At 72.4% G+C, this 57,671-nt stretch carries 40 protein-coding genes, 1 tRNA gene, 1 other RNA gene and 2 pseudogenes (2 of these 44 running past the window's edge); 32 read left to right on the top strand and 12 right to left on the bottom strand.

Annotation, left to right across the window (positions count from 1 at the left end; genetic code table 11):
- The 5 genes from pnuC to AHOG_RS23405 all read left to right on the top strand — a co-directional run.
- Nucleotides 1–85, top strand: partial view of a nicotinamide riboside transporter PnuC gene (gene pnuC / locus AHOG_RS23420; protein ID WP_093943261.1) — the end only. The gene continues 575 nt to the left of window position 1, outside the view; only the last 85 of its 660 coding nucleotides appear in the window; its start codon lies off the left edge, out of view; the stop codon is at nucleotides 83–85.
- Between the two features lie 72 nt (nucleotides 86–157).
- Entirely contained in the window at nucleotides 158–1,510 is a 1,353-nt protein-coding gene (locus tag AHOG_RS23415; protein WP_245856411.1) for a M14 family metallopeptidase, read from the top strand.
- Between the two features lie 72 nt (nucleotides 1,511–1,582).
- On the top strand, nucleotides 1,583–1,705 hold the full coding sequence (locus AHOG_RS30295; RefSeq protein WP_281258046.1) for a hypothetical protein: 123 nt from the start codon (nucleotides 1,583–1,585) through the stop codon (nucleotides 1,703–1,705).
- Nucleotides 1,706–2,503: 798 nt separating this feature from the next.
- A complete protein-coding gene (gene mgtE / locus AHOG_RS23410) occupies nucleotides 2,504–3,832 on the top strand; it encodes a magnesium transporter (RefSeq protein ID WP_093943260.1) in 1,329 nt (442 codons plus the stop codon).
- Between the two features lie 360 nt (nucleotides 3,833–4,192).
- A complete protein-coding gene (locus AHOG_RS23405) occupies nucleotides 4,193–4,804 on the top strand; it encodes a hypothetical protein (RefSeq protein WP_093943259.1) in 612 nt (203 codons plus the stop codon).
- Between the two features lie 243 nt (nucleotides 4,805–5,047).
- Here AHOG_RS23405 and aceE read toward each other — a convergent pair whose 3' ends face one another.
- Nucleotides 5,048–7,840 (bottom strand): pyruvate dehydrogenase (acetyl-transferring), homodimeric type, encoded by a 2,793-nt coding sequence (gene aceE / locus AHOG_RS23400; protein WP_093943258.1) that lies wholly within the window; start codon nucleotides 7,838–7,840, stop codon nucleotides 5,048–5,050.
- 304 nt (nucleotides 7,841–8,144) lie between these two features.
- On the opposite strand from aceE, the gene AHOG_RS23395 reads away from it, so the two are divergent.
- The 3 genes from AHOG_RS23395 (at nucleotide 8,145) to AHOG_RS23385 (ending at nucleotide 9,257) form a co-directional block, all read left to right on the top strand.
- Nucleotides 8,145–8,576 carry a DUF3052 domain-containing protein gene (locus AHOG_RS23395; protein WP_093943257.1) on the top strand — a complete coding sequence of 144 codons (432 nt, stop codon included), beginning with the start codon at nucleotides 8,145–8,147 and terminating at the stop codon, nucleotides 8,574–8,576.
- Between the two features lie 91 nt (nucleotides 8,577–8,667).
- Nucleotides 8,668–9,132 (top strand): peroxiredoxin, encoded by a 465-nt coding sequence (locus tag AHOG_RS23390; RefSeq protein WP_093943256.1) that lies wholly within the window; start codon nucleotides 8,668–8,670, stop codon nucleotides 9,130–9,132.
- A gap of 50 nt (nucleotides 9,133–9,182) precedes the next feature.
- Nucleotides 9,183–9,257, top strand: a tRNA-Val gene (locus tag AHOG_RS23385).
- Between the two features lie 161 nt (nucleotides 9,258–9,418).
- On the opposite strand, the gene AHOG_RS23380 is transcribed toward AHOG_RS23385, so the two are convergent.
- From AHOG_RS23380 to AHOG_RS23350, 7 genes are all read right to left on the bottom strand, one after another.
- Entirely contained in the window at nucleotides 9,419–10,357 is a 939-nt protein-coding gene (locus AHOG_RS23380; protein WP_093943255.1) for a helix-turn-helix transcriptional regulator, read from the bottom strand.
- Between the two features lie 131 nt (nucleotides 10,358–10,488).
- Nucleotides 10,489–11,535, bottom strand: coding sequence for an NAD(P)-dependent alcohol dehydrogenase (locus tag AHOG_RS23375; RefSeq protein WP_093943254.1), 1,047 nt, complete (start codon nucleotides 11,533–11,535; stop codon nucleotides 10,489–10,491).
- 398 nt (nucleotides 11,536–11,933) lie between these two features.
- The gene (locus AHOG_RS23370) at nucleotides 11,934–12,773 is read right to left on the bottom strand and encodes a GNAT family N-acetyltransferase (RefSeq protein WP_157737013.1); all 840 of its coding nucleotides are present in this window, start codon (nucleotides 12,771–12,773) and stop codon (nucleotides 11,934–11,936) included.
- 93 nt (nucleotides 12,774–12,866) lie between these two features.
- Nucleotides 12,867–13,613 carry a DUF3152 domain-containing protein gene (locus AHOG_RS23365; protein ID WP_211290480.1) on the bottom strand — a complete coding sequence of 249 codons (747 nt, stop codon included), beginning with the start codon at nucleotides 13,611–13,613 and terminating at the stop codon, nucleotides 12,867–12,869.
- A 782-nt stretch (nucleotides 13,614–14,395) separates the two neighbouring features.
- A complete protein-coding gene (locus AHOG_RS23360; protein ID WP_093943251.1) occupies nucleotides 14,396–18,604 on the bottom strand; it encodes a TIGR02680 family protein in 4,209 nt (1,402 codons plus the stop codon).
- Nucleotides 18,601–19,860, bottom strand: coding sequence for a TIGR02678 family protein (locus AHOG_RS23355; RefSeq protein WP_245856410.1), 1,260 nt, complete (start codon nucleotides 19,858–19,860; stop codon nucleotides 18,601–18,603). The genes AHOG_RS23360 and AHOG_RS23355 overlap by 4 nt, the downstream gene beginning before the upstream one ends.
- A complete protein-coding gene (locus AHOG_RS23350) occupies nucleotides 19,857–22,316 on the bottom strand; it encodes a DUF2397 domain-containing protein (protein WP_245856409.1) in 2,460 nt (819 codons plus the stop codon). The genes AHOG_RS23355 and AHOG_RS23350 overlap by 4 nt, the downstream gene beginning before the upstream one ends.
- An 873-nt stretch (nucleotides 22,317–23,189) precedes the next feature.
- On the opposite strand from AHOG_RS23350, the gene AHOG_RS23345 reads away from it, so the two are divergent.
- Nucleotides 23,190–24,185: a cobalamin biosynthesis protein gene (locus AHOG_RS23345; protein WP_093944736.1), complete on the top strand. Its 996-nt coding sequence runs from the start codon at nucleotides 23,190–23,192 to the stop codon at nucleotides 24,183–24,185.
- Here AHOG_RS23345 and AHOG_RS23340 read toward each other — a convergent pair.
- Nucleotides 24,093–24,977: an SURF1 family cytochrome oxidase biogenesis protein gene (locus tag AHOG_RS23340; RefSeq protein ID WP_157737012.1), complete on the bottom strand. Its 885-nt coding sequence runs from the start codon at nucleotides 24,975–24,977 to the stop codon at nucleotides 24,093–24,095. The genes AHOG_RS23345 and AHOG_RS23340 overlap by 93 nt on opposite strands.
- Nucleotides 24,978–25,199: 222 nt before the next feature.
- Here AHOG_RS23340 and AHOG_RS29185 point away from each other — a divergent pair.
- From AHOG_RS29185 to AHOG_RS23265, 16 genes and pseudogenes are all read left to right on the top strand, one after another.
- A pseudogene (locus AHOG_RS29185) lies at nucleotides 25,200–25,751 on the top strand (NADAR family protein); the annotation flags it as partial.
- 270 nt (nucleotides 25,752–26,021) lie between these two features.
- Nucleotides 26,022–27,071, top strand: coding sequence for an Rv2231c family histidinol phosphate aminotransferase CobC (gene cobC, locus AHOG_RS29180; protein ID WP_245857075.1), 1,050 nt, complete (start codon nucleotides 26,022–26,024; stop codon nucleotides 27,069–27,071).
- A gap of 14 nt (nucleotides 27,072–27,085) precedes the next feature.
- On the top strand, nucleotides 27,086–27,943 hold the full coding sequence (locus AHOG_RS23330) for a Nif3-like dinuclear metal center hexameric protein (protein ID WP_093943248.1): 858 nt from the start codon (nucleotides 27,086–27,088) through the stop codon (nucleotides 27,941–27,943).
- Between the two features lie 36 nt (nucleotides 27,944–27,979).
- On the top strand, nucleotides 27,980–28,717 hold the full coding sequence (locus tag AHOG_RS23325) for a zinc ribbon domain-containing protein (RefSeq protein ID WP_093943247.1): 738 nt from the start codon (nucleotides 27,980–27,982) through the stop codon (nucleotides 28,715–28,717).
- A complete protein-coding gene (locus AHOG_RS23320; RefSeq protein WP_184451095.1) occupies nucleotides 28,714–29,910 on the top strand; it encodes a bifunctional RNase H/acid phosphatase in 1,197 nt (398 codons plus the stop codon). The genes AHOG_RS23325 and AHOG_RS23320 overlap by 4 nt, the downstream gene beginning before the upstream one ends.
- Before the next feature lie 64 nt (nucleotides 29,911–29,974).
- Nucleotides 29,975–30,379: RNase P RNA component class A (rnpB, locus tag AHOG_RS23315), an RNA gene on the top strand.
- A gap of 433 nt (nucleotides 30,380–30,812) precedes the next feature.
- Nucleotides 30,813–31,109, top strand: coding sequence for a hypothetical protein (locus tag AHOG_RS23310; protein ID WP_093944734.1), 297 nt, complete (start codon nucleotides 30,813–30,815; stop codon nucleotides 31,107–31,109).
- Nucleotides 31,110–31,679: 570 nt separating this feature from the next.
- Nucleotides 31,680–31,925 carry a DUF2630 family protein gene (locus AHOG_RS23305; RefSeq protein WP_093943246.1) on the top strand — a complete coding sequence of 82 codons (246 nt, stop codon included), beginning with the start codon at nucleotides 31,680–31,682 and terminating at the stop codon, nucleotides 31,923–31,925.
- A 540-nt stretch (nucleotides 31,926–32,465) separates the two neighbouring features.
- Nucleotides 32,466–32,732 (top strand): hypothetical protein, encoded by a 267-nt coding sequence (locus tag AHOG_RS23300; protein ID WP_093943245.1) that lies wholly within the window; start codon nucleotides 32,466–32,468, stop codon nucleotides 32,730–32,732.
- 6 nt (nucleotides 32,733–32,738) lie between these two features.
- Nucleotides 32,739–33,212 (top strand): hypothetical protein, encoded by a 474-nt coding sequence (locus tag AHOG_RS23295; RefSeq protein WP_093943244.1) that lies wholly within the window; start codon nucleotides 32,739–32,741, stop codon nucleotides 33,210–33,212.
- A 151-nt stretch (nucleotides 33,213–33,363) separates the two neighbouring features.
- The gene (locus AHOG_RS23290; protein WP_245857074.1) at nucleotides 33,364–36,195 is read left to right on the top strand and encodes an ATP-binding protein; all 2,832 of its coding nucleotides are present in this window, start codon (nucleotides 33,364–33,366) and stop codon (nucleotides 36,193–36,195) included.
- Nucleotides 36,192–38,192, top strand: a complete 2,001-nt coding sequence (locus AHOG_RS23285; protein ID WP_245856407.1) for a hypothetical protein — start codon at nucleotides 36,192–36,194, stop codon at nucleotides 38,190–38,192. The genes AHOG_RS23290 and AHOG_RS23285 overlap by 4 nt, the downstream gene beginning before the upstream one ends.
- Nucleotides 38,193–38,278: 86 nt before the next feature.
- On the top strand, nucleotides 38,279–38,929 hold the full coding sequence (locus tag AHOG_RS23280; protein WP_093943242.1) for a hypothetical protein: 651 nt from the start codon (nucleotides 38,279–38,281) through the stop codon (nucleotides 38,927–38,929).
- Nucleotides 38,929–39,918 (top strand): C40 family peptidase, encoded by a 990-nt coding sequence (locus tag AHOG_RS23275; RefSeq protein WP_093943241.1) that lies wholly within the window; start codon nucleotides 38,929–38,931, stop codon nucleotides 39,916–39,918. Before AHOG_RS23280 ends, AHOG_RS23275 begins: the two co-directional genes overlap by 1 nt.
- Nucleotides 39,919–39,943: 25 nt before the next feature.
- Complete coding sequence (locus AHOG_RS23270) at nucleotides 39,944–40,390, top strand: hypothetical protein (protein ID WP_093943240.1); 447 nt, start codon at nucleotides 39,944–39,946, stop codon at nucleotides 40,388–40,390.
- A gap of 640 nt (nucleotides 40,391–41,030) precedes the next feature.
- Nucleotides 41,031–41,234: a hypothetical protein gene (locus AHOG_RS23265; protein ID WP_093943239.1), complete on the top strand. Its 204-nt coding sequence runs from the start codon at nucleotides 41,031–41,033 to the stop codon at nucleotides 41,232–41,234.
- A 235-nt stretch (nucleotides 41,235–41,469) separates the two neighbouring features.
- Here the strand turns inward: AHOG_RS23265 and AHOG_RS29625 are convergent, their stop codons facing one another.
- The gene (locus tag AHOG_RS29625; RefSeq protein ID WP_245856406.1) at nucleotides 41,470–43,317 is read right to left on the bottom strand and encodes a M48 family metalloprotease; all 1,848 of its coding nucleotides are present in this window, start codon (nucleotides 43,315–43,317) and stop codon (nucleotides 41,470–41,472) included.
- Between the two features lie 67 nt (nucleotides 43,318–43,384).
- Between AHOG_RS29625 and AHOG_RS23255 the strand changes: the two are divergent.
- From AHOG_RS23255 to AHOG_RS23245, 3 genes and pseudogenes are all read left to right on the top strand, one after another.
- Nucleotides 43,385–44,863, top strand: a pseudogene (locus AHOG_RS23255) (RNB domain-containing ribonuclease); the annotation flags it as partial.
- 263 nt (nucleotides 44,864–45,126) lie between these two features.
- Nucleotides 45,127–45,975: a helical backbone metal receptor gene (locus AHOG_RS23250; protein ID WP_093943237.1), complete on the top strand. Its 849-nt coding sequence runs from the start codon at nucleotides 45,127–45,129 to the stop codon at nucleotides 45,973–45,975.
- A 42-nt stretch (nucleotides 45,976–46,017) separates the two neighbouring features.
- The gene (locus AHOG_RS23245) at nucleotides 46,018–46,998 is read left to right on the top strand and encodes a glutathione S-transferase family protein (RefSeq protein ID WP_093943236.1); all 981 of its coding nucleotides are present in this window, start codon (nucleotides 46,018–46,020) and stop codon (nucleotides 46,996–46,998) included.
- A 431-nt stretch (nucleotides 46,999–47,429) separates the two neighbouring features.
- Here the strand turns inward: AHOG_RS23245 and panB are convergent, their stop codons facing one another.
- Nucleotides 47,430–48,293: a 3-methyl-2-oxobutanoate hydroxymethyltransferase gene (gene panB / locus AHOG_RS23240; RefSeq protein ID WP_093943235.1), complete on the bottom strand. Its 864-nt coding sequence runs from the start codon at nucleotides 48,291–48,293 to the stop codon at nucleotides 47,430–47,432.
- Nucleotides 48,294–48,654: 361 nt separating this feature from the next.
- Here panB and AHOG_RS23235 point away from each other — a divergent pair, with 361 nt between their 5' ends.
- Nucleotides 48,655–49,173, top strand: coding sequence for a DinB family protein (locus AHOG_RS23235; protein ID WP_093943234.1), 519 nt, complete (start codon nucleotides 48,655–48,657; stop codon nucleotides 49,171–49,173).
- 338 nt (nucleotides 49,174–49,511) lie between these two features.
- On the opposite strand, the gene AHOG_RS23230 is transcribed toward AHOG_RS23235, so the two are convergent.
- Complete coding sequence (locus tag AHOG_RS23230) at nucleotides 49,512–51,269, bottom strand: NAD+ synthase (RefSeq protein ID WP_093943233.1); 1,758 nt, start codon at nucleotides 51,267–51,269, stop codon at nucleotides 49,512–49,514.
- 80 nt (nucleotides 51,270–51,349) lie between these two features.
- On the opposite strand from AHOG_RS23230, the gene AHOG_RS23225 reads away from it, so the two are divergent.
- From AHOG_RS23225 to AHOG_RS23215, 3 genes are all read left to right on the top strand, one after another.
- Nucleotides 51,350–52,939 carry an alpha/beta hydrolase gene (locus tag AHOG_RS23225; RefSeq protein WP_245856405.1) on the top strand — a complete coding sequence of 530 codons (1,590 nt, stop codon included), beginning with the start codon at nucleotides 51,350–51,352 and terminating at the stop codon, nucleotides 52,937–52,939.
- 88 nt (nucleotides 52,940–53,027) lie between these two features.
- The gene (glnA, locus tag AHOG_RS23220) at nucleotides 53,028–54,371 is read left to right on the top strand and encodes a type I glutamate--ammonia ligase (RefSeq protein ID WP_093943232.1); all 1,344 of its coding nucleotides are present in this window, start codon (nucleotides 53,028–53,030) and stop codon (nucleotides 54,369–54,371) included.
- A gap of 101 nt (nucleotides 54,372–54,472) precedes the next feature.
- Nucleotides 54,473–57,671, top strand: the 5' portion of a protein-coding gene (locus AHOG_RS23215; RefSeq protein WP_093943231.1) for an FkbM family methyltransferase. Its footprint extends 731 nt past the window's final position; the window shows 3,199 of its 3,930 coding nt (coding positions 1–3,199); it begins with the start codon at nucleotides 54,473–54,475; its stop codon lies off the right edge, out of view.

Here is a 57,671-nt window from a genome sequence, read left to right as displayed (position 1 = left end):
TCAGTGGGCCCGCGCCGCACGGGCGCAGCATTCGGCCGCGGCGGACTCGGCGGGTCCGGGAAGCGGAACACGATCAGCTGCTTGACCGCTCTACGAGATCCTTGATGTCCTTCTCTTTCGCTGCCGGGCCGCTCCCCGGCACGGAAGGGAGAACATCGTGTCCACCCTCCGAGAGCCCGGCGGACGACGCACCGCCCTGGCCGGCCGACTGGGGGCGGGTCTCCTCGCCGCCACGCTGTTCATCGTCTCGGGCGGCTCCGCCCTCGCCGGGACCGAGACCCACTCCGACCCGCAGGCCCCGTCGACGGCCGAGCCCCCGCGCACCGGTTTCGAGCGCACCTCGGGCGCCGCCTGGACCACGGAGGACGAGGAGATCGCCTTCCTCGACGAGGTCGTCGAGCGCGGCGACCACGTCGAGATGGCGCAGGCGGGCACGTCACTGGAGGGCAGGCCGCTCAACCTGGTGCGGATCGGCGGTCCCCGGTTCGGACCCGCGCGGACCACGGTCCTGTCGTTGTGCACGCAGCACGGCAATGAGCCGTCGGGACGTGAGGCGTGTCTGTCCATGATCCGTGATCTGGCCTTCACACAGGACCGCGCCGTCGAGCGGCTGCTGCGGACCACCGAGCTGCTGTTCGTGCCCACCGTGAACCCGGACGGCTTCGTCGCGAACACCCGAGGCAACGCCGCGGGCGTCGACGTCAATCGAGATCACCTCGCGCTGACCACGCCCGAGGCCCGCACCATCGCCGAGCTGTTCCGTGACCACCGGCCGGACGTCGTCTACGACCTGCACGAGTACGGCGCCCGACCGCCGGTGTACGACCGCGACTTCCTCTCGCTGTGGCCGCGCAACCTCAACACCGACGACCGGGTTCACGCGCTCGCCGAGGCGCTCTCCGAGGAGTACGTGCGACCGGCGGTGGAGGCGGCGGGCTTCACCAGCGGCATCTACGGCATCCACGTCGACCCGGAGACCGGCGAGCCGATCGAACAGGTCGCGGGCGACGGCCAGGAACGCATCCTGCGCAACACGGCGGGAATCAAGGACGCCGTCGGCATCCTCGTCGAGACCAGGACCACCGCGCTGACCGAGGAGGAGCTGGCCGACCCGGCGGTGAACAATCGTCGCCGCGTCGACTCGCAGCTCGCGGGGCTGGCCGGGGCGCTCGACATGCTGCGGGAGCGGGGCACGCGGATCAGCCTGACCACGGCCGCCGCGCGGGCGGCGGGCTACGCCAACCACGGACCCGTCTACTTCGGCGGAGCCGACAATGAGGAGCCCGCACCCGAGGACGTCCTCACCGAGCGGGTCTGCGGATACCGGCTGACCGCTGAGCAGTTCGCCGAGGTCGAGTCGACACTGGCGGCGCACGGCGTGCGGAGCCTGCCCGGCCGCGACGGCGTGCTGGTGCCGATGGCGCAGCCGCTGCGGGAGCTGATCCCGCTGCTGCTCGACGAGCGGGCCCGGTTCTCGCTGACGGCCGGAACGCCGTCGGCGCGCTGCTGAGGTCCGTCACCCGGACCCACCTGCCGAGACGTCGCATGATCCTCGGCCACGCAAGACGGAGCGGGCGCCGGGGTGATCGACGGACTCGTTCGGCACCTCCTCGATCGGCTCGCCTGCCATGTTCTGACCGGTCGGCCCGATCTCGCCGCCGACTCGCAGGTCTGGTCCGAGGCGTTCGTCAGCGCCAGCAGGTAGTCGGCGGGGCGCTCGGGCTGTGGGTTGAGGTCGACCTCGACGTCCGATGCCGTGCAGGTGGTGACGGCGCCCTCGCGAGAGTCGGGCTCCGTCGCCGTCGCGCCCGCGCTGGTCTGTCCGGCGGCCGGCAGTAGCGCGCCGCCGAGAACCCCGGCGAGGGTGGTCGTCGTCCGAGTCGTCTTCCGCATCGGGAGTCCGTTCGATATGCCAGTTCGTTACGTTGTGCGGACCGGCCCTTCTGTTCAGTGGATCTGTCCGACAGACGTGCGTCCCCCGGTGCGGGCTGCCCGCGGCGACTGTTCCGGGACGTCGTAGAGAGGGCGGATCCGTGTTCCGACTTCTCGTCCGCCCTGGGCGCGCGAACCTCGTCCGTCGCGGCTGGTGGCTTCGTGGAAGTGAACAGGCTTCGGCGCGAAACCAGCGCGTGCTGATCCGGGTGGGGCGACACACCCGTGCCGCCGCCGCGACGAGATCTCCCCGAACGAACACATCCGGGTCGGGACCGGCGCGCTCCCGAGCCTCGGAGGCCTGCCTGCCGCGTGGCCCGCGGCGCCGATCGCCCCGCGGCTCTCCCTCCGCCCCGCTTCGCCCCCCACCGTGGGCAGGCCGCCCGGGCCCACGGCGGCGCGGCGACGGGCCGCGGCACGCAGGCGGCCTCACCACGATCAGCGCCCGCTCGCCCGTCGATCTCCCCCCGGCCGAGTGTCGGCGCGGGCACGGCAGGCGCGGCGTCGACGACCCCCGGCGCGGCCCGGAGTAGGTTGTGCGGCGGTCCGCGATCGGCTGGAGGCTGACCTGATGGAGGACGAGCTGCGCGACCTCGTCGAAGCCGAGGACCTCGGCGCGCTGCGACGATGGCTCGACGACCGACCGCCACACGAGGTCGCCGCCGAGCTCGGCCGTCTCGACCAGCCCGCTATGGCGCTGCCCTTCCGGCTTCTGGAGAAGGACCGGGCGCTGGAGGTCTTCGAGGAGCTGGACCCGGTGCACCAGCAGTGTGTGCTGGACGGCCTGCGTGATCAGGCCTTCCGTGAGCTGGTCGAGGAGATGGACCCCGACGACCGGGCCCGGATGCTGGCGGAGGCCCCCGCCACCGTGGTCCGGCGCGTTCTCGCGGGTCTGAGTCCCGGGGAGCGGCGCACCACCGCCGCCCTGCTCGGGTATCCCGAGGGCTCGGTGGGCCGGGTGATGACCCCGGAGGTCGTCTGGGTGCATCCATGGCAGTCGGTCGCGGAGGCGCTGGCGACGGTTCGGCTCCGGGGCGCCGACGCCGAGACCGTCTACACGCTGCCCGTCATCGACATCGGACGCAGGCTGCTCGGCGTGGTCTCGCTGCGCACGCTGGTGCTCAGCGACCCCGAGGAACGCCTCGACGAACTCGTGAACACCGAGGTCCCCTCGGTGGCCGCCACCGACGAGGCGGAGGGCGCCGCGCGACTCATGCAGGAGGCCGACCTGCTCGGGCTGCCGATCGTCGACAGCGAGCAGCGGCTCGTCGGGCTGCTCACCGTCGACGACGCGATCGAGGTCATCGAGGAGGCCGACACCGAGGACGTCGAGCGGCAGGCGGCCGCCAGTCCGCTCGGCAGGCCCTATCTCGCGGCAGGGGTGCTCGCGCTGGCCCGGTCTCGGCTGCCCTGGCTGCTGTTGCTGATCGTGGCGGCCACCATGACGGTGAACGTCCTGACCTTCTTCGAGGCCAGCCTCGCCGAGGTGACGGCCCTTGCCCTGTTCATCCCGCTGATCACCGGCACGGGCGGCAACGCGGGCTCCCAGTCGGCCACGTCGGTCGTGCGGGCGCTGGCCGTCGGCGACGTGCGCTTCGGGGACCTGCCGAAGGTGCTCTGGCGGGAGGGTCGGGTCGGCCTGGTCCTAGGCGTCGCTCTCGCGGCGATCGGCGTGGTCGTGTGCACCCTGTTCGCAGGCTGGCGGCTCGGGCTGGTGGTGGCCCTGTCGCTGATCGCGGTCTGCGCCTGGGCCGCCGTCGTGGGGGGCGGGATGCCCCTGCTGGCGAAGAAGATCGGCGTCGACCCGGCGGTGGTCTCCGCCCCGATGGTCACCACCCTGGTCGACGCGACCGGGTTGATCATCTACTTCCTCACCGCGCACGCCGTGCTCGGGCTCTGAGCTTCACCCGCCCGGGGCGGAGTCGCGGGGCCGCTCGCGGCTGACCACCGCCGACCCGGTCGGTGCGTGGCGAGTGACCCCGGCAACGCCTGATCGCGGCAACGCCTGATCTCGACAGCGGGTGATCTCGACAGCGGATGATCGCGTCGGCGGGTGATCGCGGCAGGCGGGCGGACGTCCACCGAGCCGCCGCCCGGTCGCGGATCGGGGTGTCGCCCGCCGCTACCCTCGGTACCGGTGATGTCCGGCGGCAGGCGACACCGAGGAGTGACGCCCCACCGATCGAGCGGGGTCCGGCGGTGTGCTGGCGCGGTCGCCCGAGACGCACCAGTCCATCGTCGACGCACGGAGCAGACGGACATGAGCGGACGCCCCGACTGGACCACCTGGTGGCGGGCATGCGCCTGGCTGCTCGTCGCGGCGTCGGGAAGCGTCGCACTCGGATCCCTGTTCGACGCCTTCGCCGTCGTCACGGGCTGCGCGGACGGGTACGGCAACGCCGGGCTGTCCGGCCGGCTCGACGGCACCGGGTGTCTGTTGAGCGAGGACGGCGTCCCCCTCTTCCGCCTGCCGTGGGCCGACCTGGCGCTGGGTGCCGCCGCCGCGGCGGCGGCGCTGATCGCGACTCTGCTGACGCTGCGCGCCGTGCAGCGGGGCGGCGGCCGGTCCGCTGTGCTGGTTCCGGTGCCCGCCCTGCTCGTCGCCGGGGCGGCCGCGGCGGTGCGCGAACTGCGTCTGCCGTCGGTCGACGTGCATCCCTGGTTCGTCCACCCCGCCGTGCGCGACGGCGATCCCGGCGACGGGTACGCCTACCGCTTCCACTCGGTCGAGGAGTACTCGCTGCACACCCCGGCCGGTGATCACCTTCTCGTCACGCCGCAGCCGTGGTGGATACCGGTCCTGATCGCCTGCCTGCTCGCCGTCGCGGTGACGGTGACCGCTCGCGCCGCGGCCTCGGCCCATCGCGGCTGACCCGGGCCGACGGCGGCCGATCGGCCCGGTGCGAATCGAAGAGCAGCCGCCGTGTGGACCAGGGCCCCGAGGCCGGGTGCGCCCCCTGGTTCCCGCCGCGCGCCCGCCACCGTGTCGTCGCGACGTCCTGTCCGACACAGGACGTCCTGTACCGGCCCGGCCGCCGGTGCTCGACACGCCCGGACAGGCCGTCGGCCTCCCGACCCGGCCGGGGCCGGCGGGAGGCCGACGAGGTCACCGGGGTCAGGCGACGCCGGGATCGGACGTCTGCGGCCCCGCCGCCTGCACGTCCTCGATCCGATACGTCCGCGCGGCCTGCTCGGCCACCGAGTGGTCGATGTCCCCTCGGCGTGCCAACGCCAGCAGCGTGCCCACCACGATCGACTCCGCGTCCACGAGGAACTTCCGTCGCGCCGCGGGCCGGGTGTCGGAGAAGCCGAAGCCGTCCGTGCCCAGCGTCAGCATGTCGGTGGGCACCCACGGTCGGATCAGGTCCGGCACCGCGCGCATCCAGTCCGACACCGCCACCACCGGGCCGCCGGTGCCCTCCAGCACACGGGTGACATGCGGCACCTCACGTTTCGACCCGGGCCGCAGCAGGTTGTCCTGCTCCGTCCGCACCGCCTCGCGGCGCAGCTCCGCCCACGACGTCGCCGACCACACCGCGGCCTGGACGCCGTGATTCTCGGCCAGCAGCTCCTGGGCCCGCAGCGCCCACGGCATCGACACCCCGGAGGCCAGGATCTGCGCCGTCGGACCGTCGCCCGCGGGTGCCTTCGCATACCGGTACAGCCCGCGCAGCAGACCGTCGACGTCGAGATCCGCCGGCTCGGCGGGCTGCTGGTAGGGGTCGTTGTAGACGGTGAGGTAGAACATGACGTCCTCGCCGTGCGGGAACTCCTCCGACTCCCCGTACATGCGGCGCAGGCCGTCCTTGACGATGTGCGCGACCTCGAAGGACCACGCCGGATCGTAGGAGACGACCGCGGGGTTGGTCGCCGCCAACAGCAGCGAGTGCCCGTCGTTGTGCTGAAGGCCCTCGCCGGTGAGCGTGGTCCGGCCTGCCGTGGCGCCCAGGACGAAGCCGCGTGCCATCTGGTCGGCCGCCGCCCACAGGCCGTCGCCGGTGCGCTGGAAGCCGAACATCGAATAGAAGATGTAGACGGGGATCATGTGTTCGCCGTGCGTGGCGAAGGACGTCGCCGCCGCCGTGAACGACGCGGTGGAACCGCCCTCGTTGATGCCCTCGTGCAGGATCTGGCCCTGCTCGCTCTCCTTGTAGGCGAGCATCAGCTGGGCGTCCACCGACGTGTAGAGCTGGCCGCTGGGGTTGTAGATCTTCTGCGTCGGGAACATGGAGTCCATCCCGAACGTGCGTGCCTCGTCCGGGATGATCGGCACCAGCCGCGGCCCGATCTCCGGGTCCTTGGCGAGATCGCGGATCAGTCGGACGAAGGCCATCGTCGTGGCGACGTCCTGCTTGCCGGAACCGCGCCGGACGACGTCGTAGATCTTGTCACCCGGCAGCACCAGCGGCTTGGCCCGGACCCGCCGCTCCGGCACGAAGCCGCCGAGCCTGCGGCGTCGCTCCAGCATGTACTGGATCTCCGGGGCGTCCTCGCCGGGGTGGTAGTACGGCGGCAGGTACGGGTCGGCCTCCAGCTGCGCGTCCGTGATCGGCACCCGCGTGCTGTCCCGGAACAGCTTGAGGTCGTTGAGGGTCATCTTCTTCATCTGGTGCGTGGCGTTGCGGCCCGCGAAGGTCGGACCCAGGCCGTAGCCCTTGATCGTCTTCGCCAGGATCACGGTCGGCTGGCCGTGATGCGAGGTCGCCGCCCGGTAGGCGGCGTAGACCTTGCGGTAGTCGTGGCCGCCGCGCTTGAGGTTCCAGATCTGCTGATCGCTGTAGTCGGTGACCAGTTCCTTGGTCCGAGGATCCCGGCCGAAGAAGTGCTCCCGGACGTAGGCGCCGTCGTTGGCCTTGTACGTCTGGTAATCGCCGTCCGGCGTGGTGTTCATCAGATTGATCAGCGCGCCGTCACGGTCGCCGTGCAGCAGCGAGTCCCATTCGCGACCCCAGATGACCTTGATGACGTTCCAGCCCGCGCCCCGGAAGTAGGACTCCAGCTCCTGGATGATCTTGCCGTTGCCCCGGACCGGGCCGTCCAGCCGCTGCAGGTTGCAGTTGATCACGAAGGTCAGGTTGTCGAGGCCCTCGTTCGCGGCGACGTGGATCAGGCCGCGCGACTCCGGCTCGTCCATCTCGCCGTCGCCGAGGAACGCCCACACGTGTTGATCGGAGGTGTCCTTGATGCCTCGGTTGTGCAGATAGCGGTTGAACCGGGCCTGATAGATGGCGTTCATCGGGCCGAGGCCCATCGAGACGGTCGGGAACTCCCAGAAATGCGGCATCAGCCGGGGGTGCGGGTACGAGGGCAGGCCGCCGCCCGGCCCCGCGTGGGAGTACTCCTGCCGGAAGCCGTCGAGCTGCGACTCGGTGAGCCTGCCCTCCAGGAAGGCCCTGGCGTAGATGCCGGGAGAGCCGTGCCCCTGGATGAAGACCTGGTCGCCGCCGCCGGGATGGTCCTTGCCTCGGAAGAACCAGTTGAAGCCGACCTCGTAGAGCGTCGCCGAGGAGGCGTAGGTGGAGATGTGGCCGCCGACCCCGATGCCCGGCCGTTGAGCGCGGTGCACCGTCATGGCGGCGTTCCAGCGGATCCACGCCCGGTAACGGCGTTCGGTCTCCTCGTCACCGGGGAACCAGGGCTCCACGTCGGTGGGGATGGAGTTGACGTAGTCGGTGGAGGTCAGGGACGGCAGGCCGACGCCGCTCTCCCTGGCGCGCTCCAGGAGCCGAAGCATCACGTACCGGGCGCGCTGCCTGCCGGTGGCGGACAGGATCGAGTCGAAGCTCTCCAGCCACTCGGCTGTCTCCTCCGGGTCGATGTCCGGAAGGTGCGCGGCAAGGCCGTCACGGATCACACGCACCCGCTGGGGCGCGTCGTCGGCGGCGTTGCCGTTGTTCTGCGGGGCCAAGGGATCTCCTCGCCAACGTCGAGGTGTCGTCAAGCTGGGCTTCGCCCAACGCTGTCATCCTCCACCATCGTCGTCGCGGACGGCTGGTGCCGTCATCTGTACTCGCCGGTAACTTTTCGCGGGCGCGAGTACCCTGACCGGTGGTGATCGGATCTACTGCGGCGTGTCCACCTGCCAGCGGTTGCGCTCGGGGGTGCGATCGGTGTTCGCTAGCCGGAATCGGTCGCAGTAGATCGGACAGAGCAACTGTGTGCGAGGGCCGTTCGAGGCCCTGGCACCTCCACTGTAGGAGGAGTGAAAAGCCGTGGTCGCCGCGGGAGACGCCGGAAAGGTCGGCGTCGCCGACAGGCTCGGGATCGAGCCGGACATGGTGGTCCAGGAGATCGGCTGGGACGAGGACGTCGATGACGAACTTCGCTCAGCGGTCCAGGAGCGTTGCGGCAGTGAGCTGCTCGACGAGGACGTCGACGAAGTCGTGGACGTCGTCCTGCTGTGGTGGCGGGATGACGACGGCGACCTCGTGGACACGCTCGTCGACGCGATCTCTCCGCTGGCGGACAACGGCGTGATCTGGGTGTTCACGCCGAAGACCGGCAGAGACGGCTACGTCGAGCCCAGCGAGATCGCCGAGGCCGCGCCGACGGCCGGACTGTCGCAGACGTCCAGCGTCAACGTCACGGACGACTGGTCCGCGACGCGGCTCGTCTCGCCGAAGGCAGCGAAGTCGAAACGCTGAACCGCCAGCTCCCGAACACGCTGTCCCGGCCCGCGCCCGACGCGGTCGGGACGGCGTCCATCCAGAGCCTTCCAGCGAAAGGGTTCGCGGTATGACACTCGAGGTCGGTACTCAGGCACCGGACTTCACGCTCAAGGACTACGACAAGCAGCCGGTCACATTGTCGTCGTTCCAGGGCCGGAGCAACGTGCTGCTCGTCTTCTACCCGTTCGCCTTCAGCGGGACCTGCACCGGCGAGCTGTGCCAGGTCCGCGATGAGCTCGCCGACTACGAGGGTGCCGACGTGACCGTGCTCGGCGTGTCGACGGACACGTCGTTCAGCCTGAAGAAGTGGGCCGAGCAGGAGGGCTACACCTTCCCGCTGCTGTCCGACTTCTGGCCGCACGGCAGCGTCGCGCAGGCCTACGGGGTGTTCAACGAGGACGCCGGGTTCGCGAACCGCGGGACCTTCCTGATCGACAAGCAGGGCGTGATCCGCTTCGCCGAGCGCTACGGGGCGGGCGAGCGGCGCGATCAGTCGGCGTGGAAGAAGGCCGTCGCCGCACTGGCGGCCTGACTCGGCCGTGTCGCCGTGTCGGGCGGCCGGGTAGGCTTCTCGACACGATCGGGCGCATAGCTCAGCGGGAGAGCACTCGGTTTACACCCGAGCGGTCGCAGGTTCGAATCCTGCTGCGCCCACCAGCTCGACGGCCGTGTGCCTGCGACCGGTGATCGCCGCGCCTCGCGCGTCCTGCCCTATTCGGGGGTGCGGCGGGGACGATGTCACCGCCTGCGAGCCGAGAATCGGACGGAAGTGAGCGCCGGGCCCCCGCCCGTCGATCGGGTGACCGCGTCGTTCGGCCTCACTGGGAGGCAGGCTGACGGCGAACGGGGGCGGTCCGCACGCGCCGGAATCCGCCGCCGGCGGACGTCGCCGGATCGGCCGCCGCGGGCGGGCGCTCGTCCCGGCGGGCGGCGGCCCACTCGCGCAGGCGGGCGAACGAACGAGCCGCCTCCGCGCTGGGACCTACTCCGTAGGTGACGATCTGCAGGCCCGGCTCGCCTGCCTGCTCGAACACGTCGAAGGTGACGTCGATCCGACCGATCTCGGGGTGGCGGAACGATTTCACCCCGGTGCGATGCGAGTGCACGTCGTGGTCCGCCCAGTCCCGCCGGAAATGCGGGCTCCGGGCGGACAGCTCCGTGATGAGCGCGCTGAGCTCGGCGTTGTGCGGATCACGACCGGTGTCCCGCCGCATCACCGCGGCCGTCGTCCGGCGTGCCTGCGGCCAGTCGAGGTAGTAGGCCTCGGCCCGAGGGTCGAGGAAGACGAAGCGGGCCGTGTTCGGCACGCCCTCGACGTCGAAGTGCGGCGCGTACAGCGCCCGCCCCAGCGGATTCGCCGCGATGAGATCCTGACTCGCGTTGTGCACGATCGCCGGGACCGTCAGGTTGTCCAGCACCCGCTGCACGGAGGACCGCACCGACCGGACGACGGGCTGCCCTGCGCGGTGCCCCGACGGCGCGATGCGGGCGAGATCGAAGAGGTACTCCCGCTCGACCTCGTCGAGCTGTAGGGCGCGGGCGATCGCGTTCAACACGCTCTCGGAGGCTCGATGGATGTCGCCGCGTTCCAAACGCGTGTAGTAGTCCAGGCTGACGCCCGCCAGCATCGCGACCTCCTCGCGTCGCAGACCGGGCACCCGCCGATCGCCGCCGAGATCGGGGAGGCCCGCCTGCTCCGGCGTGACGTTCGCGCGACGGGAGACGACGAACTCCCGCACCTCGTCCCTGATGCTCATGTCTTCGATGGTAGAGCCGGCTCGACCGGTGAGGCGTGCCTGCGGCCGTCGCGTCTCCCGGCGCCCGCGGCCTGCCGACCCGTGATGGGGCGCGGCAGGCCGCGGACGTGGTGCGAGCCGAGGACCGCAGGTCAGGGCCGCAGTGTGGAGATGTCGATGACGAACCGGTAACGGACGTCGGCGGCCAGGACACGCTCCCAGGCGTCGTTGATCTGGTCGGCGGTGATGATCTCGACCTCCGGGGCGATGTCGTGTTCGGCACAGAAGTCGAGCATCTCCTGGGTCTCGGCGATGCCGCCGATCTTGGACCCGGCGAAGGAGCGCTGGTTCTCGAACAGGGTGAACAGGGTCACGGGGGCGGGCTCCGGCGGAGCGCCGACGTTCACCAGCGTGCCGTGCAGCGTGAGCAGCCCCAGGTAGGCGTCCACGTCCAGCGGCGCGCTGACCGTGTTGACGATCAGATCGAAGGTGTTGGCCAGCTTCGTGAAGGTCGCCGGGTCGCTGGTCGCGTGGTAGTCGTCCGCGCCGAGACGCAGCCCGTCGTCCTTCTTGCGCAGGCTCTGCGAGAGGACGGTGACCTCCGCACCGAGAGCGTGGGCGAGCTGAACGGCCATGTGCCCGAGGCCGCCGAGGCCGATCACCGCGACCTTGCGACCGGGACCGGCGTTCCACCGGCGCAGCGGCGAGTAGGTGGTGATCCCGGCGCACAGCAGCGGGGCGGCCTTCTCGAAGGGGATCGACTCCGGGACCCGGAGCGTGAAGTGCTCGTCGACGACGATGTGGGTGGAGTAGCCGCCCTGGGTGACCGAACCGTCGGGCTCGGTGCCGTTGTAGGTGTCGACGAAGCCACGCAGGCAGTACTGCTCCTGACCCGCGAGGCAGTTCGCGCACTCGCGGCACGATCCGACCATGCAGCCGACGCCGACCCGGTCGCCGACCTGGTGGCGGGTGACCTCGGCGCCGATCTCGGTGACGATGCCGACGATCTCGTGACCGACGGTGAGCGGGTAGGGCACCTCGCCCCAGTCACCTCGGACGGTGTGGATGTCGGAGTGACAGACGCCTGCCCAGGCGATCTCGATGAGCACGTCCGTCGGTCCGACCGCACGCCGGGAGACGACTCCGGGTGTGAGGGGCTCGGTGGCCGAGACGGCGGTGTAGGCAGGTACGAGGGTCAATGAAGTTCCTTTGCCAGTTCGACAGTCGCGGTGTGCGCGTCCGTGCTCGCCTGCGAGACCGTGCGGGCCGCGGCGGGCGAGAAGCACCTCGGCTCCGGCCGCGTCAGGACGGCGGAGACGGCGGTGCGGACGTCTGCCACTACGGAACCATCGCGGCGGCCGCCGTGGGAGGGTCGCTCAGAACCCCCCGCCGCGCCGGTCGCCGTGGTGGTCCGACGCGGGCTCGCGGCCGGCGCGCGGGGCGGCGCGGCCGCGCCTGCCTGCCTCGGGACGCCGCGGAGTAGCGCCGGGCATGACCCACCATCGGCGAGATCCGCCCGAGAGCGTGCGCGTCGGCGACCGAGGTCACCGCGTCGCCTGCGGCACCGGCGATGCCGGCCGCCCCGACGGCCACACGATCAGGACAGGGTCGCCGCCTCCGGCGGGCGGTACGAGCGGGTCACCAGGGTGGGTCGGAAGCCGAGCCGGGCGTAGAGGTGCCGAGGGTGGTCGGTCGGGTCGGCGGCGATAACCAGCTCTCGGGCGCCTCGACGCCGGGCCGCGGTGACGGCCGTGACGACCAGCGCGGTGGCGATGCCTCGGCGGCGGTGGTCGGAACGGACGAAGACGTCCTCCACGATCCCGAGCCCGTCGACGCCCGCCCAGCAGATCACGAAGCCCACGACCGACCCGTCCACCGCTGCCACCAGGAGATCGGCATGGCGACTCAGCTCCCGGCGCAGTGCGACGGCTGCGTTCGTGACCTCGGGAGAGCGCGTCGGCACCCCGGCACGCCGGTCCTCCTCCTCGTGATCGAGCCGGAAGAGGCGCGCCACCGCGGGCCAGTCGGACTCGGTTCCGGGTCGGATCTCGGTTCTGGGGACCGCCGTGCCGGCCACGCCGGTGACGGCGCGGACGTCCTCGCCGCCTGCGCCGCCGGGACTGATCGGCGGGCCGGTCAACACGAGCTGCAGCTCCGCGTCGCCCGTCCAGCCGTCGATGATCAGCTTCGGCTCGACGTCGAGCGGCCCGGCGGGGTGAAGCCGCACCGCCCGGCCGGGCCTGCCCGTCTGCCGTTCGGCGGCGGCCAGCACGCCGGGCAGGCTTTCGGCGGTCGTCTCCGCCGAGAGCTGGAGGAAGTCGCCCAGCGGATGCGGCGGCAGGCGCGGATGGGTGACGACCAGACCGCCCTCGATCCGACGGCGCAGGCCGCCGAGAGCCCAGTAGGTCGTGATCGTGTCGATGATGCGTCGCGCCATACCGCGACGGTAGCGCCGGAGGCCGCGGTTCACGCCCGTCTCGGGCACCGCCGGACGGACCGCCGCCGAGCATCGTCCGCCCGACGTCCTACCTCAGGGGAACGGCCAGCCGTTGGGTTCGCAGCCCTGAAGGCCGTAGGTCTGCTGCTGCATCACGGGGGCGAGTTCGCCAGGGCCGGGACAGTTCACGTGGCCGAAGCCGAGAGCGTGCCCGACCTCGTGGTTGATCACGTAGACCCGGTAGGTCTCCAGGTCGCCGTCGAAGTGCGGCACCCCGCTGACCCAGCGGTTCTGGTTGATGACCGACCGGGTGCCGTTGAAGCAGGACACCTCGCCGTTGGTCAGCAGGGGCGCGCACAGCTCGTCGGTGAGCTCGGGCGAGGCGAGCGTCACCCGGAAGTCGACCGGCTCCTCGTCGACGCGCTGGAAGGACAGGGCTCCCTCGCCGCCCCAGCTCCGCTCGTCACCCAGGGTGCGCTCGACGGCCTCGGCGAAGGCCCTCGGGAATCCGGGCAGTCCCTCCTCCACCTCCACGAGGTAACGACGCACCGGACCCTCGCCGTACACGCGGCTCCGGCCGGGGATGACGGTCAGCGTGCGATCCGCGCTCCATACCTCGGTCTCCCGCGCGAAGCCCACGTCGGGCGGCGGCACCGAGACGCCGTGCGACTCGCCGGGACGCGCCCGTCGTTCTTCGGGCGCGTCGGGTGGTCCGGTGGGTGTCACGAGGGGCTGGCCCGCACCCTCCTGCGCGGCCTCCGTCGGCGGAGCCTCCTGCTGACGCAGGTTGCCCGCCGTGTCCACGACCCACAGCAGGGCCAGCGGAACAGTGATCAACAAGATCAGCCTTCTGACCCGGCGGGCGGTCGTCCGCCTACCGGTCCGCCGGCCCGTCTTCGCAGGTGAAGACGCCGTCGCCGACTCGGTCGGCGTGTCGTCTCCGTGCTTGCCCTCGCCCGTGCTCATCAAGGGGAAAGCGTAGTCGGCCCCGTCGAAGGCGGCGCGACGTCGGTCCCCGTCCGGGGGACCCCCGGCGGGTGTCCCTCGGATGCCCGTACGCAGGCACCCCGGTCCCGCGACACGCCGAAGCATCGAACGGGGTCCGGCTCGGGTGCGCGGGACCCTCGAAGTCGGTCGACGGGCTGCCGGCAGGCCGGTCGACTTGCTGTCGGTGACGGGGTCGACCCGCCCTGCGACCCGGTCCGAGCGGGGTGCCGAGACGGCTCCTCGAGCGCGGCCCGCACCGCTTCATGTCGTCGAACCGGCTGAATACGGTGCGCGTCGGCTGCCGCGGCCGGTGTCGCTGCTCCCGTTCGGCAGCCCGATGCTTCGACCGCGCGAGACAGCCGACGGTCGACGGGGCGATCGACCCCGCTTTCGGGAGCGGGCGGCGGCGACGCGACGCGGGTCGCGAAACGGGCCCCGTGCTCGACCTGCCTGCCCGCCCCCGGCGGTAGACCCGACGACCATGTCGTCACCCACCGGGTCCGGCGACGCGGCGGAGACCCCCATCACCACCGTGCCGAGGGTCAGCTTGCCGTACGTCGCTAAACGTTTCCTACATTCGCGTGATTCTCAACCAGAAGGTTGACCTTTTGCGTCCGAGAGCGTACTTACTGTGATCATCGATCTTGGCTTGCCAGGTCTCGGCCGTCCCACGTGGTGTGTGTACAGGCCAGCCCGCCGCCGCTCTTCGGCCGCAGCACGTCATAGATGTGCATCCGAGGGATCTTCGGCGACACTCCCCAGCCGCTGGGCCAGGTGATCAACCAGTCCATGTCCACGTCGACCAGCAGCCCCAGCATCCGTGCGATGGTCGGATCGTCCAGCCGCTCGAACGCCTCGTCCAGCAGCACGAGCCGCAGCGGCTCCACCAGCGTGTCCTCGGTGCCCGCCGACCCGACCGCGTCGTAGAACGAGGCCGCCGCGGCGAACAGCGTCACATAGGACACCAGCCGGGTCTCGCCGGAGGACAGCTGACGCAGCCTGCGCACCCTCGGCCTGCCGTCCGGTCCGTCGTCGCGAACCCGCACGGTGAAGGCATGCCAGCCGCGATAGTCCAGCGCCCGGGTGAGGATCTCCGCGTAGCCGCCGGTCCTGGTGTCGCGCTCGGCCTCGATCCGCTCGGTCAACGCCCGCCGCAGCGCCTCGTCCTGACCGCCGTCGCGGTCGGCGAAGGGGGTCCGCACCAGCTCCAGGGCCTCTCTGGTCGGCTCGTCCAGCGCGGCGGAGGGTCGCCACTCCAACTGGACGTGCACCCCCTGGCTGGACCTGGCCCGATCCAGGACCTCGTTCATCCGCCGACACAAATCCTCGGCCACCGTGATCTGCCCGCGCAGGCGCTCGGCGAGATCACGGATCAGATAGTCCGAGAAGATCGTCTGATAACGCTCCCCGAGGAAGCCGCGCTGCCTGCCGAGCTGCTCGGCCACGCGACTCGCCGCCTCGGCCACCGGGCGGGGGCCGTCCGCGCCGCTCACCGTCACGCACAGCACCCCGGCCTGTTCGGTGGCCTGGATGTCGTGCGTGCCGGCCAACGCCGCCTGAAGGGCCTGAAGCCTGCCGATCACCGACGCCTCCGAGACGGCGGCACCGGACCGTCCCTCGCCCAGCAGCCGCAGCGCCTCGGCCGGATCGACCGGCGGTGTCCGCGGCACCTCCGGCGGCGCCTCGGCGACCGCGGCCGCCCACAGGCCGGGCGTGCGCAGCGCCTCGGCGAACGCCGCCGTCGCCCGGTCCGCCTGCGCGGCCCGACCGTCGAGCTGCGCCTGCCGCGTCTCGGTCAGCGTCGCCACCTTCGCGGCACGCTCCCGCAACGCGGCGACCTGCTCCCTCGCGGCGGGCAGCTCCGCCCGACAGTCGACGCGACGCTGCTCCAACGCGGCGAGCAGATCCGCCACCTCGCTCGCCTCCCGACCGACCGCGTCGGTCAGCTCCGCCAGCGCGGCCGCCTGCTCGGCGTGGGACGCACAGGCCTGCTCGGCCTGGCGCTCCGCCTCGACACGATCCTGTTCGGCGGCGTGCAGGTGACGCAGCCCCTCGGCCAGATCCGCCACCGTGCGCACCGCGCGCTGGCCGAGCGACTCGGCCAGCCGTTCGATGGTCTCCCTCGCCTGTTCGGCGGCCTGCCGGGCGGCGGCGAGCTCGGCGCTGTCCGAGGACAGGCCCGCGGCGGCCCCCGCCCTGGCCAGCTCCGCCGCCACCGCCTGCTCGCGCTGCTCGGTGAGGCGGTGACGCGCGCGCAGCGACTCGGCCCGGGTCGCCGCCTCGTCCGCGATGCCGCGTGCGCTGCTCGCCGAGGCGTGGGCGGCGATCAACTCGCCGTCGTCCGGGAACGACTCCACCCGCGCCGCCGACTCCGCCTCCGCCGTGACCGCCTCACTGAGCACCCGCTCCGCGTCGGCCTGCTCGCCCCGCAGGCCGGCCAGCTCGTCCTCCAGCTCGACGATCCGCCGCATGCGTGCGGCCTTCCGCGCGCCCGCGCCCACGTACTCGGCGGCGTCCTTGTGCCAGGCACCGCGGAGCACCCCCGCCGACCAGCGGCCGGTGGTCGAGACGGAGAGGCAGCCGGTCCCGCTCGGCGCGGGTTCCCCGTCGTCGTCGACGCCCACCGTCCGCAGCAGCCTCTCGACCACGTCGGCCGCCACGGGCGAGTCGGCGTCGGAGGCCGGAATCAGCAGATCGGCCAGCGTGCGTGCGGGAGGGGACGCCGTGTCGTCGGAGACCGCCAGCAGCTCGGCGGACGCGGGCCGCCGGGCGACACCCGTGGCGTCGACCCACGCCGTGAGCAGTCCCGACGCCGTCAGCGCCGCCTCCAGCCCGGCCTGGTCCGCCCGACTCATTCCCGGCCGGAAGTCCACCAGCCGATAGAAGGGCGCTCCTCGCGTCGCGTCCGGCTCGTGCTCGACCCAGTCGGCCGTCGGCGGGCGATGCCGATCGCCGGATCGCGTGCCCGCCAGCTCCCGATCACGCTGTTCGACCGCCCCCCTGATCCTGGACAGCTCGGCGCGGGCCGCCGCCGTCCGCTGCGCCGCCGCCGCGACGCCCGGCGCGCACCAGGCCCGAGCGGCGTCCCGGAGGGCGCGCGGCACGGCGAGGTCCACCGCCACCTCCGCCGCCGAGGGCAGCGGGGGAACGGCGCGCGTCGCGTCGCGACCCGCGCCCTCGGCTGCCCGCGCGGTCGACGCGAACCACGCCCGGGCCCGCTCCAGCCAACGCTCGGCCGTGTCGCCGAGCCGCTGATCCGCCTCGTGACGGCGGCCTGCCGCCTCGGTCGCCGCGACCTGGGCGGCCCGGACGTCGCGGTGTGACTGAGCCAGGGCGGCACTCGCCCGGTCCGCCTCGGCGGCCTGCTGATGCAGGCTCGAGATCAGCGCCACTCGCCGACGTGTCTCCGCCGTCGCCCGCTCGGCGACCCCGGCCGCGGTCCTGAGCTGATCGGCCAGCATCTCCGGAGACAACGCGGGCAGCCGCCTGCGTTCCACCGGCAGGGGCTCCGCGCCGGGGTCCGGCTTGGCGAGCACCGGCTCCTGACGTACGTCGACGTCGACGCTCGGGGCGGGCGGCACGGCCGGACACAGGCTCGGGTCCAGTCCCCCCGCCGCCAGCCTCGCGGTCGCGGTGTCGGCCAGCTCGCGCGCGGCGGCGGTGTCCTGCTCCAGCCTGCGCAGCACCCCGAGGACCGCGTCGACGGCCCGATCCTCCTGTCCGCGCTGCCTGGCCGCCGTCTCCAACGCCGTCTGCGCCGAGGCCCGGCCCGCCGCGACCAGCGCCTCGCGGTCCTCCAGATCTCGAAGTCCCTGATAGGCGGGCATCGACTTCATGCCGTCGATGCGCACCTCCAGCTCGCTCTCCTCGGTCTCCAGTCGACGGACCGCCGCGGCCGCCGCCTCGCGTTCGGCGAAGGCCTTGTCGCCGCGTCGTTCCAGGTCGGCGAGCTCGGCGCGCAGCGCGGCCAGCTCCTCGGAGGCGGAGCTCATCTGCCTGCCCAGTCTGTGCAGCGAGCCCGCGGCGTATCCCGAGTAGCCCGCCACGAAGGTGCTCAACGCCCGGTCGGCCGTGCTCAGCCCGATGATGTTCTCCCGGATCGCCTCCAGGTCGTCGAACGAGCCGGCCAGCGACTCCACGAGCGTGGTGTCCAACGGCGGTAGCGCGTCGGAGAGGATCTGTTCGAGCTGACCCTCCAACACCTTCAAGCCCACGTCCGGGTTACGCAGCGTCCGCTGGAGATGCAGGAGGTCGCCATAGCGGGCCGCGGGCAGCCGATAGACCAGCTCGGCGACCCTGGCCCGGAAGGTGCTCTCGTCGAGCACGCAGTCCGGCCCGAGGAGGTCCCGCAGACCCGCCGCGCTCAGCGGCACCTCGTCGACGCCGACCAGTCGCACGTCGACGCCGACCCGCCGCGTGGTGACGAACCGCCACGAGTCGGTGATCTGTTGCGAGGTCTTCGACGCCTTGACGCCGATTCCGCAGGTCAGGTACTCCAGCGTGTCCTCGGTGGCGGCCGGGTCCGCCGAATCGTCCTCGGTGGACGCCGGGCGCACGGGCCTGGCGAGTTCCACCCAGGCGTAACCGATCCGGTTCGGGCCCCCGGTGTAGTCGTCGAGCATCAGCCTGCGGATGCTCACGGTGTCGAAGCCCTTGGAGCCGAGCTGGCGCAGATCCCCGTCCAGGCACAGCGGCAGCAGCAGCTCCAGCGTCCGGGACTTCCCCGAGCCGTTGGTGCCCTGGAAGATGGCCCGGCCGCCGGAGAGATCGAAGGTCTGCTCGGCGTACTGCCAGATGTTGACGATGCCGCCGCGATGCAGCCGCCACCGACCGGACTCGCTCACATCAGACCTTCCGTGTCGTCGAACAGGGACCAGTCGGCCTGCGGGGCCGGACTCGGTTCTGGTGCCTCGGCGGTCGGACGCCCCGGCGCGTCGTCCGGCTGGGGCAGCCACCGATGGGCGGCGGGCGACAGCAGCAGACCGGCCGGGTCGGCCTCGTCCCGCCGGATGAGTCGCAGCCTGGTGAGCAGGGCCAGCACCTCGGTGGTCAGGCCGTCGAGGTCCTCGGTCGCACCCCGCGACCAGGCCGCCGGGAACGCCGTGACCAGCTCGTCGCAGGCCGCCCGCACCTCCGCGGTCGTCACCGGACGACTTCCGTCGGCGCGCGGCTCGTGGAGGTCGGTCAACACCGGCAGGGCCAGCAGCGCGATGCGTGACACCGTGCTCGCGCCGGGGAACGCCACGTCGGTGAGGTACTCCTCGGGGTCGGTGACGGCGACGCCCTCCAGCCGGATCTCGCTGATGAGGCCGAAACCGCGGTCCAGCAGCAGCGACTCGCGACGCTGGTTGCGTCGCAGCCAGGCGGACTCCTCGTCGGTCAGCTCCGCGTGCAGCACCACCGGGTCCTCCACGAGCCTGCGCCGCACCGAGTGCTCCACGCCGCGTGCTCCGGGGCGGGCCGCCAGGCGGATCAGCTCGGCCGGGGACTCCGCCTCGCCGAGCGGCCCGCTGACCAGCAGGCCGAGCAGATCGGTGTCGATCGTGATCAACGCCTCCGCCGGGCCGTCCTGCTGCCACGGCGCGACGGTGCCCTCCGTCTCGCTGATCACGCCGAGGCTCAGCAGCAGCCGCAGGGCCGCGGTGAGGGCGCGCCGATCCGCGATGTCGTCGACGACCGTGATCCCGGCCTCGGCCGCGGCCGCCCGGAGGTCGTCGACCAGCCGTGACAACAGGACCTGTCGCCCCGCGCCGGTGAGGCAGGCCAGGGCGAGCGCGACGTAGGCGTGGCCGCGCGGCGACAGTGTGGGCTCGTCCCGCGTCGCGTCCGGGCCGGGGCCGGTCTTGTAGAGCCGGGCGAAGCGGCGCTCCACCACCAGCCGATAGCCCAGCAGCGTCGTGAACAGCTCGACGAGCAGCGTGCGATGCCGGTGGATCAGCGGCAGCAGATCGCCGTCCGGGCCGCTCGCTCGCAGCAGCGGCCTGCGCAGCAGCACACGGGCGCACCGGGCGACGTCGGCGGCGTCGATGTCGGACAGGCCGTCCAGCATGGCGAGTCCGGCCGCGCCGCTGCCTCTGTTCCGGGTCGCGCGTCCGCTCATCGCCGTGCCTCGCTGGTCGGCCGGTCCGTCGCGGAGCTCGGCGGGTGGGGTCCGTCGATGGTGGACCTGTTCTCGACGCCTGCCGTCGCGGACGCCGACGTCCGAGCGACCCCGCCGGACTCCGGTGCGGCTGCGGCCGTGGTCGCACTGTTCCGGGCCGGTTCGTGCTGAACGGAGTCGGGGCGGGCGGAGTCGGTCTGGTCGGGGCTCGTCGGGGACGGTTCGTCCCGCCCGGCCGCCGTCCGGCCGAGCATCGGTTCGCCTCGGCCGATCCCGGCCCGTTCGCTCCCGCCGTGGCCGGCACCGCCCAGGTCGGGACCGTCCACTCCGACCCCGACCTGTTCAGGATCTCCCTGTTCCGACCCGGCCCGCTCGGATTCCCCCGGATCGAAACCGGCCGGCGCCGGGCCGACGCGATCGGGCGCCTGCCGTCCGGCGCCTGCGGGCAGCACCCTGGACTCCGCTGCCGACACCGGGGCCGCCGCCTTCGCCGCGCAGATCCCGTCGGAGGGGTCCGTGAGGTCCGCCGCCTCCGCCTGCGTCGCCGCCTGTGGTTCCGGCCGCCTCGATGCTCCGGCCCGCGCCGGCGGCGCGTCGACCGGCGCGTCGGGACGCGCCGCGCGGGGCCGCCCGGCGGCGCCCGCCCTGACCGGCGTGCGTTCCCCGGCCCGCGTTCGGTTCTCGGCGGCCTCGGCGCTCCTCCCGTGGTCGCCGTCGCCGGCGGCCAGGGTGACGACCGTGTCGTGCAGCGTCAGCGCCCCGCTCGTGCCGGTCAGCGTCGTGTGTCGCCCCGGCATCGGGGTCACGGTCAACCGCAGTCCGTGCACCGGATCGCTCACCGAGCTCGCGTCCTGCGTGCTGTCCCTGCTCGCCATCGCCAGCGTGAGCAGATCACACACCACCCGCAGCGCCGCGGGGGAGAGCCGGGCAGCGGTGAGATCCGGGGCGGCGGCGATCACCTCGTCCACCGCCGCCTGATGCGCCCGTGCGTCATGACGGGCCTGTGCGAGCAGGGTCTGCTCGGTGATCGGGTCGAACACCACCCGTGAGGTCCGGCCGCGCGCGCCTCGGTCCGCGCGGGACCGGACGCTCACGGAGACGTCGATCACCGGGCCGTCACGCCAGGGGGTGTGCTCGTCGTCGCCGTCGTGCTCCGGCGGCGGCAGGAGGTTGCGGGCGGAGTAGAGGCCGAAGGCGGCCGCGTAGAGACGCGCCGCCTGATCGCGGTCGCTCGCGTCGAACCAGGCGGCGAGGCGGAGCAGCTCCGCGCGCCTGCCGGGCAGGGTGCCCGCCCCCGCCGTGGCCCGCTTCACCCCGGCCAGCAGCGTGCCGATCGCGCGGGCCGTGGCGTCGCGCAGCGCCGTCACCTGGCTCGGCCTGCCCGCGCGGTCGACGAACCAGTCGGTCAGCTCCCGCCAGTCCGAGGCCGACCGGCCCCTGGACCGCTCCAAGCCGGCGTCCCAGCCGTCGAGCGGTCCGAGGAGGCGCAGCAGCTCGCCGCGTGAGCGGGCCAGCCGGGCGAGCAGGCCGCCGATGTTCGGGGTGTGCCGGAGGACGTCCTCGACGACCATCTGGATGTAGTCGACGAGCAGATCCCGAAAGCCGGACAGCTCCTCGGAGTCGAGCTGGTGTCGGGTGACCACCTGCCCCAGGTAGGCGTAGAAGTCGCGGACGGTGGCCGCCAGCTCGGCGTGCTGGAGGAACAGCGTGGTCACCTGTTCGGCGAGCAGTTCGCGTCGGTCGTGCAGCCTGCGCGACCCGGCGCCGCCGTGCTCGGCGGCGAGTGCCTCGCTCAGCGTGGTGCCGAGCGCCCGCAGACCGCGTTCGATCGCGGGCAGCAGCTCGCGGGAGACCTCGCGGGCGCCCTCCGGGACGGCGAGCAGCTCGTCGACGTCCCGCTGCACCCGGACCGCGAGCTTGCTCACCTGGTACCGGACGCTGCCGTGCTGGAACTCGGCGATGCTGGCGGCGACGGTCTCCCGACGGCCGTGCACCAGGTTTCCCCACTCGACCAGTTGGCGGAGACGCGAGATCACCGTGTCCACGTGATGCTCGCCGGGATCGATGAGCCCGGCCCGCTCCGCGCCCGCCAACGCGCCCGCGACCTCGCCCGCGGAGAGATCGGCGAGCAGGGTGCCCGCGAACAGCCGCATGATCGCCAGGTACGTGCGCCGGTAGTCCCGCGCGCCGAGATAGGCGAAGAGCGCGAGCCTGCTCGTCGAGTCGACGTCGGCGGGTCCGGATCGTTCGGTGTCCGGCGGAGTTCCGTCGCGACGGCGACCGTTCGCCGGGGCCGCGTTCGTCGGGCTCTCCGTCTCGGCGGCCTCGCGCGCCCGCTCGGTCCGATCGCCGCGAGGCGGGCCTTCGTGGATCGCCGTGCCCGGCGCGGTCGGCTCGGATTCCGCCGAGCCGCCGGGGATCGGGGCTCGCGACGGCGGCGGCTCGACTTCGGTCACGGCAGGTCACGATAGAGGCAGCTCACCCCGCACAATCGGGTCGGGTCGACCGGCCGCCACCCCCTACCGCGAGTGAGCGACGCTCCGAGCGACAGGTCCTCGGCCTGCCGGTCGTCCGCCCTCCCACACCGCCTTCGGCCGTCGCCGACCGCGCGCGACGGGTCGGCTCGCCGAGACTCGACTTCGATCCCGTGCCGGGGATCACATGCCTCGGCGGTGTCGTGGGAAGCGGCCGCCGGGTGGCATGCGCGGGGAGGCGCCCACGGTGGAGCCGTGCGGTGGAGTGAGTGGCGGAGCCGTGCGATCGCCGAGGCCGCCACGCCGTGCGGCGTGCGGTGGAGGTCGCACGGTGTGGCAGGCTGACCGGCCGGGCGCGGGACGACAGACCGAGGACGGGCGAGCCGTGGAGCGCGGTGCGGCCGCCCCGAACGGCAGGGCGGCGACGGGCTGCCGGCGACAGTCGCCCGATGACGGCCGCCCGACGATCGGCAGGCGCGGGACGTCTTCGGGCGTCTGAGAGCGAAGACCTGGGCGGGCGTCGTGTCGACTGTTTCGCGCGATCGGTGCTGCGGGCGCAGGCCGGTCTGGGACCCTGTATGGCGGGTTCACCGTCGTGTCGAGCGCGCTCGGCGCAGTCGGCGCGCGGTGTCGTCGGGCGGTGTCGTCGGGCGGTGTCGTCGGACGTCCGACACGGGGGGCACCATGATCACCGTCGGCTCGTGCGGCGGCCCGCCGGAACCCGGCTGTCCGATCACGAGAACGGGCACACCCGATCCGGGGACGGTCGGACAGCCGGCGGCTCAGCGTGATCGACGGCCGAGCGGCGTCGCCGAGGGCGTGCCGGCCAGTGATGAGAGGAACGAGGGGGCAACAGTGAATGCGGGTCGCGCGGTCGGTCTGTTGTTGGGCGTGGCCGCGGACGCGGCCTTCGGCGACCCACGACGAGGCCACCCGGTGGCGGGCTTCGGTCGAGTCGCGGGCGCGTTGGAACGTCGGATCTACCAGGATCGGCGGTCCGCGGGCGTGGTCTTCACCGGCGTGCTCGTCGGCGGAAGCGTGGCGCTCGGTCTCGCCGCCCGGCGACTCGGCAGGCTGAGCCCGGTCGCCGAGGCCGCGACCACGGCGCTGACCACCTGGGTGGTCCTCGGCGGAGCCTCGCTCGCCGAGGAGGGCACCACGATGGCCAGGGCGTTGGACTCCGGCGCGCTCGCCGAGGCCCGCGAATCGCTGCCGAGGCTCTGCGGTCGCAGTCCCGGCTCGTTGGACGGCCCCGGCCTCGCCAGGGCCTCGGTGGAGTCGATCGCGGAGAACACCTCCGACGCCGTGGTGGCGCCGCTGTTCTGGGGCGCCGTCGCCGGCGTGCCCGGACTGCTGGGCTATCGCGCGATCAACACCCTCGATGCCATGGTCGGACACCGCTCGCCGCGCTACCGCCGGTTCGGCTGGGCCTCGGCGCGGCTCGACGACGTGGCGAACCTGCTGCCCTCCCGCGCCACCGCGATGCTGACCAGCCTCTGCGCACCCGTCGTCGGGGGCTCCGCCCAGGGCGCGTGGCGTACCTGGCGTCGGGACGCCACCGCTCATCCCAGCCCCAACGCGGGCCAGGTGGAGGCGGCCTTCGCCGGAGCGCTCGAGGTACGGCTGGGCGGCCGCACCGTCTATCACCACGGCACCGAGGAGCGCCCCATGCTCGGCGACGGCCGGACGCCGGACGCGGGCGACGTCACGCGCGGGGTGGAGCTGTCCCGAGTGATCGGCGCCGTCGCCGGTGTCCTGTCAGCGGCGACCGCCGTAGCGATCGGCCAGGGTCTCCGTCGTCGTCCGGGTCGTCGTCGCGGGGCGCTCCGAGGCGGCGGCACGCAGCGCTGACCGGGTCGACATCCGGCTCTCGGCGGGCGCCGTCGTCTCCTCGGCGCCCGCCGTCGCCTGTTCCGGTCTGGGATGCGCCTCGCGCCAGATGAAGAAGACCAGCGCGCCGAGGGCCATCGCGCCGAAGGCGACCCACTGCAACCCGTAGGCGAGGTTGAGCCCGGAGTTCAGCCTGGGGAGCGGCAGCGCGCCGAGGCCGCCCGGCTGATCGGCGGTCAGTTGCAGGTAGCCCGCTCGCAGCGGGATGTCGACGGCCTCGGCGACGGTCTCGGAGTTGATCGCGTAGACCTGGAGTCGGCCGTCCTCCTCGAACGCCGCCCGCCTGCGCGTGTCGTTCTCGTCCGTCCGTACGCGGGCGGTCAGACTCGTGGGCTCGGTGGGCGCGGCGGGGAACTCGGGTACTCGACCCTCGTCGTCGGGGCGGACGAAACCGCGGTTGATCAGCACCGTGGTGCCGTCGGACGACGCGAACGGCGTCAGCACCTCGTAGGCGGGCTCGCCGTGCACCGAACGCAGCCGCGCCACCGTCTCCCCGTCGGGAAGGTATCTGCCCTCCACGGAGACCTGCTGCCACACGGCGTCGTCGCCGGGGGCGGCGTCGGGCGACACGATCGAGTTCAGCGGCACGGCGTCACTGCCCTGGGAACGCTCGATCGCCTCGTTCTGGGCCAGCTTGTCGTCGTGACGACCGAGCTGCCAAGGCGAGAGCATGAAGACGGAGATGGCCGCGAACACCAGGACGGCGACGGTCATGGTGATCCATCCCGGCCGCAGCAGGAACCGGTAGCGCACGCACTCACGGTACGTCACGGCATCACGAGCACCGCGAGGCTCCCGGTGCGGAGCCGCTCCGTTCGTCGTGGTCGGGCGACCGCGGCCGTCGTCGCCCGCCAGGCCGAGCCGCCGGAGCGTTCCTCCGGACAGGACGAGCTCCGCGGTCGCCGAGATCGAAAGGGGAGCGCCGATCGGAAATCGCTCGCGGCCCGTGTCCGGTGTCTTCTAGCGTCCTCGATCATGACCGAGCCACGACTCCGGCGGGTGGACCAGCGGATCGCCGAGCTGCGTCGGCGGGAGGCCGCGGGGGAGCGGCTGCGGTTCGTCCTCTTCTGGAGCGGCCTCCGCCGCGCCGACGGCGACGTGCGATCGGAGTGTCTGAGCCAATGGTGGTTCGGCGACTTCACCGTCGACGGACGCCGCTATCCCACGGCCGAGCACTACATGATGGAACGCAAGGCGCGGCTGTTCGGCGATGACGGCGTCGCGGAGCGAATCCTGGTCGCGCGGCACCCCGGCGAGGCCAAACGGCTCGGACGTCTGGTCCGAGGGTTCGACCGCGAGCGGTGGGACGCCCACCGCGAGCGGATCGTCATCGCGGGCAACCTCGCGAAGTTCACCGCCCACGAGCCCGCCGCCGCGTTTCTGCGCTCCACCGGCAGCCGGATCCTCGTGGAGGCGAGCCCGGTCGACGCCGTGTGGGGCATCGGTCTGGCCGCGCGAGACGACGCGGCCACGCTGCCGTCGCGGTGGCCGGGCCGCAATCTGCTCGGCTTCGCGCTGATGGAGGTGCGAGCCCGTCTCGGGGCGGCTCGTCGCGGTCGGTCACCCGCGCCGGGCCGCGCATCACGGCCGCCTCCACGGCCCGGCGTCCGACGGCGGGTGCCTAGACTCCCGCCGATGAGCAGCGGCGATCCTCACCACGGTCCGGCGGTCGGAGCGGACGGCGGGCCGTCTCCCGTGTTCACCGTGTGCCCGCCTGCCGCGGTACCCGGCAGGCGGGACGATCGGGCCGAGCTCGTCGACGCGCCTGCACCCGTCGGGCACCGCGGCGAGGCCGGGATCGACCTTGAGGCGCTGCGTCATCACGGGGACGTCGAGGCGACGCCCGAACTGGTCGACTTCGCCGTCAACGTGCGGCTCGACGCCCCGCCCCGCTGGCTCCGCGATCGGCTCGCCGCCGCCCTGAGCGACCTCGGTCGCTACCCCTCGGCCGCCGAGGACGCGGCCACCCGGTCCGTGGTGGCCGCGCGGCACGGCAGACGACCGGAGGAGGTGCTCGTGCTGGCGGGTGCCGCCGAGTGCTTCGCGCTGCTGCCCGAACTGCGTCCCCGGCACGCCGCCGTCGTCCACCCGTCCTTCACCGAGCCGGAACTGGCCCTTCGGCAGGCGGGCGTGCCGGTCAGCCGGGTGCTGCTGCCCGCCTCCGACGGTCACCGGCTTCGACCTGAGCTGGTGCCCGCCGACGCCGATCTCGTCGTGCTGGGGAATCCGACGAACCCCACCTCGGTCCTGCATCCGGCGGCGGTCGTCCGCTCACTGGCCCGCCCCGGTCGGACGCTGGTGGTCGACGAGGCGTTCATCGACGCGGTGCCCGGCGAGGCCGAGTCGCTCGCGGGGGACGGCGGGACACCCGGCCTCGTGGTGGTGCGCAGCCTCACCAAGACCTGGGCGCTGGCGGGCCTGCGTGCGGGCTACGTCCTGGCCGCGCCGGAGCTGCTGGGCCGGCTCGCCGCGCGCAGGCCTCACTGGCCGGTCGGCAGCCTCGTCCACGTCGCGGTCCGGGCCTGCTGCTCCCCGGGGGCGCTCGCCGAGGCCGAGGCCGCCGCCGTCGATCTCCGCGAACGCCGCCGGGACATGATCGCGGAGCTGGCCGCCCTCCCCGGACTGCGTGTCGAGCAGCCCGCCCACGGCCCGTTCCTGCTCCTGACCGTGCCCGACGGAGCGGCGGTGCGAACGGGCCTGCGTCAGCGGGGGATCGCCGTGCGACGGTGCGATACCTTTCCCGGACTGACCGAGGATCATCTTCGCGTCGCGGTGCGGTCCGCCGAGCGGACCAGCCTGCTCGGCGCGGCTCTGTCCGATCTACTGCGCGACACCCGGGTGTCGTGAATGGGGGACCGTCCGTGAGCGCCACCGTCGCCGACGTCGTCACCGCTCTGGAGCGGGCCTACCCGCCCGAGTACGCCGAGGACTGGGACGCGATCGGGCTGGTCTGCGGTGACCCGGCGAGCCCGGTCGACCGGGTGCTGGTCTGCGTGGACCCGACCGAGGACACCGTCTCGGAGGCCTTGGAGCTCGGCGCCGGACTCATCGTCGCCCACCATCCGCTTCTGCTGCGCGGCGTGCACGGCGTGCCTGCCGACCAGCCCAAAGGACGGCTGATCCACCGGATGCTGCTCGGCGGCGTGGCGCTGTACTGCGCGCACACCAATGCCGACAGCGCGGTGCCGGGCGTGTCCGACGCGCTCGCCGAGGCGATCGGCCTGCGGGTCACCGGGGCGCTGCGTCCGCATCGAGGCGCGACCGCCGAGACGCCCCTGCTGGGCCTCGGGCGGGTGGGCGAGCTGGCCCGGCCGGAGCCGTTCTCCCGGTTCGTCCGTCGCGTCGCCGACGCGCTGCCGACCACGTCCTGGGGTGTGCGTGCCTCCGGAGACCCGGAGCGGCCGATTCGTCGCGTGGCGGTGTCCGGCGGCGCGGGCGACGGGTTCCTGAGCACCGCGGCCGCCCTCGGTGTCGACGCCTACGTCACCAGCGACCTGCGGCATCACCCGGCGAGCGAGCACGCCGCCCTGTCGACGGTCCCCGGTGGTCGGGCTCCCGCGCTGGTGGACGTGGCGCACTGGGCGGGCGAGTGGCCGTGGTGCGGGCAGGCAGCCGAGGTCGTCCGCACGGCGACGCAGAGTACCGTCGAAGTCCACGTCTCGCAGCGTCGAACCGACCCGTGGAACCTTCACGAGCCCGGCGATCGCTCGCGAACCTGAACCGTCAGCGCGCCCGCACACCTGGAGGACGCCCGCGTGAAAGCCGATCCCGCCACGCAGCGCAGGCTGCTCGACCTGGCCGATGTCGATACCGAATTGAACAGGGTCGCCTACAGCCGCACCAACCTGCCTGAACACGCCGAGATCGACGAGTCCGAGGGCACGGTCCGGACCAGGCAGGACGCTCAGGTGGTCGCCGAGACGGCGCTGAGCGACCTGCGGCGAGAACTGGCCAGACAGGAGAAGGAGATCGATCAGGTCCGGGCTCGCGGCAAGCGGGACCGGGAACTCCTGGACGCCGGAACGGTGGGCGCACGGCAGGTCGTCGACCTGCAGCACGAGCTCGACACCCTCACCCGCAGGCAGGGCGTACTGGAGGATGAGCTGCTGGAGGTCATGGAGCGGGCCGAGGCCGCCGAGGCCGACGTGCGCTTCGCCGAGGAGCAGCTGGCCGAGAGTCGGGAGGCGTTGGCGGTGGTCACCCGCCGCCGTGACGAGCTGCTCGCCGACCTGGGCACCCAGGAGAACAGGCACGCCGAGCGTCGCTCGACGCTGATCGCGGGGCTGCCCGCCGATCTCCTCGCGCTCTACGAGCGGATTCGCGCGCAGAAGGGCAACGGCGCCGCACTGCTGCGGGCCCGCCGCTGCGGCGCGTGCAGGCTGGAACTGGACCGGGTCGCCGTCAGCAGGCTCAAGGCCGCCGACCCGAGCGAGGTGGTGCGCTGCGACGAGTGCGGCGTGATCCTGGTCCGGACGGCGGAGTCCGGACTGTGAGTGGTGCCGAGGTCGTCGTCGAGGCCGACGGCGGGTCCCGAGGCAATCCCGGCCCGGCGGGCTTCGGCGCGGTCGTCAAGGACCGGGTCGGCGGCGAGGTCCTGGCCGAGCGGTCCGGCGGCCTCGGCGTCGCCACGAACAACGTGGCGGAGTACCAGGGGCTGATCGAGGGTCTGCGGGCGGCGGCGGAGCTGGGCGTGTCGTCCGTCTCGGTGCGGATGGACTCCAAGCTCGTCGTGGAGCAGATGTCGGGACGCTGGAAGATCAGGCATCCCCAGCTGGCGTCGCTGGCGCGCCAGGCACGTGATCTCGCGGGTGTCTTCTCCTCGGTGCGGTACGAATGGATTCCGCGGGCGAGCAACGCCCACGCCGACCGGCTCGCGAACCGGGCGATGGACGAGCAGGCGAGCACTCCCGGCCGAGCGAGGGCCGCGGCGGGCCGCGGTGACGGGGCGACGACGAGTCACGTGCCGACCGGTGTGACCCAGGCCTCCTCGGGCGCGGCGAACACCGACGGCGGCGCCTCCGCGACCCGGTCTCGCCCCTCGGGCTGGAACGGCGCGAGCGGCACGCCGACCAGGCTGCTGCTGGTCCGGCACGGGCAGACCAGGCTCTCGGTGCAGCGGCGATACTCCGGCCGGGGCGACGTCGACCTCACCGAGTTCGGGGCGAGCCAGGCCGCGGCGGTGGCGCGGCGGCTCGCCGGTCTGGACGGGCTCGGCGCGACCACGCCGGTGATCACGTCGCCGCTGGCCAGGACCAGGCAGACGGCGGCGGCGATCGCCTCGGCCCTGGGCACGGCGGAGCCGGTGGCGCACCCCGGCCTGATCGAGACCGACTTCGGCGACTGGGAGCGGCTGACCTTCATCGAGGCGGCCGAGCGCGATCCCGAGGAGCACGCCCGCTGGCTGCGCGATCCCTCGGTGCCGCCGCCCGGCGGCGAGAGCTTCGACGTCGTCCATCGCCGGGTGCGGCGGGCCAGGGACGAGCTGATCAGCGCGCACGGCGGCGCGACGGTGATCGTGGTCAGTCACGTGACGCCGATCAAGTCCCTGCTGCGGATGGCGCTGGACGTGGGTCCTTCCGTGCTCTACCGCCTGCATCTGGATCTGGCCTCGCTGTCGATCGCCGAGTTCTATCCGGACGGCAACGCCTCGGTTCGGCTCGTCAACGACATCTCCCATCTGAGCTGATCCGTCGTGGCGCACCGGCGGGCGTCGGGGCAGCCGGGCCGGGGGACTAGAATCGACGGCTGGACGAGCCGGCCGGGCGGCCGCGACGGGGGTGACCCCGCCGAGGAAAGTCCGGACTCCGCAGGGCAGGGTGGTTGTTAACGGCAACCCGGAGTGATCCGCGGGACAGTGCCACAGAAAACAGACCGCCGGGCCGTGCCCTCGGGCGCGGTCGGGTAAGGGTGAAACGGTGGTGTAAGAGACCACCAGCACCCCGGGTGACCGGGGTGGCTCGGTAAACCCCACCCGGAGCAAGGCCAAGAGGACGCCGGCGACGGCGTCTGCGCGAGCGTTCGAGGGCGGCCCGCCCGATGCTCGCGGGTAGGCCGCTGGAGCCCGTCGGCGACGGCGGGCCTAGATGGATGGTCGCCGGTCGAGTCGCCGCGAGGCGGTTCGACGACAGAATCCGGCTTAGAGGCCGGCTCGTCCTTCTCCGCTCGCCCCGTGCCGTGGGCGGGCGGCTCGCCGCGGACACGGTGTTCGCAGGACGTGGGCGGTCCCGGCGGCCTCGATGTCCTCCTGGCCTCTTCGGCTCGGGGCGGACCGCCCAGGCGAGTCCGTTTCGGGCGCGCTCGTTCTCGACGCCCTCGGCACCGACGGCCTGCCGTGCCGACGGGGGCCCGCGACGGTCGCGTTCGAGCTCGGGCCTGCTCGGGCAGCGTTTCGGCCATGCGGCTGGTCCGCCGTCGTCCCGGTTCCTGGCGCGGGCACGACTGGTCACACGTTGGGGTGACACGTGCGCGTGACTCATGCACGTGTGGCTATATGTGCGGCTAGCGTGGACGTGAGGGCCTCCTCGGGCCGACCTCTGCCCGGTCCGAGGGTGGTCGCCGCGAACGAGGATGAGCGAGGTGCGTTTCACCATGACTACCGCCCATGTCGAGCACACCGGCCACCAGCACGAGCACGGGACCGGCTGCGGACACGTCGCCGTGCCCCACGGTGATCACGTCGACTACGCGCACGACGGCCACCTGCACCGGGCGCACGACGGGCACTTCGACGAGTGCGAGCCGGCGACACACACCGAGCACGCCGCGCACAGCCACCAGCACGGGGAGGGCTGCGGGCACGTCGCGGTGCCCCACGGTGATCACGTCGACTACGTGCACGACGGTCACCGGCACGCCGTGCACGACGGGCATGTCGACGAACACTGAACTCGCCGCGCCCGTTCGTGCCTGCCGCGCCCGGCCGGCCCGTTCCCGCTCGTTCCGCGGCGCTGACGACCGCACGTCCTCGATCGTGTTCCCGTGCGAACGGCGGAATGCCCATTCGGCCGATCAGCCCGATCGATCTCGGCGATCTCCGGGAGGGAATCCGACACTCGGCGTGACGGAAGCGCCACGAGTCAGGATCGATTCACCATGGCGGAGCCCGGAGAAGCCGCGGCCGGCTCCGCCCGGACTCGCCTCGGTGCCACGCGATGCCCGCCGAAGGTGGTAAGCGGATCGACCGTCTGACGTCGTGATCGTGCCTCCCGGGCAATGATCGCCGCGAATCGTGAAAGTTTTACGCGAAAACCGTCGGTGTCGTCGGCATCGTCCCCTCCCGGTGCATCGACGCTGGTTCCTCGGGCCCTGCCGATCCCGGTTCCGCGATTCCGGCGCGCCACGAGTGGTGTGCTCGACGGCGGGCGCCCCTCGACTTGCGGGCGGCGGAGTGCGGTGTTGCAGTGCTGATCGAGTCGTGCCGCAGATCGTGCCGACAACGAGCCGTGGGAGCAGCGGATGCGAGAAGAGGAAATCCTGATGCGAATCAGGGAATTGGTCGACGAGGAACACGCATTGCGCGCGGAACGAGAATCCGGTCGGATCGACGGCGCGGACGAGACCGATCGACTGCGGCACGTGGAATCCGCGCTCGATCAGTGTTGGGATCTGTTGCGTCGCAGGCGGGTCCAGGCGGCGAGGGGCGGCGACGCCGACGACGTCGAGCCGCGCCCCGCGGACGAGGTGCAGCGGTACCAACAGTGATCGCGGCCCGGCGGGTGCCCGCGAGATCGCTCTCGGTAGCCTTGGCCGGCCGTCCACGGGGATCGTGCGGTCGTCCCGTCGTCGCCGACCACGTCAGCAGAGGGTCCGCCCTGTCGTCTCTGATCACGTTCTCGCAGTTCAGCGAGACGCTGTGAACAAGCCGCATCGTCGAGGCCACTCCGACGCGTCGCCGAACCTCTCGGTCCTGTCGTGTGAGGTGACGGTGTGGAAACGTGCCACGAGAGGTTTTCACCGACGCTGGCGATCACTTTGTGTAACCATATTGGGCGCAAGCGGGTGAACCTTCTCGGCAGTTGGGAGAAACAGGGTGCGGCTATTCACGGCCCCGGACTTCGCCATGATGATGGGTGGCGCCGGAGAAGGCGAAGCCGAGGACGAAGGGATCGTCTTTGCGTCGAGACCTGGCACCCTTGTCAGTACACCGTGCCCGCCGGGCATGCTGTACTCGAAGGTGCCCCACGGGGCCGTGGCATCCTGCTTCGGCCCGATGACCACGCTCCTCATCCTCGGGAGTAAGCGATGATCGCGACGGCTGTGTACACCCTGGCGCAGGAAGACGCCCTCGGCACCGGGGGCATCCAGAACTGGATGCTCGACAACGTCCTGCCCCTGCTCCTGCTCACCGTGGCGATCCTGCTGCTCTGGCTCGGCGCGGGCCGGGGCGACAACGCCGGTGTGATGCGCCGGGTCGGCGGCATCTTCATCGCCCTGGCGGTGATCGGGTTGGCCGTGACGGGCGGCGGCATCAACATCGGCACCTGGCTCGCCAGCCTGTTCGGCGGGTGATCGGGCGTGCGAATCCGCACCGATGACGAGGTCTATCGGGTCGACGCCGTCTGGCTGGGCCCGCCCAAGGCGACCTTCCCGTGGCGGGCTCGTTACGTCGCCTGGGGCGTCGGGGTCCTGGTGCTGCTCGTCGTGCTCACGATCGAACGGCAGATGGGCATCGGCTTCGACTTCTTCTCCACCGCATGGGCGGTCGTCATCACCGTCGCCCTCACCACCTTCATCTGCTCGCGGATCAGCCACGAGCGGCCGTTCGCCTCGGTGCTGGCCATGTGGGTGCGCGAGCTGACCGCGCCACGACAGACCAGCTCGCCCCGAGGCGGCGCCGTGAGCGCCGACCGCATCCGAGTGCATTCCCAGCGACCTCGCCCGAGGCGCTCCGGCCGATCCGGCAGGCGACCCGGGGGCCGAGGCCCGTCCCGCGGCTCCGCTCGCAAGAAGAACAAGGAGGTGCGCCGTGTCCGGGCGCCGAGGCGATAGGGAGCCGGAGTCCCGGAAACGCTCCCGAGGCAGCAAGTCCGGACGGGCCTCCGCCGCATCGCGGCGTTACACCGAGCCCTATGCGAACGAGCCTCGTGGCGGCAAGGCGGCCAAGAAGCGCCGTGATCGCAGGCTTCCCGGCGAGCAGTCGATCCCCGCGTACACCCCGTCGATCCTGGCGCGCAGCATCGACGGACACCTGCTGCGCACCAGCCAGGACGTCTACGCCTGGTACCGGCTGGCGCCGCAGCGCTGGTCGTTCCGCTCCGACGCCCAGCGACAGGACCTGATCCACGCCATCGCAGGCCAGTACGCCGAGTTGCAGGGCCGCTGGCTGCACCTGCGGGCCACCACCCGGCCGTATCCGATTCGGATGTGGGCCGAGGCGCACGTGCACAACGCGGTGCGCAGGCTGCCCGACACCCAGGGCGCGATGACCTTCGACGACTACATGGTCGGCGAGCAGCAGCAGCTCATGGGCCGGTCGATGGCGGAGAAGGAGGTCTATCTCGGCGTCCAGGTCCAGACCCGCAACGTGATGGACCGGGCGGTGGAACGCGCGGCCCCCCTGTTGCGCCGGATCTTCCCCGAGGCCGTCGACGCCGAGCTCCTCGCCCTCGACAGCGAGATCGAGCACCTCGATCAGGTGATGGGATCGGCGGGCCTGGAGGGCAGGCCGGTCACCGCCGACGAGATGTCCTGGTTGATGCACCGGTCCTGTTCGCTCGGGCTGCCCTCGCCGCGCAACATGCCCGCGGTGCCGTCGGACACCTGGGAGCCGGAGGACCTCGCCTCCTTCACCGACGCGGCCGATCTCCACCAGGACCCGTACGCCCCGACGGTCACCGTTCGTGGCCGCACCGGCTCCAACGCGGGCATGACCCGGCACGTCGCGGTCCTGACCGTCGGCATGATGCACGGCCTGCGCATTCCCGAGGTCGACGACCCGTGGATGCAGCGTGCCGACCGGCTGCCCGCCCCCGTGGAGTGGTCGGCGCGCATCTACGTGCGCAGACCCGAGGAGGTCGCGGGCGAGCTGCAACGCCAGATGAACAAGGTGCGGTCCCAGGTGCGGCACTACACCGACGAACACGAGCTGGAGCCGCCGCAGTCGCTGTCCCGACAGGCCGCCAGGGTCCTGGAGATCGACGATGAGATGACCACCGGCTTCACCGCGCTCGCGACCCGCGTGCGGTCGTGGTGGCGGCTGGCCGTGGCGGGCTCCACCGAGCGGGAGGCACTGCGCCTGGCCCAGCAGATGCTGGAGCTGTACAAGCCGAAGGTCGCCATCGAGCACCCCGAGGCCCAGTACGGCCTGGCCCGGGAGTTCATCCCGGGGGAGCCGCTGGCCTCGGCCGCCTATCAGCGACGGGGCTCGGTCGTCTGGGCGGCGTCCTCGGTGCCCGCCGCGACCGCCGACGTCGGCGACCGGCGTGGCATCCTCCTCGGCGAGACCTGCACCGCCACGCGGCGACCGGTGGCCTGGGACCCGTGGATGGCCCAGGAGGTCCGCGACGCCTCCGGACTCACGGCGATGGTCGCGGGCCTCGGCGGCGGGAAGTCGTTCCTGGGCGGCGGCATCGTCTACAAGACGCTGCGGGCCGGGGCGAACTGGACGCTGCTGGACCCGTCCGGCCCGCTGGCCGCGTTGTGCGAGCTGCCGGAGCTGCGGCCCTACGCGCGGCCGATCAATCTGCTCAACGCCGAACCGGGCATTCTCAACCCGTATCGGGTGGTGGCGGAGCCGCAGCTCGAACACTTCGTCGACGAGGACGATCCGGAGCGGGCCTGGCGGCGTGAGCGTGCCCTGTCGGCGGCCACCCGGCGACGGCTGGTGCTGGACGTCCTCACCGGACTGCTGCCTTACGAGGTCTCCCGGCTGGCCCAGACCCGCATCGTCCTGCTGCGGGCGGTCCGCACGGTCGGCGGCCGACCGGACGCTCATCCCGGACTCGTGTTCGAGGCGCTGCGCCGGGACGCCAGCGAGCACCGCGAACACGCCGTGGTCGTGGCCGACTTCCTCGACGAGCTTCGCGAACGCATGTCGCTGCTCATCCCCGAGGACGACGCCGATCCGTACTCGCACCAGCGCGACGACCGGCTCACGGTGCTCACGATGGCGGGCCTGACCATGCCCAAGGACGGCATCGGGCGGGAGCACTGGACCGATGCCGAGTCGCTGGGCGTGGAGCTGCTCAACCTCGCGGCCTGGCTGACCCAGCGGTCCATCTACGAGCGGCCCAAGGACGAGCGCAAGGGCGTCTGGATCGACGAGGCCTTCTTCCTCTCCGAGGTGCCCACCGGCCGTGTCCTGATGAACCGGTTCGCCCGTGACTCTCGGAAGTGGAACGTCCGAGTCCTGCTGTCCAGTCAGGTGCCCGGCGACTTCCTCAAGATGCAGGGCTTCGTGTCGCTGCTGGACTCGGTGTTCATCGGCAGGCTCGACGACGAGGACGCACAGGCGGACGCGCTGCGGCTGCTCAAGGTCCCGGTCGGCGCGGGCTACGAGCAGGTCGTGTCCAGCCTCGGGCGCAGGCCCGCGGGGCACCGCAACGCGACCGAGCGCGACATGGCGCCCCGGCAGTTCATCTTCGGCGACGGCGCGGGCGGGGTGGAACGCATCCGCATCGACTTCTCCGGTCCGCATCTGGGGCACCTGCGTTCGGCGCTGGACACCACGCCCACCGGGTCGGCCGAGGCGCGGCCCGCCGTGCGCGGCGGTGTGCCCAGGGAACGGCCGCACGATCGGGCCGAGGGGCGCGACGAGGTCGCCCTCGACCCGATCCTGGACGCCGATCTCGACGTCGGGGAGATCGACGCCCTCGATCTCGACCCTCACGAGATCGACGCGAGGGACGTCGAGCCCGGCCGGGTCGGTTCCAGGGAGGTCGGTTCCAGGGAGCTGGACGAGGTCGGCGTGAACGGCATGGCGCGCGGCGGAGCGGACCGCAGCCGTGACACGGGCAGGGACGACTCGGCATGATCACGACGCTGCTGCTGTTCGGGGTCCTGCTGCTTCTGGTGGCGGGACTGCGGGCGCTGCGGCGACGTGCCGCCCGACGACGGGCCGAGGCGGGTCGGATCCGCCCGGTCGGCCGGGCGCGTCGTCGCGCGCTGACCGTGGTGATCGCGGTGCTGGGCGCTCAGATCATCCTCGGTGCACCCGCCAACGCGCAGAACGACGGGTGTCGGGTGGCGCCGAACCCCGAGCGACCCGGCGCGGGCATGGTCGGCGCCTTCGACCCCGCGCCGATGGGCACCGGTCAGCCGGGCAGCGTCTACGACGAGGTCGGCTACGCGGGGCTGGTGTGGCACACCTATGACCTCGGCTGCGGGCCGGAGGGCATCCGCAACCCGAACGCCCTGATCGACACCTGGGCGGGCAACCAGCTGTTCAACATCGGCAAGAACCTCGTCAGCGCCACCAACGGGCTGCACTACGCGCTGCTCGACGGCGACCTGATGGGGCCGCTGGACGAGCTGATCACCACCGGGACCAACGCCCTCTACGACACCGTCTACACGCCGCTGTTCGGCATTCTGGCGGTCGTCCTGGGCATTCTGATGTTCCGACAGATCTGGCGGGGCGATCTCGCCGGGATCAGCAGACGAGGCATGTGGGCGCTGGCGGCGATCTGGCTCGCCGCGGCCACCTACCTGACGCCGTTGATCTACACGAACCTGCTCGACGACATCCTCATCACCGGGACCTCCGCCGTGCAGGCGGGCTTCCTGGAGGAGGTCGACGTCGACGAGCGCAACGCGCTGCCCGAACTGCTGCACGAACGGGTCGTCTACGACAACTGGCTGCGTGGCGAGTTCGGCGCCACCGACGCGCCGCAGGCCGAGGAGCTGGGCCGCGATCTGGTGCGCGCGCAGGCCTGGACGAAGGAGGAGGTCGCGGAGGGTCTCGACGCCGAGGCCCCCGACGAGAAGCAGGCGGCGTTCCACGCCATCGCCGATCAGATGGGCAGCTCCTACGGCTATTTCCAGGGCGTCGACGGCAGCCGGATGGGTGCGGGCTTCCTCGCGATGATCCAGGGCTTCGCCTATGCGTTGTTCCAGCTCCTCGCCAAGGCCGCGATCCTGCTGGCCCAGGTGTTGCTGCGGGTGCTGATCCTGGCGGGGCCGATCATCGGCCTGATCGCGATGATCCAGCACGAGGTGCTGCGGCGCGTGGGGCGTGCGGTGGGTGCCGCGCTGCTCAACGTCGTCGTGGTCTCGGCGTTGGCCGGCGTGCACACCCTGATCCTGACCTGGCTGTTCAACTCGGCCAGCGGGCTCTCCCTGCTCGCGCAGATGCTGCTGGCCATCCTGATCACCGTCGTGCTGTTCATGATCGTCAAGCCCTTCCGGCGGATGTGGCAGATGGTCGAGCTGTCGGCGGGCGCGGTCGGCGGCAGCCTGCCCAAGGGACCGCCGGGACTCTTCCGCAAGCGCGGCGAGAAGCAGCGCACCCCGCAGGACGAGTTCTGGGACCAGGTGCGCGAGTCCGACTCGGACGACTCGGCCACGCCGACCAGGGGTGGGCAGCGCAGCAGGCCGGAGGCGGCGAACCCGGCCACGGTCACCGCCGAGCGGCTGGACCGGACCACCGTGGCGGCGCACGCGAGCCTCGACTCGTCCTCGGCGGAGGCGCTGCCCGCCGCGCGGTCCGACGGGGCTCCCGCGCTCCCGCCGGGTGCAGGCGGCTCCCCGCCGCGTGCCTCGGCCGCCGACCGCGCGACGGCGGGCGGGATGCCGCCCCGCTCCAGCCGGGTGGTGGACACCTCGCCGGTCAGCGGCGGATGGGACCGCCGCGAGGACGACGCCGTCGTGCTGCCCTCGCGGATGGCGGCCGAGCCGGGCCTGCCCGGCGGCCGCGGCCCCGCCGCGTCGCCCCGGCGGGCGGAGATGGAGGTCGTCCAGGGCAGGCCGGTGTTCGTGGTGTACCGGCCGTCTCGTGGTCTGGAGGTTCGAGAAGGCGGCGATGCCCGGTGAGGTCTCGTGGGATGAGTCGGCGTCATGGGATGAGTCGGCGCCGTCGGGTGTGTCGGCGCCGTCCGGCGAGTCAGTGAGGAGCGACCGTGCCGATCCGCACCAACCGAGGCAGGGCCGCGGTGTATCGCAGGCTCTGGGGGTGGCCGATGCGCTCGCCCCGACACCTGATCTTCGCCGTCGTCCTGCTGGCCCTGCTGGTCACGGGGATGGGCGTTCTGCTGCCCGAGCAGCAGGACGCCGAGTCGGGGGCGACGGTCGATCCGACGTCGACGGCGCAGGGCGGCGACGGCGACGGCGACGCGACGGATGCCGACCTCGGCGACCCCCGTCCCGGCTCCGGTGATCCGACCGCACCCTCCACCACCGCCTGGGAGGACGCCGCCCCGCCGTCGATCGAGTTGACCGAGTCCGGGCTGCCGCTCCCACCCGAGGAGGAGGGCATCGACGTGGCCCGCGAGTGGGGCGCCGCCTGGCTGAGCCACGAGGAGACGTCCGACACCGAGGAGTGGCTGGCCCGGCTGGCCCCCTTCACGACGGAGGAGCGGCTGGCCGTGATGAGTTCCGTCGACCCGAGGAACATCCCCTTCGACGAGATCACCGGCGAGCCCGAGCTGTCGGATTCCGACGACTCGACCTTGATCGTCCTGCTGCCGACCGACACCCAGCCGTTGGAGCTGACCCTGATCGTCCGAGAGGGAGAGTGGCGAGTGTCGGCCTACGACCAGGTGAGTGCCTGATGCGCAAACTGATGCTCTTCGGATTCCTCGCGGCGGCGGGCTTCGTCGCCTTCCTCGTCTACGGCGGCGTCAGCACGGTCGTGAGCAGCGGGACCGCCTACGCGGGCACCTACAGCTACTGCGTGCCGCAACACGGCCTGTGGGGCGGGGAGGACGCCGGTCTCGGGGAGCGCGACGCCGCCACGCTCGACGACGAGTCGCTGGACATCACCGCGCAGATCATCGGCATCGGCAAGGAGCGCGACGAGTCGCCTCGGGCGTGGCAGATCGCCATCCAGGCGGGCAAGACCGAGTCCAATCTGCACAACCTGGACTACGGCGACCGGGACTCGCTCGGCATCTTCCAGATGCGGCCGTCGATGGGCTGGGGGACGCCGGAACAGCTCCAGGACCCGGTCTATCAGATCAACAAGTTCTACGACGTCCTGCTCACCGTGCCCGGCTGGGAGGAGATGCGGCCGGGCGACGCGGCCCAGGCCGTGGAGCGGTCGGCGTTCCCCGACCGCTACCACCGCTGGGAGGCGATGGCGGTCTTCCTCATCGCCGAGCTCGGCGGCGTCACCGACATCGACGACTGTCGGGACCTTCCGCCCGCCGACGAGCGCGCCGCGCTGGCCATCGACTTCGCCCTGGCCCAGATCGGCAAGCCCTACGTCTGGGGAGCGACCGGACCGGGCACGTTCGACTGCTCCGGGCTGACCCTGCGGGCCTGGGAGGCGGCGGGCGTCACGATTCCTCGAGTATCTCAGGACCAGTTCCTCGGCGCGGGGATGCCGGTGCCTCTTGACGAGGCGCTGCCAGGTGATTTGATCTTCTGGGGGGCCGGACGCAGTCCGCGAGCGGTCGACCACGTGGCGTTGTACCTGGGCAACAACGAGGTAGTGCATGCCCCTCAACCCGGTGACGTGGTCAAACGAGCGCCGCTCTGGGACGGCGGCAAGTTGATTCCGACTGCCATCCGCCCCGGGCCCGCCACTCAGTTGACCTGACGGACAGCACGACCCGAGGAGGAGCATGTTCTCGCCAGAGCCGATCCCCAGACACGCAGGTCCTCCCGCGTCGAGTTCCCCACTGCGCGACTATCTGTCGGGCGCGCAGGCTCATGGCGGGGCGGGCGTGGACTCGGCGTACGCGGTGCTGCCTCGCACCCTGGTGGAGTCGATGCCGCTTCCCTGGCAGCAGCAGCTCGTTCACCTGCTCGCGGAGTTCCATCAGGCACACGGTCATCTGCCGTGGCCGGTGTACCGGGTGGTGCCCTCGCGCAGCGAGCGACTGATCGATCTCGACGAGGAGCAGCTGGCCGAGGTCGGCTGCCTGGTGGAGATCGACACGAAGGGGGAGCTGGTCTACCGGGAGCGCAACGGAAGACGGATCGACGACCCCGAGGACCGGACCGTCCTGGTGTCCTGTCTGGACCCGCTCGTGCGACAGCCCGCGGCGAAGGCCCACGGCTCCACCTGAGACCGGACCCGGCCTGTCCGGCGGTGTCACCGGCCATCGGCTCGGTTGGTTGACGGCGCCTCGGGACGGGCCGGGCTCGTCCGGTCTCGACCGGTCCGGGCGGGCGGGTGGTCTCCGAGCCTCTCCCGCGGCGGTCTCGCGGTCGATCGTGTCCCGGACTGCTCTCCTCGCCCCTTCCCCGGTCCGGACACCGCCTCCCTCTCTCGGCCTCTTCGCCCCGGCTCGGCTCGTTCGAGCCGGCTCGCCCTGCCCTTCTCGGCTCGGGGGACCGACCGTGGATCGGCATCTCGGGTCGCTCGGGCCTGCGGCCCCGGCAGCCACGGGCCGTCGACTCCGAAGAGCGGAGGCGTCTGGCGGCCGTCGACGAGGAGACGGCTTCCGCACGGGATCGTCGACGCACCGGGGGCTCGCGACAGGGGTTGGCGACGGAGGGCTCGCACCGGTGGCCGTGCCGAGATGGCCGTGCCCGTACGGTCTCGGCCGACGGGCGTTCCGTCCGAACCATTCCGCCGCCCGCCGCCCGCCGCCCGCCGCAGGCGGCGGAGCCCACACCGACGAGGTCGGACCTGGCGGCGATGTCGGGTGCGACTCGGATGTCATCGCGGATGACAGGGGAACCGGAACGTGCCAGGCTCGGCGGGTGGTCGATCCCGCAGCCTGGTACTACTGCTTGAAACACGGCGAGGTCGAGCGCGGTTCGGGATGTCGTTCCCTGGACCGGCTCGGCCCCTATCCCGACGCCGATACGGCCGCGAACGCGCTGGCCATCGCCCGAGCCCGGACCGAGGCCGCCGACGAACAGGACAAGGCCTGGCGTGAGGAGGACGACGAGGACGAGGACTGACCGTCCGCGTCGCGCCGGCTCCACATCACGCAGGCGAGGCGCCACACCGGGCCCGCCCAGCGGCCCCCGTCCCGTGGCGCCTCCCCACCGCATAGGCCCCACACCAGGTCAGGGACCCGACGCCCGGATCCTGGACGACACGGTCGGGCGGGTCCAGCGAGCCGACGGCCGTACCGCGCCGGGGAAACGGGCGCCGCAGCGCGGCCTGCGCGTCGTCGCGTCGTCGGCGAAGCGGTCAGCGACCGAGGTACTCCTCCAGCTTCCTGATGCGTCGACTGTGCGAGGGATGTGAGGCGAAGAGCCGGGCACGCAGGCCGGGCGGGGTGCGGTTGGCGGCGTGGCCGTCGCGCATCCACTGGGTCAGCACCTCGATCAACGCGGGGCCGTAGCCGAGTCGCGCGGCCATCCGGTCGGCACGGATCTCGCTCAGCCGGCTCGCGGCGGCGAGCAGCACCGAGGCCACCGGGACCAGCAACAGGATGGGGCTCAGGTAGATCGCGAAGGCAAGGCCCGCGACGAGCGCGATCAAGGCGAGCGCCATCCCCACCGCGCTGCCCGTGCGGGTGATCGCGTTGCCGATCGCACCGACCAGTCGCGCGATCCCCACCGTCAACGCCAGGAACAGCCGGATCGGGATCGAATACCAGCCGTGCAGCCGCAGGATCAGCGAATGGCCACCGAGATGATGGCCGAGTTCGTGCGCCAACACGGCGGCGAGGGTGTGCGCGGGCAGCCGCAACGCGCCCTTGGTGACGATGACGATCCGCCCGCCCGCCGCGGCGGCGTTCAGCTCCGGGACGTCCTGAACCCACAGCTGGAAGCGACGCGGATCGGCCACCACGTCGTCCAACACCGAATCCCAGATCGGCTCCAGCACGCGGCGCTCGCCCTCGGTCGGCGGCCGGGAGTTCAAGGAGATCCTGGCCAGGAGGCTCTCACAACCAGGCAGGAAGATCACCGACGCCGAGAGCAGCCATGACACCGGAACCAGCCAGGTCAACGGTGCCCACACGTGATCACCGAGCAGCGCGCCGACGACGAGTAGCAGGCCGAGACTGCTCAGGGTCCACGGCAGACTCAGCAGCGCGCCGAGCCAGGCGCTCACGTCGACGCGGCTGCGCGGGACCGAGGCGTCGCCCGCGGTCGGCAGCGACGGCGGCAGCGGGCGCCGCGGGCCGGTCGCGCGGGGCCGACCCGCCCGCGGCGGTTCGGCCGATCCGGTGTCGTCGCGGCGCCGGGTCGCGCGGTCGGCGGGTATCTCGAACACCCCCCGATCCGGCCGATCGTCGCCGAGTGCCTCGTCCGTGTCGTGATGCCCCGGCCGTCGGGTCCGGTCCGGTGCGGCTCGCTCGGCGTGGCCGTCCCCCAGGGTGACGACGTCGGCGGGCAGGGCGTCGGCCTCGAACGTCCGCCTGCGCGGTTCCCCGGTCGCGTCCGGGGCCGCCGTTGCGGGACCCGTGGTCGGGCCCTCCCGTACGGCGCCGGCGTGGCGTGGTCGGGGGGCCGACTCGTCCTGTGCCGGACGCGGTGTGTCCGCCGGGACGATCCGCGCGGTGGCGGCAGCCGGGGCTGCTGAGGCAGCCGGGGACGTGGTGGCGGGCGTGGCGGTCCGCCCGGTTCCGGCCTCCCACCGCTCCGGCGTGGCGACGGTGGTCGCCGAGGCGGCGGCCTCGGTTGCCGGGGGGACGTCGGCGGTGGCAGGCGGCATGCTCCGGCGCGGCGGATCGGCGATCACGACGTCGGCCGTCGGACCGACGGCCTCGGTCTCGGTCGTCGCGGTCGCGGTGCGTGTGACGTGGGCACTCGCGGTCGGGCGACTGCTCGCGGCCGCTGTGTCGGGACTCAGGGCCGCCGTCGAGGTACGTGGATCGGCGTCACCCTTATCGGGGTCGGAGTGCGCCGCGCCGGCACGACCGCCCCCTTCCGCGATATCGGGAAGCGAGTCGTCGGGATGGGCGGCGGCGGGGAAGAGGTCTGCGTCGGGGCCGGCCGAGACGGGGCGCGGGCCGGCCTGGTCGGGGCCGACCGAGTCGGGAGTCGGGGCGGCGGAGTCGTCGGGCGGCGGACCGAGGGGGGTGTGCACCGGAGGCTCCTCGTGGCTGCGGGATGGCCGTTGCGTGATCAACCGTGACTGACGGTGACACCCCTCGATGATTCCATCACCGTGCGAAGTCAGGGAAGAACCTGGTGTGTTCGGCGGCGGATTCCCAGTAGGGTCGAGGACCGTGCCCGCCAGGACGAGCCGCAGCACAGCCGCAGGCCTGGACTTCAGCCAGGTGCGTGCCGAGTTCGACCTGCCTTCGGAGTTCCCGCCCGGAGTGCTCGTCGAAGCCGAGCAGGCGGCAGGTCGAGACCTGGCGCCCGGTCCGCGCCGTGACGCCACCGACCTTCCGCTGGCCTCCATCGATCCGGCCGGCGCCAAGGACCTCGATCAGATCATGTACCTCGAGCGGCGCCGACGTGGTTATCGCGTGCATTACGCGATCGCCGACCTGGGCGCCGTCGTCGTGCCCGGCGGCCTCCTCGACGCCGAGGTCCGCAGGCGCGGCCAGACGCTCTACCTGCCGGACGGCGTGATCCCGCTGCACCCGCCGGTGCTGTCGGAGGACGCCGCCAGCCTGCTGCCGGACCGCGTCCGACCCGCCGTGCTGTGGACGATGGACCTCGACGCCGACGGGGAGGTGGAGTCGGCGTCGGTCTGCCGTGCCCTGGTGCGCTCGGTGGCGTGTCTGGACTTCGACACCGTGGCCGACTCGTTGGCGGCGGGCACGCCGCACCCGTCGATCGCGCTGCTCCCCGAGCTGGGCAGGCTCCGTCGGGCCCTCGCGCAGCGGCGCGGCGCCATCGAGTTGGAGCTGCCCGACCAGCAGGTCGTCCCCGACGGGGCGGGCGGCTGGCGGCCCGCCATCCGGCGGCGGTCCGAGATCGACGACTGGAACGCCGAGATCTCCCTGCTCACGGGCATGGTCGCCGCCGAGATCATGGTGGACGCGGGGGTCGGCGTCCTCCGGACGCTGCCCGAACCGGAGGCCGCGGCCGTGGAGCGGCTGCGGGCCGACGCACGGGCGCTGGGGGTGCCGTGGCCGCCGGACGTCCAGCCCGCTCGACTGCTCGCAGGCCTCGATCCGGTCAGGCCCGAGTCCATGGCGTTGTTCATGGACGCGACCCGGTTGCTGCGCGGCGCGGGCTACACCGCCTTCGACGCGGGTGCGCCCGCACAGAACGGCCATGCGGGCATCGGCGCCCCTTATGCCCACGTGACCGCGCCGCTGCGGCGCCTGGTGGACCGGTTCGGCACCGAGATCTGTCTCGCGGCGCAGGCGGGCGTCGAGCCCGCCGAGTGGGTCCTGGCCGCGCTGCCGAGGCTGCCGTCGCTGATGGGAGCCTCCGATCAGCTCGCGGGCCGCGTGGAACGGGCCTGCGTGAGTCAGAGTGAGGCCTGGGCGCTGGCCCCTCGCGTCGGCGAGGAGTTCGAGGCGACGGTGGTGCGCTCCGGAGACAACGGCAGCGAGCTCTTCATCACGGACCCGCCCGTGCTGGCTCGGCACGCCGTCGGTCTGCCGCTGGGCGGGCGGCTACGGGTGCGGCTGACCTCGGCCGATCCGATCACTCGCCGAGTGCGCCTCGAACCGATGCCGACAGATTCGATGCCGGTCGATCCCGCACCGACGGACCCGACGCCGGTCGACGACGAGCGGGGGACGGACGGAGACCGGCCGCCGGGCGCCGGGCCGGCCGAGGGCGTGGCGGGCGAGACGGACTCGCGCGGGACATACGGCCTGGGCGTGGTGGGCACGGCCGTCGGCGCGGCGGGCGGCGGCGCGCGCCCCGTGGAACGGGTCCCCGGTTCCGGCGCGTCGGGCGACGTCCGCCTGAGCGAGAGCGCCGAGTCGTGATCCGCCGGGACGATCTCGGCGCCGCCGTCCCGGTGCCCCGGCCGCCGAGGCGGGTGGTCTCGCTGGTCCCGTCGCTCACCGAGACGGTGGCCTCCGTCGCGCCGGGCGCCCTGATCGGCGCCACCGACTACTGCGTGCATCCGCCCGATCTGGACGTGGTCCGGGTGGGCGGTTCGAAGTACCCGGTGGTGGCCGAGGTGCGGCGGCTGGCTCCGGACCTGGTCCTGGCCAACGGCGAGGAGAGCAGGCCGCAGGACGTCGCGGAGCTGCGGGCCCACGGCATCCCGGTGTGGGTCACGGCGGCTCCGGCGACCGTGCCCGAGGCGCTCGGCTCGCTGCGGCGACTGCTTCGCGAGGTGTTCGACGTCGCTCCGCCCGCCTGGTGGCGAACGGCGGCCTCGAACTGGGCCCGGCTGCCCTCGGTCCGCGCCAGGGCGGTGATCCCGGTGTGGCGCAGGCCGTGGGTCGTCCTCGGCCCGGACACGTTCGCCGGCGACGTGCTGCGCAGACTGGGCGTGGCCAACGCCTGTGAGGGCGACCCGTCGGAGGGCGCTCCCGCCGACGGTGATCGGTACCCGAGGCCGTCGCTCGACGAGCTGCGGGGTCTCTTCCGGGACGGTGCGGCCGACCTGGTGGTGCTGCCCGACGAGCCCTACGCCTTTCACGCCTCGGACGGCCCGGAGGCCTTCCCCGGCATGCCCGCGGCCCTGATCTCGGGCCGACACCTCACCTGGCACGGCCCGTCGCTCGCCGAGGCCGCCGCCGTGCTGCGCGCGGCCCTCGACCCGGTGCTCGACCGGATCGCCGACGCGGGCGACGCCGCTCGGTCCGCGTCCGCGGAGTGAGACGATCCGCGCGAACCGACGCACCGGCCTAGGCTGACAGGCATGTCTGGTGCGCAGTTCGGGGCGGAGACCTCGGCGGGCGGCGAGTTCGTCCGACAGGCGAACCGCTTCACCGATCGCATCACCGAGTCAGGCTCCTCGGGCCGCGTCGTGGAGCCGGGCCGCTATCGACTGGTGGTGTCGAAGGCCTGCCCGTGGGCGCATCGATCGATCATCGTGCACCGACTCCTCGGCCTGGCCGACGTGCTGTCCGTCGGCGTCGTCGACCCGATCCGGGACGAACGGGGCTGGCGCTTCACCCTCGATCCCGGCGGCCGCGATCCGGTGCTGGGCATCGAGTACCTCGCCGAGGCCTACCGCGCCCGCGACCCCGAGTTCACCGGCCGGGTCACCGTGCCCAGCGTGGTGGACGTCAGGACCGGGGAGGTCGTGACCAACGACTACCCGCGGATCTCGCTGGACCTCTCGACCGAATGGGCCGCGTTCCACCGTCCCGGCGCCCCGGACCTGTACCCGACGGCGGCTCGGGCGGAGATCGACGAGGTGGTCGAGCCGATCTTCCGCAAGGTCAACAACGGCGTCTACCGAGCGGGCTTCGCCACCTCGCAGGAGGCCTACGACGAGGCGTTCGCCGATCTCTTCGGCGAGCTGGATCGACTGTCGGACCGACTGGCCGGGCGCCGATATCTGGTGGGCGAGTCCATCACCGAGGCGGACATCCGACTGTTCACCACCCTGGTCCGCTTCGACGCCGTCTACCACGGTCACTTCAAGTGCAATCGCGACAAGCTCACCGAGCTGCCGGTGCTGTGGGACTACGCCCGAGACCTGTTCCAGACGCCGGGCTTCGGCGACACGGTGGACTTCGACCACATCAAGCGGCACTACTACCAGACGCACGACCGGATCAACCCCACCCGCATCGTCCCGGCGGGACCTGATCTCGCGGGCTGGCACTCACCCCACGGCCGGGAGACGCTCGGCGGCAGTCCCTTCGGCGACGGCACCCCGCCGCCCGCCTGAGGCCGCAGAGCGGCGGATCGGCCCGTCTCGGGGCCGCCGCGCGTCCCTCGGCGCGGCCGGGACGGGTCGAGGCTCGCCGAGGATCCACGAATCGGCGACCGGGCGGCTCGCCGGCCGTGGTCGGCCCCGGCCAGGTCGGTTCTGGTCTGGTTCTGGTCGGTCACAGCGCCGGCCGAGCCCGGTTCCGGTCGGTCCCGATCCTGACCGAGCCGTGTCCTGGCCGAGCCGTGTCCGGTCCGACTCCGGCCCTGACCGACCCCGCCCGGCCGAGCGGAGGCACGGCGGGTGGAGCCGCCAGCCGAGGCCGACCGCTCCACCGTCGCCGCACGTCTCGCCTCAGGGGCCGACCCATCGTGGGTCCGGAAGCACGGCCGGACGCGGGACGTCGAGATGCCCGGCGCCGTCTGGCAGCCCGGCCCGCGCCGAGCCGGTCAGTGGAAGGAGTGCTCCTCGGCCGGGAACGCCCCGCCGCGTACCTCGGCGGCGAACTCGCGCGCCGCCTGGGACAGCACGCCCGCGACGTCGGCATAGCGCTTCACGAAACGAGGCGAACGCCCTTGGTTGAGGCCGGCCATGTCCTGCCAGACGAGCACCTGCGCATCGCAGTCCGGGCCCGCGCCGATGCCGACGGTGGGGATCGAGAGCTCGGCCGTCACGCGCTTCGCGGCCTCGGCGGGCACCATCTCCAGCACGACGGCGAAGGCGCCGGCCGCCTCCAACGCCACTGCGTCGGCCACGAGCGCGTCGGCGCCCGCGCCCCGTCCCTGCACCCGATATCCGCCCAGGCCGTGTTCGCTCTGCGGGGTGAAGCCGATGTGGCCCATCACCGGGATGCCCGCCGAGGTCAGCGCCTCGACCTGCGGGGCGAATCGCCTGCCGCCCTCCAGCTTGACCGCGTGGGCGCGGCCCTCCTTCATCATCCGGACGGACGTGGCCAGCGCCTGTTCCGGGGACGCCTGGTAGCTGCCGAAGGGCAGGTCCGCGACGACCAGCGCCCGGTTCGCCGAGCGGGTGACCGCCCGGACGAGCGGCAGGAGCTCGTCGACGCTCACCGGAAGGGAGCTCTCGTATCCGTACACGTTGTTGGCCGCCGAATCGCCGACCAGCAGCACGGGAATGCCCGCCTCGTCGAAGATCTTCGCGGTGTACATGTCGTAGGCGGTGAGCATCGGCCAGGCCTCGCCGCGCTCCTTCATCTCCCGCAGATGATGTACCCGTACTCGCCGGGTCGGCCTGGGGGCGCCTGCACCGCCGCCATACGGCGCGGGCTGCTCGTCCTCACGAACCTCGGGCATCGTCGACCGTCCTCCCTCAAGGCCTGCGCGCAGGTCCCTGGGTCATCGTGAATGGTCCTGACATCGAGCGTGTCACGAACGAGGCACCGGGGCAGCCGGGTGGGATCGGCTTCACAACCTCGAACGCCCACCTCGCCGAGCGCAGGCCCGAGGCAGCCGGGCCGCCTGCTCGCCGCCGGTGCCGCCGATGCGATGCGGGAACGAACGAGCCGGCACGGTGCCGGGGACACGGACGGCGGCGACGAGACCGGGTGGCTTCGGTCGGCCGTCCTTCGGGGAGCGACGACGTTCGGCGGCCCCGCCGCTTCGACCGGAGGAAAAGCGGATGCCTTCGCCGCCGATGACCCAACACAATGCCCTGATGACCGTAGACAGGCGTGAACCGCCGGATCAGGGCAGCGAACTCGACATACTCACCGGATTCCTCGACTTCCACCGGCAGACCTTGGCGATGAAATGCGCCGATCTCACCCCGCGCCAGCTCGCCACCCGCTCCGTCGAACCGTCGTCACTGTCCCTGTTGGGGCTGGTGCGGCACCTCGCCGAGGTGGAGCGGAACTGGTTCCGCTCCACCCTCATGGGTGAGGAGGCCGCACCGCTGTACTACAGCGACGACGATCCGGACGGCGACTTCGACGCCGTCGATCCCGCGACGGTCACGCAGGCCGACGTCGACCAGACCTTCGCCACCTGGCGCGCCGAGACGGCCTACGGCGACGCCCGCATCGCCGAGGCCGAGTCGCTCGAGGTCCTCGCGCTGGGCGGCCGGACGAAGCGATCGCTGCGGTGGATACTCGTCCACCTGGTCGAGGAGTACAGCAGGCATAACGGCCACGCCGACCTGCTGCGCGAGCGCATCGACGGCCGCACCGGCGAATAGGGCGGACGGTGCGGGGCGGGCGTGAGCGCCCGTCGAGGGCGGCCGGGTGACGTGCCTGCTGGTTGACGTGCCTGGCTGGGTGGTTGTGCTGACGGATGACGTGGCATCGGCGGCCGGGGGAGCCTGTCGGTGCTCGCCGAGGCGACCCCGTCCTCCGCCCGGCCGCCCGTGTCCGTCAGCTCGGGAACCCGCCCTCGTCGTACCCCGGCGAGGGCGGCGTCGCCGAGGGCGCCCGGCCGGAGCAGACCGGCGGTCGATCACGGCAACCCGCGCAGGAGCCCGCACCGGCCCCGCCAGGCCTTCACCAACCCCGCGCCGGCCTCAGCGGTGCCCCGCCGTCAGGCCCGCTCCTGCTCCGGCGTCGGCTTGTGCTCGCGCCACCGGTTGGTGATGGGCAGCCGCCGGTCCCGACCGAAGGCGCGCAGGGTGATCTTCGTGCCCGGCGGATACTGTCGCCGCTTGTACTCGGCGGCGTCCACCATCCGCACGATCCGCTCCACCAGCGCCGCGTCGAAGCCCGCCGCCACCAGGTCCGCGTAGCCCTGATCGCCCTCCACATAGGCGTCCAGCACGGCGTCGAGCATCGGATAGTCGGGCAGGCTGTCGGAGTCCATCTGATCGGGGCGCAGCTCGGCGGACGGCGGCTTGGTGATGGAGTTCGGCGGGATGGGCAGTGTCTCGCCACGTCGTCGCGCCTCGGCGTTGCGCCACTCGGCCAGTCGCCAGACGAAGGTCTTGGGCACGTCCTTGATCGGCGCGAAGCCGCCCACCGCGTCGCCGTAGATCGTCGAGTAGCCCACCGCCAGCTCGGTCTTGTTGCCGGTGGCCAGCACCAGGTGACCCTCCTGGTTGGACAGGCCCATCAGGGTCACCGCGCGGCAGCGAGCCTGGACGTTCTCCTCGGCCAGCCCGGACAGGCCCAGCTGATCCACGAACACCCGGACCATGTCCACGATCGGCTCGACCCGGTAGTGCAGGCCGGTGCGCTCCGCCAGATCGGCGGCGTCGGACTTCGAGTGCTCGGAGGAGTAGGACGAGGGCATCGAGACCCCGTGTACCCGGTCGGCCCCGACGGCGTCGACGCACAGCGCCGCCACCACCGCCGAGTCGATGCCGCCGGACAGGCCCAGCGAGACCGTCCGGAAGCCGTTCTTGGCCACGTAGTCCCGCAGCCCGGTGACCAGCGCCGCCCACACCTCCGCCTCCTCCGACAGCGGCGGCGGCGCGACGGGCCGGGCCTCGGGCGCGTCCGCCGCCATCGGCGGCACCGCCTCGGAGAGCGTGGTCCGCGCGATCTCCGACGTGCCCACGGCGCCGCGTCCCGCCGACCGCGCCGCGTCCCGCGGCGGGAGGTCCAGGTCCACCACCAGGAGGTCCTCGACGAACTGCGGCGAGCGGGCGAGCTGGACGCCGTCGCCGTCGACGATCATCGAGTCGCCGTCGAACACCAGCTCGTCCTGGGCGCCGACGAGGTTCACGTACGCCATCGGCGCGCCCAGCTCCCTGGCCCGCCTGGCCACCAGCTCACCACGCGTGTCGTCCTTGGCCCGCTCGTAGGGCGACCCGTTCAGGCACAGCACGAGATCGACTCCCGCCGCCGCCAGCTCCGACGTCGGCCCCTCCTCGCGCCAGATGTCCTCGCAGATCACCACGCCGACATCCACGCCGCCGAACCGCACGATCGGCAGCCGCCCGCCCGGCACGAAGTAGCGGAACTCGTCGAAGACCCCGTAGTTGGGCAGATGCTGCTTGGCGTAGCGCTCGACCACCCGACCGTCGTGCACCAGGGCGGCCGCGTTGCGCGGGCCCTTCTCGTCGTGGTCGAGGTACCCGATCACCACGAGCGCCGCACCGCAGCCCGCCGACGCGAGCCGCTCGGCCACGACGTCGATCTCCGCACGGGCCGCCGTCGCGAACGATCGCCGCAGCGCGAGGTCCTCGATCGGATAGCCCGTCAGCACCATCTCCGGGAACACCACCACCTGGGCGCCCGCCTCGACCGCCTGCCGAGCGCGGTCCACGATCTTGGACGAGTTGCCGCGTAGATCGCCGACCGTCGCGTTCACCTGAGCCAGTGCCATCCGGAGCTGCGCCATGCGCACATCTTCGTACGGCGACCCGACGAGATCACAGCAGGTCCGGCCCGAGTCACACCGCACTGGCAGGATTACCCCCCGTGCGACGTCTGAGCCGAGCCTCCCTGACCGCGGCATCCCTGCTGTCCCTGCTGTCCGTCTCCGCGGCCTGCACCGTCTCCGTGGAGGGAGCCGCCGAGCCCGCGATCGCCATCGAGCAGCGGGGCCCGGCGGGCGTGGTCCCGGACGGCCTCGAGGAGCTGTACGGCCAGTCGTTGCGGTGGGGCCCCTGCGACGACTTCGTCCTGGCCGAGGAGGAACGGCCGCTGCTGACCCGGTCCGGCCTGGAATGCGCCCGAGCCGAGGCACCCTTGGACTACGACGACCCCGACGGCGAGCGGATCAGCATCGGCCTGCTCCGCCGACCCGCGTCCGACCCGGAGTCGCGGATCGGATCGCTGCTGGTCAATCCCGGCGGCCCCGGCGGATCGGGTGTCGTGGCCGCCGCCGGCCTGGTGCCGCAGGTGGCGGGCGGCGAACTGGGCAGCCGTTTCGACCTCGTCGGATTCGACCCGCGCGGCGTCGGAACCAGCGAGCCGCAGATCCGCTGTTCGACCGACGAGGAGGCCGACGCCGACCGGTTGATCAGCGAGGTCGACACCTCGCCGGAGGGGGTCGCCGCCGCCGAGGCGCGGCTGGAGGAGTACGTCGCCCGCTGCGTGGAGCGCTCCGGCGAGGAGCTGCTCTCCCACGTCGGCACCGTCGACGCCGTCCGCGACATCGACCTGCTGCGCTCCGCCCTGGGCGACGAGCAGCTGTCCTTCCTCGGCTTCTCCTACGGCACCTCGCTGGGCAGCGCCTACGCGGACGCCTTCCCCGACAACGTCCGGGCGCTCGTGCTGGACGGCGCCGTCGACCCCGACCAGAACGCCGTCGACGAGCTGGTGGCACAGGGCGCGGGCTTCCAACAGGCCTTCGACGCCTTCGCCGAGTGGTGCGCGCCGCGCGAGACCTGCGCGCTCGGCGGCGACCCCGCACAGGCGGTCGCGGTGTTCCGCGGCCTGGTCGAGCCGCTGATCGACGAGCCCGCTCCCACCGAGGACGGCAGGCAGCTGTCCTACGACGACGCCGTCACCGGCGTCATCCAGGCCCTGTACACCCAGGAGCTCTGGGAACTGCTCGACCTGGGCCTGCTGTCGCTGGCGATCGGCGAGGGCGACATGCTGATCTTCATCGCCGACCTCTACCACGGTCGGGACGCCGAGGGGCACTACTCGAACATGACCGACGCCTTCAACGCGATCCGGTGTGCCGACGAGACCGAACGCATGGACCAGGAGACCGCGGAGGAGGCCGAACGGCGCTACCGTGAGGCCGCGCCGTTCCTCGACGACGGCCGCGAGCCCGGCGGCGTGCGCGACGTCTGCTCGTTCTGGCCCGTGCCCGCCACGGCCGACGACCTCGAACTCGACCCGGAGGCGCTGCCCGACACCCTGGTGATCTCCACCACAGGGGATCCGGCCACGCCGTACCAGGCGGGTGTGGACCTCGCCGCGGCCATGGGGGCGAGCCTGTTGACCTACGAGGGCAACCAGCACGGCGTGTTCCTACAGGGCGTCACCTGCGTGGACGACATCGGCATCCGCTACCTCGTCGATCTCGAGGTCCCGGCCGACGACGTCACCTGCTGACCTCGCGGTCGACGCGCGAACCACCATGCACGGCGCGCGACGGCGAGGCGTGCCACGCCCGCCGTCGCCGTTGCCTACGCTGCCGCTCATGGATCGCCAGCAGGAGTTCGTCCTTCGCACGCTCGAAGAGCGGGACATCCGCTTCGTCCGGCTGTGGTTCACCGACGTGCTCGGGTTCCTCAAGTCCGTCGCCGTGCCGCCCGCCGAGCTGGAAGGCGCCTTCGCCGAGGGCATCGGCTTCGACGGCTCCGCGATCGAGGGCTTCGCGCGCGCCTACGAGTCCGACATGGTGGCCAAGCCCGACCCGGCGACATTCCAGGTGCTGCCCTGGGAGACACCGGAGGGCGAACACTACTCGGCGCGCATGTTCTGCGACATCGCGATGCCCGACGGCTCGCCGTGCTGGGCGGATCCCCGGCACGTCCTGCGCCGTACCCTGTCCAAGGCGACCGAGGCGGGCTTCACCTGCTACGTCCATCCGGAGATCGAGTTCTACCTCCTGCGCGACCTGCCCGACGACGGGACCGAGCCCATCCCGGCCGACTCCGGCGGCTACTTCGACCAGGCGAGCCACAACACGGCCCCGCACTTCCGGCGACGCGCCATCGAGACGCTGGAGGCCATGGGGATCTCGGTCGAGTTCAGTCACCACGAGGCGGCGCCGGGCCAGCAGGAGATCGACCTGCGCTACGCCGACGCGCTCACCATGGCCGACAACGTGATGACCTTCCGCTACGTGGTGAAGGAGGTCGCCATCCAGCAGGGCGTCAACGCCTCCTTCATGCCGAAGCCCTTCACCGGTCAGGCGGGCTCCGGGATGCACACCCACGTCAGCCTGTTCGAGGGTGACCGCAACGCCTTCTACGACAGCGAGGACCCCTACGAGCTGTCGGACACCGGCAAGGCCTTCGTCGCCGGGCTGCTGCGGCACGCCAGAGAGATCTCCGCCGTGACCAACCAGTGGGTCAACTCCTACAAGCGGCTGGTCACCGGCGGCGAGGCTCCGAGCGCGGTCTGCTGGGGGCGCTCCAACCGCTCCGCCCTGGTGCGGGTGCCGATGTACTCGCCGGGGAAGGCCTCCTCGCGGCGGGTGGAGATCCGCAGCCCCGACTCCGCCTGCAACCCCTACCTCGCGTACGCGCTGATCATCGCCGCGGGACTCAAGGGCGTGGAGCAGGGTTACGAGCTGCCGCCCGCCGCGGAGGACGACGTCTGGTCGCTGAGCGACCGCGAGCGGCGTGCGGCGGGTTATGCGAGCCTGCCGCAGAACCTGATCGAGGCGCTGGAGGTCATGGAGTCCTCCGAACTGGTCGCCGAGACGCTCGGCGAGCACGTCTTCGACTTCTTCCTGCGCAACAAGCGGGCCGAGTGGGACGCCTACCGCAGTCACGTCACCCCGTACGAGCTGCGCACCCTGATGCCGATGCTGTGACGGTTCTCGGCGGGCCCCGTCGGGATCGACCACCCGGCCGGTGACCTTCTGACGGGATCGAGGGGAGAGGCGGGTCGGGGGAGGCGATAAATTCGGTAACCGTGACGGATGTGCCAGCAGACGGCGAGCGCGCCGCCGACCTCGCCGCTCCAGAGGAGCCTGCCGTTTCCGAGAGCACCACCAGGCCGGACGCGGGTCCGCCGGAGGATGATCTCGAGGAGCGGTGGCCCGAGGAGACGCCGGAGCTCGCCGAGGCCGCCTCGGGGTTCTCCTCGGTCGTCGAGCCGAGGGCAGCGGCTCCCGGAATCGTCCGCAACGGCGACGACGACGGCGCGACCACCTGGGCGATCACGGTGTGCTCCATCGCCATGGCGGGCGAGCTGCCCGCCGCCACGGTGCTCCGCAGATCGCTGAGGACGCAGCATCCCGACACCCGTTTCATCCTGTTGACGGTGGACGGATCGGGTTCCGACACGGGCGCGGGCGGCGACGGCGAGGTGTTGCGGCCCGTCGACATCGGAGTGTCCGACGGCGAGCTGAGCAGGCTGGCCACCGCCTGCACCGGTGAGGAGCTTCGCGCGACACTGCGGCCCCGGCTGCTCGCCCACCTGCTGCGGCTGGGCTACCCCGTCCTGTATCTCGACCCCTGGGTCTACGTGGTCGGCTCACTGCTGGACCGGGTCGTGCCCGCCGTGCACGAGCGGCCGCTGGTACTGGCACCGCGAGTCCTGGAACCGTTGCCTCGGGACGGGCTGCGGCCCGCCGCCGAGGAGCTGGCGGCAGGCGGGACGTTCGACACCGGAATGGTCGCCGTGGCCCCCGGCGCGGAGGGCTTCCTGCACTCCTGGGCGCAGCAGGCCCGCCTCGCCCCCGGCGGAACGGGCTTCCTCGACGGAGCACCGGCTCTGGTCGACCACCGGGTGCTGCGCGACGCCGGGGTCGGGCTGTCGAGCTGGAATGCCGCGCAACGCGAGCTGTGGCGGGACGAGGACGGCCTGCTGATGATCGCCGACGGCACGCCGCTGCGGACCGTCCACTTCGACGGCTTCGACCCGCAGCGCCCGTGGCTGTTGTCCACCAGGGTCAGCGATCGGCCCCGGGTGCTGTTGTCGGAGCATCCTGAACTGGCCGGGCTGTGCGCGGCCTACCTGAGGGAGCTGGCGGAGGCGGGCGAGCGCGGCACGAGGACCGCCTCGCCTCGCTTCGACGTCCTGCCCGACGGCGTGGCCCTCCCGGTGGAGCTGCGCAGGGAGTTTCACGACGGCTGGATGGCCGCCGAACGAACCGGCGCCGAACCGCCGCCGCCCGCGTTCGCGGTGTGCGCCGACGCCGCCGCCCAGGCCCGGGCCTTCCTCCACTGGGCGGCGGGTCCGGCCGACGCCGTGCAACGCCGGGCGGGCGGCAACCGTTGGGTGGCGGCGGTGTGGCGGGGCGACGCGGCGTTGCGCCGAGAGTTCCCCGATCCGTTCGGCATCGACGCGGAGGGCTTCCGTGCCTGGTGCGCGGGCCCCGGCCTCGCCGCTGGCCGGGTGCATCCCGAGACGGTGCCCTCGGTGCCGGAGTTCTCCGGTGTGGAGCTGCTGGACCAGCTCGGCGTCTCCGTCCTCGGCGATCACCCGGTGGCCGACCTGCTGCGCTCGGCGGTGGAGCAGTCCGGGCTGCCGACGGCCGCCGAGCCGAGCTACCCGGTGGTGCTGGACTGCACCGGCCATGCGCTGACGATGCCGGACCGGCATCTCGTGCAGGTGTGCGTGAGCGGTGTCGCGGTCTCACCGCAGGCCGCCGAGCTGTGGGTCCTCTCCGAGACGACGCGGTCCAGGATGCAGCGGGTGGGCCGCCCGGTCCGCGTGGTGCCCCTGCCGGTGCCCGACCCCGGCCTGCTCGACCTGCCCGCGCGCAAGGCCGCCAGGGCACGCCTCGGGCTCGACGACGGCATGGTGTTCGCCGCCTCGATCGACCACGCCGACGAGCGGCGGGACAACGCGCTCGGCCTGGTGGGGACCTTCCTCGCGGCGTTCCCGGACCGCACCGACGTGCGACTGGTCCTGTTGGTCACCGGGGCCGGCGAACACCAGGAGGGCGCCGAGCGGCTGCGGCTGGCGACGGCGGCCGATCGCCGCGTCACCCTGCTGGACGCGAGCAGGGTCTCCGAGGACGAGCTGATCGACGCGGCGGACTGCGTCGTGTCGCTGCATCGCGACGCGGAGCTGGTGACGGGCGGCGACGACATCGCCCTGCGGCTGTTGAGGGCGGTGGCCAGGGGCGTGCCGGTGCTGACCACCGACCACGGTTCGACGGCCGATCTGCTCGGCGCCGACCTCGCCGCCCTGGTGCCGTGCTTCGAAGGCCGGGGCGAGCCGGACATGAGGTCGGCCGCCGAGCTGCTGCGGCGCTTCGCCGACGCCCCCGACGCGGTGGCGGGCCTCGGCTCGGCGGCGCGGGACCATCTGCTGGCGGCTCGCGACGTGCACTGGGCGGCACAGCAGGTGCGCGGGATGGTGGAGGTGGCCTACCGAAGCTGGCGGCAGTCCCGTGCCCAGCAGCGGACGGTCGACGACGATCCGCTGAAGCCGCTCGTCGCCGCCCGGCACGCCCTGCACCGTGCCCCGGAGGTCGACACCCAGGGCAGCAGGATGCTGGCGCCCGCGTTGCAGCGGGCGATGCTCAAGGCCCTCAGCCATTACGACGGGCACCTGCGCGAGGTGATGCGCTCCCTCGTCGACGGTGTCGAGCGCACCGCGGGCGAGCTGCTGCGCAGGCAGGACGAGATCGCGGGCGGCGTCGAACCCGTGGATCTCGACGCCCTGCGAGCCGAGATCGACCGGATCGACCGGCAGCGCGGCCAGCTCGCCGAGCATCTGGTGGGCACCGACGACGCGGTGGTGCGGGCCCGTTCCGACCTCGCGGGCCAGCAACAGCGCCTGCGCGCGGTGGAGGAGGCGACCAGGAGCGAGTCGAGCACTCGGCACCGGCAGGTCGACCTGGTGGTCGAGCGGCTGGACCGGTTGACGGCGGCGCTGGACAAGACCCTGGATCGGATCGACTCGCTGGAGTCGAGGGTCGCCGACGCGCTTCGGGAGCGAGACGGGGATCTGGCGGCGCGCCTCCACGACCTGGAGCGCACCGCCCGCACGGCGGACGCGCTGCGGCGGGTCGTCGTCCGGGAGCACGAGCGTCAGGTGGGCGTGCCGGACGGGCCGCCCAGCTCGCTCGTGCTGTCCGACGCGGGTCTGATCCGGCTGCCCGCAGAGGACGGGATGATGCTCCCGTGGCTGTCGACGCACGGGGTCTGGGAGCCGG

It is taken from the genome of Actinoalloteichus hoggarensis (genome assembly GCF_002234535.1).
Taxonomy (GTDB): Bacteria; Actinomycetota; Actinomycetes; order Mycobacteriales; family Pseudonocardiaceae; genus Actinoalloteichus_A; species Actinoalloteichus_A hoggarensis.
The sequence above is the reverse complement of the archived record's forward strand: the minus strand, read 5'-3'. Positions and strand labels throughout refer to the sequence as shown.

Excerpts from the sequence above, each read along its gene's own strand:
- AHOG_RS23310 (WP_093944734.1), top strand. The coding sequence starts at position 30,813 with ATGACTACCGCCCATGTCGAGCACACCGGCCACCAGCACGAGCACGGG.
- AHOG_RS23355 (WP_245856410.1), bottom strand. The coding sequence starts at position 19,860 with ATGAGCGGACGCGCGACCCGGAACAGAGGCAGCGGCGCGGCCGGACTC.
- AHOG_RS23300 (WP_093943245.1), top strand. The coding sequence starts at position 32,466 with ATGATCGCGACGGCTGTGTACACCCTGGCGCAGGAAGACGCCCTCGGC.
- AHOG_RS23245 (WP_093943236.1), top strand. The coding sequence starts at position 46,018 with ATGTCTGGTGCGCAGTTCGGGGCGGAGACCTCGGCGGGCGGCGAGTTC.
- panB (WP_093943235.1), bottom strand. The coding sequence starts at position 48,293 with ATGCCCGAGGTTCGTGAGGACGAGCAGCCCGCGCCGTATGGCGGCGGT.
- AHOG_RS23405 (WP_093943259.1), top strand. The coding sequence starts at position 4,193 with ATGAGCGGACGCCCCGACTGGACCACCTGGTGGCGGGCATGCGCCTGG.
- AHOG_RS23235 (WP_093943234.1), top strand. The coding sequence starts at position 48,655 with ATGACCGTAGACAGGCGTGAACCGCCGGATCAGGGCAGCGAACTCGAC.
- AHOG_RS23270 (WP_093943240.1), top strand. The coding sequence starts at position 39,944 with ATGTTCTCGCCAGAGCCGATCCCCAGACACGCAGGTCCTCCCGCGTCG.
- AHOG_RS23380 (WP_093943255.1), bottom strand. The coding sequence starts at position 10,357 with ATGAGCATCAGGGACGAGGTGCGGGAGTTCGTCGTCTCCCGTCGCGCG.
- AHOG_RS23285 (WP_245856407.1), top strand. The coding sequence starts at position 36,192 with ATGATCACGACGCTGCTGCTGTTCGGGGTCCTGCTGCTTCTGGTGGCG.
- AHOG_RS23275 (WP_093943241.1), top strand. The coding sequence starts at position 38,929 with ATGCGCAAACTGATGCTCTTCGGATTCCTCGCGGCGGCGGGCTTCGTC.
- mgtE (WP_093943260.1), top strand. The coding sequence starts at position 2,504 with ATGGAGGACGAGCTGCGCGACCTCGTCGAAGCCGAGGACCTCGGCGCG.
- AHOG_RS23390 (WP_093943256.1), top strand. The coding sequence starts at position 8,668 with ATGACACTCGAGGTCGGTACTCAGGCACCGGACTTCACGCTCAAGGAC.
- AHOG_RS23370 (WP_157737013.1), bottom strand. The coding sequence starts at position 12,773 with ATGGCGCGACGCATCATCGACACGATCACGACCTACTGGGCTCTCGGC.
- AHOG_RS23230 (WP_093943233.1), bottom strand. The coding sequence starts at position 51,269 with ATGGCGCAGCTCCGGATGGCACTGGCTCAGGTGAACGCGACGGTCGGC.
- AHOG_RS23305 (WP_093943246.1), top strand. The coding sequence starts at position 31,680 with ATGCGAGAAGAGGAAATCCTGATGCGAATCAGGGAATTGGTCGACGAG.
- glnA (WP_093943232.1), top strand. The coding sequence starts at position 53,028 with ATGGATCGCCAGCAGGAGTTCGTCCTTCGCACGCTCGAAGAGCGGGAC.